The following is a 55925-nucleotide window of genomic DNA, read 5'->3' on the forward strand; positions in this document are numbered from 1 at the left end:
GCCGGGCAAAACCTGGTGACGGCGCCCTTTGTCGAGCCGCACATTCATCTGGACGCCACGCTGACCGCTGGCGAACCGAGCTGGAACATGAGCGGTACGCTGTTCGAAGGTATCGAGCGCTGGGCCGAGCGCAAGGCGCTGGTGACCCACGAAGACACCAAGGTGCGGGCGCGCAAGACCATCGAGATGCTGGTCGACCACGGTATCCAGCATGTGCGTACCCATGTCGATGTCACCGACCCCAGCCTGGCGGCGCTCAAGTCAATGCTGGAGGTACGTGAAGAAACCCGGCACCTGATCGACCTGCAGATCGTGGCCTTTCCCCAGGAAGGCATCGAATCGTTCAAGGACGGCCGCGCGCTGATGACCGAAGCGGTGGCGATGGGCGCCGATGTGGTGGGCGGTATCCCGCATTTTGAAAACACCCGCGAGCAGGGCGAATCGTCGGTGAAATTCCTCATGGACCTGGCAGAGCGCACCGGCTGCCTGGTGGATGTGCATTGCGACGAAACCGACGACCCGCATTCGCGCTTTCTGGAGGTGCTAGCCGAACAGGCGAGGGTACGCGACATGGGCGAACGGGTGACCGCCAGCCATACCGTGGCGATGGGTTCCTACGACAACGCCTACTGCTACAAGCTGTTCCGTCTGCTCAAGCAGTCGCGGATCAACTTCATTTCCTGCCCGACCGAGAGCATTCACCTGCAAGGGCGCTACGACGGTTATCCCAAGCGCCGTGGCCTGACCCGGGTGGCCGAGATCGACCGGGCCGGCCTGAATATCTGTTTTGGCCAGGACTCGATCGTCGATCCGTGGTACCCACTGGGCAATGGCAATATCCTGCGCATCCTGGAGGCGGGCCTGCATATCTGCCACATGCTCGGCTACGAAGACCTGCAGCGCTGCCTGGACCTGATCACCGACAACAGCGCCCGCACGCTGCACCTGGGCGAACGCTACGGGCTGGAAGTGGGGCGGCCGGCCAACCTGCTGATCCTCTCGGCACCCGATGACTACGAAATGATCCGCAGCCAGGGGCAGGTATTGATGTCGATCCGCGCAGGCAAAGTGCTCATGCAACGCCACCCGGCCCGCGTCACCCGGCACCCCGATCTGAAGATCGCCCCGTAGGAGCGCGCTTGCCCGCGACCGGCTGCGCAGCAGTCGTAAATTTTCAGCGTTTCATAAATTTTAAATGCGTCCACAGCTCAGCATTTGTGGCGTCTGGCAAATTTTGCGAGCGCTGCGCACTCGGTCGCAGCATTCCGGCATTCCGGCAAGCGCGCTCCAGGCCTTGCGGCGCGAGAAGCTGATGCTTCCCGGCGCCGCGACGCCCGCTTGGATTACGGCGAGATCGGATCGCTCGCCGGGAAGGTTTCTTCCACCGCTTCGTCCAGTTGCCTGTCGCTGACCGTGCGTTTTTCCAGGGCCTGTTCGCAATGGCAATTATCGGACGGGCAGGGCGCACCATCAGGGTGTCGATCGGCACAGGCCTCGCTGCACCAAGTCTTGCCGTCCCGCTCTACGGGGTCGTGGGCATTCACCGAGCAGGTGCAGCCCGGGCATGCGCAGAGTTCTGTCGTGGTAGCTGACATAACGCTCTCCTTACTTCATGGCCTCTTGGCGCGAGGCATCAGGGTTTGAATACGGCACGCAGGCACTGGTCGTTTTTCTCCTTGAACAATCGGTAGCCTTCGGGTGCATCTTCCAGGCTCATCGGGTGGGTCAGCAGGTATGAAGGGTCCAATTCGCCTTTCTGGATGTGTTCGAACAGCGTACGGGCATAGCGCTGGCCGGGCTGCTGACCGGACTTGAGTGTCAGTGCCTTGTTGACGATGGCACCCATGGGAAACTTGTCCAGCAACCCGCCGTAGACACCGATCACCGAAACCGTGCCGCCTTTACGACAGGCCCGTATGGCCTGGCGCAGCACGGTGCCGCGTTCGGTGTGCAGCCTCAGCATCTGCTTGGCCTTGTCGTAGGCATGGTCGATTTCGGTGCCATGAGCTTCCATGCCCACGCAGTCGATGCAGCGGTCCGGCCCGCGGCCACCGGTCAGCTCCAGCAAGGCCTCGTGCACATTGGTGTGTTCATAATTGATGACGATGGCGTTGCCGCGCTCCTGGGCCAGTTTCAGCCGGTCAGGGTAGCGGTCGATGGCAATGACGCGTTCTGCGCCCAGCAGGTAGGCGCTGCGGATCGCCATTTGCCCCACACCGCCGCAGCCCCAGACCGCCACGGTATCGCCGGGCTGGATGTCGGCGATGTCGGCGGCAAAATAGCCAGTGGGCGCGGCATCGGAGACGAACAGGGCTTGTTCATCGCTGACGCCTTCGGGCACCTTGAACAGGTTGGTGTCGGCATACGGCACGCGGATATAGGTCGCATGGCTGCCCGGATAACCGCCGAAGGCGTGGCTGTAGCCCAGGATGCCGCAGCACGGCTGCCCGTAGGCCAGGTCCGTGACCGACGGATTGGGGTTGGAGTTGTCGCAACAGGAAAAATCGTTGCGCTGGCACGGCTCGCAGTGGCCGCAACCGATGATCGAAATGCTGATCACCTTGTCGCCTTTGCCCAGGCCCGTGACGCCTGGGCCAACCTCGACGATTTCGCCCATGAATTCATGGCCGATGATGTCGCCAGGCTTCATGGCTGGCACGTAGCCGCCCAGCAGGTGCAGGTCCGAGCCGCACACGGAAGAGAGCGTGACGCGAATGATCGCATCGCGCGGGTTGAGTATCGAAGGGTCGGCCACGTTGTCGACCTGCAGTTTATTGGGCCCTTGCCAGGTCAGTGCGCGCATCAGACCACCCCCTTTTCAATGGCTACGCCGGTTTTTACGGCGGGCTCGTCCTTGTCTGGCGCCACCCCGGTCTCCGGGGTGCCATGGACATAGAAGAAGTCGCGGTCGTCATCGGGGCGCAGGCGGTTAGTGGTGACCTCACCGGTTTCCAGTTGCTGCTTGATCGCCCGCAACGCATTGAGCAGGGCTTTGTCGGTAAACAGGCCAATCGCACGCGCCAGGCCATAGCCCAGCGTCCCCAGGGTGGGCTTGCAGATAACCACCGCCTTGAGCTGCGTACCGCGCCCTGCCGGTGCAGGCGCCAACGCGACCGAGACCACGTGTTGCCAGGGTGAACCATCCGGCGTCTTCCATTGCAGGGTATGCGCGTCTTGTGTCGAGGCCGTGCGGGTGAGCGTGCACCGCACCTGGCGCCCAGCGGGGGCGCGAAGGGTCCAGCGCGTGGTATCGGGACCTGTTTCTTCAACCCGGTCGACCCAGCGCAGCAGGGGACCGACATTTTTTTCGGCCTGGATGAATTCACGCACTTCATCCAGCGGCCGGTTGATGGTAATGCTGCGCATGATGGCTTCACTGACGGGCCAGTCATGCTCGACACTGAAGCGCTGCTCGAAAGGCGTGGGCGTCAGCGCTTGCTTTAACGCGCAATGCCCCGTTGCACCACGAAACACCGCATAGGCGCCTGCCGCCACTTGCAAGGCACCGCTCAGGCCACCCTTGTACCAGCCGTGCAGCAGCAGCGCAGCGCCGCCGCCCACTGACAGCCGGCGCTCGGCCGGCGTCATCGCGCCACGCGGACCGTTGTGGTGATCGGTGTGAGTCGCTACCAGAGGATGTTCAGGCATATCAATCTCCTTGAGTTGTCGACGCCGCCGCCCGGCCTGCATGGGCCCTGGCAGCGACGAGCCATCAGCGCTTGGCTTGAGCGTGGGGATTTTCCGAGCGTTGCAGGAAGGCTGCCGTGATCTGCGGCAGATGCTCTCTGAGCCAGTCGGCCATGGCGATTTCCTGCGGCAGGATCTGTTCGCAGGCGCGCTGGGTTTCAGTGTCACCCGCCAGGCGAGCGGCTTCGAACAACACGGTGTACATGGCGATTTCGATGTTTTCGAACACATAGCCGCTCATGGCGCCCTTGACCACTTCATCGCTCATGGTCATGCCGCCGACGGCTTGGCCGAAGGCCATCAACTTGCCGCCGATGTCCTTGAGTGTCGAAGGACTGCTGCCCAGCCGGTTGAGGCATCCCTCGAGCAATTCGCGCTGCTCGCAGGTTTCCTCGATGTGTTGAACGATGCGCTGCTTGAGTACGGGGTAGTTTTCGAGGCGCTCGGATTGCGCCTTGAGCATTTTTTCCACCTGCTGTTCCATCGCATGCGCGTCACGCAGCCAGTCGAGCAGGTTTTCTTGAACCGTTGCCATGATTCAATCCTCCGTCGGTGATGTTTTCGATAGAAAAAATCGCGCCGCTTGAGGTTCCCTGTCTGACAGGTGGGGCCTGATGAACGGTTATTTAATAATGTAGTTGTACAAGCCCATGGCACAGGAGATCAGCGCAAGAGACAAAATGAACGCCGACACCGCGGCACCCACGTACTCATGGCTGTAGGGGAAGATAGACCGTGCCTGTTCGGTCGACAGGCTTTTCAGGTAGCGGTAGCGAACAACGAAATAAACCAGGCTGATGCAGGGGTAGATAAAGATCACCAGCATGAGCAGTTTGCCCCCGCCCACCAGAGCCAATAGCACAGCCGTCATCAGATAACTGCCATTCACCCAGGCATCCATTGTCTTGAGCCTGAGATGAACGTTGCGGCTGGGTTCTTTATCGCGGCTTATTCGGCGAGGGTGCATCCTGATCTCTTGAGTGGGACTTTACATACCGGAACATTACAGACTCCGGGCTATGGCTCCAACATCAATGTGCGCCAGACGATGGCGGGCATCGAATCGGGTTGCAGGGCAACAGGGTCCGTATTCGACACAGCCTCGGGATCTATTGGCTTTGGTTTGTTGTCCGGCAGGTGAAGGGGGGTATCGATCACCCCATCATCGTTATCGACAGTTGTCATGCTCAGGCATCCAGAAACGCCGTCACGCTTGCCACGAAGTGAGTATGGTGCTGAAAAATACCGCCATGCCCGGCATCTTCGTAAATGATCAAATGTGAGTTCGCAATGCGCCTGGCCAGATCGGCAGAGTGCGCCGTAGGGACCATGATGTCGTTATCGCCGTTGGCAATCAGTGTGGGAATCCTTATCCGGTCCAGAGAATGGGACGGCTGTCGGCCCCAGGCGACGATAGCCTGTAGTTGACGCCAGAACGCGATGGGCGTGGCGGGTTTGTCGCGGTCCGTCCTGCGTTCTTTCAAGCGTTGCAGAAAATGCCTGGCAGCTTGCTGTCCATTGGCTGTTGAGGTGAAAAACAGGTAGGCCTTTGGATCACGCAACGTGAATAACCCCTTGAGCATCAAGGGCCAGCTCACCGACCAGACACGGTCGATGCCTGCACCACCCGCCGGCCCTGTACCGGTGAGCACCAGCCGGCGCACCAGGTCCGGCGCGCTCAGCGCTATTTCCTGGGCCACGAAGCCCCCCAGTGAAAACCCCAGCAGGTCGACCTTGTCGAAGCCAAGCGCCCGGATGACAGCGATGGCATCTACGGCCATTGCACGAACCGTGTTGGGAGAGGTGCCACCGGACAAACCGATGCCGCGATAGTTGGTGGCGATAACGCGCCGTGAATGAGAAAGCCCATCCACTACCCGAGGGTCGAAGTTATCCAGAACAGCGCCCCAATGGTTCAGCAGAATGAGCGGAATATCACCCTTGGGACCTGTATCGCGGTAAGCGAATACCGTTTTATCAATCATGATCCATTGGTTGGCAGCCGTGATGAACGGCGTACCCGATTGGAAAGGCGACAGGTCTTTTCTGTTCATGTGTGCTCTGCAACGGCAATCAAAGCCGTCTCCACAAAGGGAAATGACTGGGGATTATGATGCTGACCGTAATCAAAATCCATCATTTTGATTATGAATGACATCATAATTAAGGCGATGAGGTCAGAGAAGGCGGCGCGAGAGGGATATAAGAGGAGCGATGGCCTTGGGCAGGAAAACACCCAATAGCTGTATTTATATACAGTTATCGGGTAGTCGCCTGATTTTCCTGCTTGCTCATGCGGTTCAGCACCTGATCGTCAGCGCAAAAGGCGCATGACCCAATGAACACTGGGCTTTGCGGGAAGGGCGGGGGCGTGCGATAGCATTTTGGAAAAAGGTCAGGCCTGGAAAAAGTGTCAAGATTACGGGGGTTTCAAGGTGACTGTATGAATATACAGTAATAGAGGCAGGGCAGACGCTTTTCCTGCCTGCACGAAAAAGGGCCCCTTGGGGCCCTTGTCCGTCACAGCCAGATCCAGTCAGGACAGCCACGACTCAACGGTGTTCGAACCGTGCTCGGACTTCCACTCTTTCAGGGTCTTGTGATTGCCACCCTTGGTCTCGACCACTTCACCGGTATGCGGGTTCTTGTATACCTTGACCGAGCGAGGCTTGCGCGGCGCTTTTTCCGGGGCCGGTGCAGGGCGACCGGGCTTGGCAGCCAGGCGTGGATCCAGGACCGAGATAATGTCCTTGAGGCTCTTGTTGTAGTCGCCCAACAAGGCACGCAATTTGGTCTCAAACTCGATTTCTTGTTCAAGGCCCTTGTCGCCTTTCATGGCCTCCAGTGCAGCGAGTTGCTCGGCAAGGTGACGTTCAAGTTGGCGGAATTCAGCAAGTTTAGACATTGGAGCTCCAGGCAGGGGGAAGATTAACGGGGTTAATTACTATGACCGGTGGCCGGGATATGAGTTGCACTTAATTATGAATATCTTGCCATTACACTTTTCAGCGGCGCTGTCATTGCAGGACCCCGCCTTTGAATCTGGCAGACAGCTGCGAAACCGGGGCATTGAAAGTTACCGCCTTGTGCGCACGGATGGGCCATTGAAAGAAGACCGGTGCGGACACTGCGCCTGCGAAGAGTAAAGGCGCTTGCCAATGCGTTAAGTCTTTTAATTGGACCGCACTTGCGCACGCCGTGACATCAACACCAGGGTAATCCCCACAAGCACGGCGCACGACGCCAGCACCAGCCGCAGCGAGAGGCTTTCGCCCAGGAATATCAAGCCGCCGACAGACGCCAACACCGGAACACTGAGCTGCACCGAGGCCGCCTGGAATGAACCGAGCCTGGGCATCACCCTGTACCAGAGGGCGTACCCGATCCCGGAGGCAATGGCACCGGAGACCAGCGCTGCAATGACACCGGCTAGCGTCATCCGGATCTCATCGGCCTGCAGCAGCGCAACAAGCACAATGGCGGGAATGGCCAGCATGAAGTTGCCCGTCGTTGAACCCAGCGGGCTTGATGCCCCCTTTCCCAGAATCGAATAAATGCCCCAGGCCATCCCGGCGATGATCATGATCATTGAGCTGATGAGGGGCGGGGCGCTGCTGCCTGGCAGCAGCAGCGCGACCAGGCCGGCAGACGCGATCAGCAATCCGGCGACGGCGGGGACCGACAGGCGCTCGCCCCGGAACAGTCCATAGCCGACGATCGTCATCTGCACAGCGCCAAACAACAGCAGGGCGCCGGTGCCGGTGTCGAGCTGCACGTAGGCGTAGGCAAACCCCAAGGCATAGACAAACAGCGATAACGCACCTTTCCAGTTGCCCTGCATACTTTCGGTTTTTGTGCGCAGGCTGGAAATCAACCACAACGCCAACGCCCCACTCAGCAGGCGCACAAGGGTAAAGGCCACCGGGTCGATGGCCTCGCCGCGCAGGGCCACCCGGCACAGTAACGAATTGGCTGCAAAGGCGAGCATGGCAAGCGCCGTCAGCAGCATCAGCCGGTGCTGTTTGCTCAAGGGGGCGATCAGGCTGGAACTCGGGTTCACTTATTATTCCTCCACGGGGTCGGGTCGGATGGGTGATGGATTGGCGTTTCAGCCCGTCCAGCCTGAGCATAGGGCTTCAAGCAGGCCGCGCCACGGTAAAGGCACTAAAGCGCATAGATGCACTGCGACAATCTGTCCACCCCCCTGGCAAGCAGGCCTTGCGCAGGAACCGGCGGGCAAGGGGTGTGGCAGTCGGTCGCAGGCCGTGCGGCCAGGGCGCCTCTCTTCAAGCGGGCGGCTTTAGGTGCTAAAGTCGCCGCCCATGAAAAAGTCACCTACCCACCGCACCTCCATCGTAATGGCACTGTATTTTTGCGTGCTGTTCAACGTGCTGTCGTGCGGTATAGGTCATGGGCAGGCCCTCGGCCTGGCCCTCAATGGCATCGGTGGCAGCTATTGCAGCCTGGGCAGTAATGCTTCGGCCTTGAGCGATCAACAGGATAGCGCCCTGAGCGCTGCCGACTGGAGCAACCTGTTCACGTGCCCGATGGGCTCGGCGAGCCTGCTGGTTCTGGTGTTTCTCATCGCTGTTGCCTGGCTGCTGGCACGCGCCAACCGCCCGGCCGTGATGCGCGAGGTGCGCAGCCAGGCACCGCCACGTTACTGCTGGCCTTCGGCCAATCCTCGAGCTTCTCCTTTCTGATACGGCTTGCGCTTTAGCGTTGGGCAGGCCTTTGCCTGCCGGCGAACGCTGACGGTAATCCCGGGTCGCCCTGCACAGGCGGCACGGGCCTGCCGCAGGCTATCTGAATTGAGGAGCACACAATGTCTCGTACCCTGACGGGGCCGGCCCTGCTGGAAGCCCTTGCGCGCCCGGCGCACAAGGTCGATGCCCGGCTGCCGTTTCCCGATTACCCCTGCAATGCCCGCAGTTTCGTCAACCTGGATGCGCGCCTGTTACCGTACTGGCACACCTTGTTCGACGTCTGCCCTGGCTTGCTCAAGCTTGACCCGCCGGAAGGGCTTGAACTGTTTCGTCGCTTCATGACCTGGGCCTATCGTCATCACCCGGCCCTGGACTGGACCTATTACATCAGTGTGTGCCGCTGGTTGCTGGGGTCGCCGTACAAGGCGCGGGTTACCGAGGAGCATGTCGAGGCCTTCATGGTGGCGGCCGCCGCGCTGTGGGTTACTACCGATGTGTCCCAGGCCCGTGGCCTGCTATTGGCCTGGCAACCGATGGCCGATGTGGTGGTGGAATGGAAGCCGGGGATGCAGCCAACCACGGCCTGGCCGCACGAAAACCTGCCACCACCGCCTTGGGCATTTTCCTGGAGCCCGCTCAGCGGCAAGGGCCAGGGCGGATTCCGGCGTTGGCTGCCGGTGCCGGGCTGAGCCAGGAACCGATCATGCACCTGTCCCGGACCGACCGCTCACTGATTGCATGGATGCTCTACGCCAGCGTCCTGTTCAGTCTGTTCGCGTACAGCCTGCACCATGGGCAAATGGCAGGGCTGGCGCTCAGCGGGCTCGACGGCGGTTACTGCACGATGGACAGTGGCGCCGGCCTGGGGCAGGGCAGTGGCGCTGATCATACCCAGAAGGTGGCTGCCCAACTGTCCTGCCCATTGTGTTCGACCTCCGGCATGGCCCTGGCCCTGAACTCGCTGGGTTGGGGATTGCATGCGGTCTTTCTGGGCGCGAACGCACCGATTGTCGTGCGCAGTTGGGCCCAGCCGCCACCGCGTGACCTGTGGCCCTCGCGCAACCCCCGCGCGCCACCCGTGCCTATTCCCGCTGTGACCCCCACCGTCTGAGTCCGTCAGCCTGCGCCTTGTCGCAGCCGGAAACAGCGTCACATTTTCTGCGTGGAAGTCGTTGTTCATGAATAAAAGAAACGCCGCTACGGCGCTGCTGCTGGGCGCCTGCAATATCGCGTGGGCGCAGGAGGCAGCGCTGCAGCTCGACCCCCTGAGGATTGAGGCCGGCCGGGAATACCCTTCGGGGCTGAGCCTGGATCAACCGATCAGGACCGGGTCGCGCCTGGGGTTGAGTGCCCGCGAAACACCAGCCTCAGTGAGCGTGGCTGATCGGGCCGTGATCGAGCAGCGTGGTGCCAGGGACACTCAGGAGATCATCAATGCCATGACCGGGGTCAATGCCTCGGCCAATCCCGGTTACGGCGGCTTCGTGTCCTATCGGGGCTTTACCCAGAACCAGATCACCCAGCTGTATAACGGCATCAACCTGGGCTACAGCAGCGCCACGCGCCCGATCGACGCCTGGCTGGTCGAGCGTATCGAACTGATCGGCGGGCCCTCGAGCTTTCTGTATGGCGCCGGTGCCGTCGGCGGATCAATCAACACGATCAGCAAGCTGGCCGGTCGTGAGACGCAACAACTTGAAGGGCGCGTGCGCTATGGCCGTTTCGATGATTCGGAAATAGCCGCAGGCTTCAATCAGGCGCTGGGCGATCCTGCGACCGAGCCCCGGCATTTCCTGCGCATGGATTTCAGCCGCGGCCGCGACAATGGCTACATCGACCGCAATACCCGGCAAACCGACAGTTTCGCGGCCTCGTTGCTCAGCGACCTGACCCCGGACCTCAGTCACACCCTGGCGCTGGAATATCTGGAAGACAAGGAAGACAACCCCTATTGGGGCTCGCCAATCCTCAACCCGGTCGGTCGCAGCATGAGAATCGACAAACAGCGCCGGTTTGAAAACTACAACGCCGACGACGGGCGCTACGAGCAACGCGTGCGCTGGTTGCGCTCGATCATCGACTATCAACTGGCGACTGACACAAGCCTGCAGAACACCCTGTACCACTACGACGCCCAGCGTGATTACCGCAACCTGGAGAACTACCGCTACAACGCCGACAATTCACAGGTGATCCGTTCCGGCGCCTATTTGCAACGGCATGAACAGACCGTCTTGGGCAATCGCCTGGAAGTGCAGCACGAGCAGGCTCTGTTCGGACGGCGCAGCCAGTGGGCGGTGGGGCTCGATTACTCGGTCATGCGCCAGGACCTGTACCCCACCAACGGTTCGACGTCCGACACTGTGGACCCGGATCATTTCGATGCGGGGCGTTTCCACGACCTGCCGGGAATGGACAATGGCCTGAAAAAACAGCGCAGGCACGAAATCACCACCCAGGCGCTGTTCATTGAAAACCGCCTGGAACTGACCGAACGCCTGGCCTTGCTCACCGGCTTGCGTTACGACCACCTGGACATGGAAGTGAGCAATTACGGCGCGGTCTCGGCAACCAGTCCGGCCTGGTTCGAGCGACGTTGGGAGCCACTCAGCGGCCGGGTCGGGCTGCTGTATGCCTTCAGCCCGAGCGCCAATGCCTACGTGCAATACAGCACCAGTGCCGATCTGCCGGCCGGGTCGCTGGCCTCGGCCACGTACTCCAATGTCGGCCTGTTCGACCTGTCCAAGGGCGAGCAATGGGAGGTCGGCAGCAAGTTCGATTTCCTTGATGGCCGGGCCTCGGCCACCGCTGCGCTGTACCAGATCGTGCGGCGCGACTTTGCCGTGCGTGACTCGGTCAATCCTGACCTGACCGTGCAGGCCGGGCAACAGACCTCACGCGGCATCGAACTGGCCGGCAAGCTGCAGGTGACGCCGCGCTTGCTGGCCGAAGCCAACTACACCTGGGTCGATGCGCAGTACGACCGGTTCAACGAGGCCGTGGGCGGGGTGTCCGTCTCGCGCAAGGGCAACACCCCGACCAACGTACCGGACAGCGTGGCCAACCTCTGGCTGACCTACCGCCTGGCGGATGACTGGCAAGTGGGCGCCGACGGGCGCCATGTGGCCTCGGTCTATGCCGACAACGCCAATACCCTCAAGGCGCCGTCGTACACCTTGTGGGGCGCCTTTGCGCGTTACCGGCTCGATGAACACACGGCCATCACCGCCCGGGTACGCAACCTGACCGATGAGCTGTACGCCCGGCAGGCCTATGCCAGCCAGTACTACATGGGTGAGCCGCGCAGCCTGGACCTGTCTGTAGACCTGCGTTTCTGAGCCTTGCGAACTGACCGGTTCAAGGCCGCGCCTGACGGCGTGCCTTGTCCTGTGACCTGAACACATTAATGGCGTTGACGTGCGGCCCGCCTGGCCGCGCGTGCAACGCAGGTTTTGCCAAGGAATTCGTTATGCATAAGCACATTCACACCCTGCAGCCAGGCCGCCACTGGCCATCGATCAGCGTTTCGGCCGGGCCGGCGGTCCTGGGCTGTCTGTTCATGATGACGCCGCTCAGCCAGGCCCTGGCTGAAACCCTGGCCCGCGAAGGCTCGGTCGTCACCCTCGGCGCCGTGACCGTCAGCGGCGACCCGAGCGGACCGCTGGCCAGCCGCAACATTCTCAGTTCGGTGGATGTGGTCGGCGCCGACCTGCTGCAACAGCAGCCGGTGCAATACAGTTGGGAGTTGTTCAACCGGGTGCCGGGGGTAATGCTCACCCAATTCAACCAGGGCACCACCTCGGGCAAGCTGTCGTTTCGCGGCTTCAACGGCGAGGGCGAGGTCAATGCCGTCAAGCTGCTGATCGACGGCATCCCGAGCAACACCAACGACGGCAACATGCCGTTCATCGACATGGTGTTCCCGCTGGAAATCGACAGCATCGAGGTGGTACGCGGCACCAACGACCCACGCTATGGGCTGCATAACATCGCCGGCAACGCCACGATCAACACGCGCCAGGGCGGCAACGACGGCACGTTGCGATTGCGCTACGGCAGCTTCGACACCCGCGAGGTGCAACTGGTCAAAGGCCTGGAGTCAGGCAACTGGAGCCAGAACTACGCCCTGAGCTACCAGGGCAGCGAAGGCTACCGCCAGCATGCCGACGCCGAGCGCCTGAGCTTCGCCGGCAAGTGGTTCTACACCGCCGATGACGCGTCATGGCGCGCCGGGTTGATTGCCCGGCACTACACGGTCGATGCCGACGAAGCCGGTTACCTGAGCCGCCGCGACAGCCATGACCGGCCGCGCCAGTCCTACGCCAACAACGCCACTGACACCGGTGAGCGCGAAATGAACCAGCTCAGCCTGCACCTTGACGCCAGCCTCAGCGACGACCTGAGCTGGGCCGGCAAGGCGTACGTCAACACCTTCGAGGATCGGCGCTGGACCCAGTACTGGCGCACCTCGGCACAGCAGGAACGCTACAGCGACGAAACCCAGTATGGCGCCCTGAGCAGCCTGACCTGGCGCCCGCAGGTCGACTTCCTGCACGGGTTTGCCCTGGAAGGCGGCGCCGAGGTGCAGCGCCAGGAAAACCAGAGCCTGCGCTACCGCACGCTGTTGCGCACCCGCACCGCGCAGACCCGCGACCAGACCTTCGATCTGAATATCTATGGCGTCTATGTGCAGGCGGTCATCGAGCCGGTCGAGTCGCTGAAGATCATCCCGGCCCTGCGCGTCGATAAGCTGTACGGCGGCTATCGCAATGACCTGAGTGGCGAGCACGCCGGGGTCAACGACTACGGACTGATTCGCCAGCCGAAGATCAGCGTGGTCTGGTCGCCGTGGGAGCAGGCCAGCCTGTATGCCAACTGGGGACGCAGCTACCAGGTGGGCGTGGGCTCGGCTGCTTATCGCCTGGCCAGCCAGCAGGATGACCTCAAGCCCTCGATCAACGACGGCTGGGAGGCCGGGCTGAAGTTTCGCCCGGCCGCCTGGATCGACGGCCGTATTGCCTATTGGCAGCAGAAAGCCTCGGACGAAGTGCAGCGCAAGCTCAACGATGCGGTAGGCGATGCCGAGAACGTCGGCCAGACCCTGCGCAAGGGCTGGGATGTGCAAGTCAATCTTTACCCCACCACTGACACACGCCTGTGGCTGTCGTATTCGCGGCAGTTCTCGAAAATCCTCAAGCCCAACCCCAACCTGCCGGCCAGCGAAGGCCAGGAAATGGACCACGTACCCCATCACCTGTATGCCGTCGGCACCACCTGGCAAGCCACCCCCAGGCTGCAACTGTCGGCCTGGGCCAACGGCCAGAGCGACTACTACCTGGAACGCACCAACAGCACCGGCACGTTCGGCGACTACGCGCTGCTCAACCTGGGCGCGACCTACCCGTTGACCCCGCAGCTCAGTGTCGATGTGCAGGCCAGGAACATCACCGATCGCTACTCCGAATACGCTTGGTACGACGACACCGCCGGCGTGCGCCAGTCACTGCATGCGGCAGGCGATGGCCGTGCGGTATACGCTGGCCTGACCCTGGATTTCTAAGGCCGCGCGGTCTGATGGTAGGAGCGCGCTTGCCCGCGCCCGGCTGCGTCAGCAGCCGTAAATTTTCAGCGTTTCGCAGATTTACAGCCGTAAATTTGTGACGTTTCGCAGATTTTGCGAGCGCTAACGCACTCGGTCGCGGGCAAGCGCGCTCCTACGACAGTCCGGTATTTGTGGCGTGCCGGTGTTGGGCCGGCGGCACCCGGCTAAAGCGATTGCAGAAAATCCAGCAAGGCCTCGCGGCTTTCGTGTGGCATGGCCTGGACCTTCTCCCGGGCAGGCTGCGCTTCGCCGCCGTGCCAGAGGATCGCCTACAGCAGGTTGCGGGCGCGGCCGTCGTGCAGAAAGCGGGTATGGCCGTTGACGGTCTGCGTCAGCCCGATGCCCCAGCATGGAAAACGCATCGGCATCGGTGCGCATGACGGTGGTACCGCCGCCTGCGCGCTCTTCGCCGGAGTCCACCACGGCCACCTGATCAGGCCCAGCATCCCCGGCACGCCCCTGAGGCCGTTATTCATGAGCATTGTCCTTGCATTGCGCGGTGTAGGAGCGCGCTTGCCCGCGACCGAGTGCGCTAGCGCTCGCAAAATCTGCGAAACGCTGAAAATTTACGGCTGTGAATCTGCGAAACGTTACAAATTTACGGCTGTGAATCTGCGAAACGCTGAAAATTTACGACTGTAAATCTGCGAAACGCTGCAAATTTACGACTGCTGCGCAGCCGGTCGCGGGCAAGCGCGCTCCTACCGGGGGCAATTCAAGCGTTAGTCCGACATCAGGGTGATCACGGCCTTGAAGTCCTCGGCCGTGCAGTCCATGCACAATCCGCGCGGCGGCATGCCGTTGTAGCCTTCGGTCACATGCAGCACCAGCGTGTCCATGCCCTGCGCCAGGCGGGGCTGCCACGCCTCGGCATCGCCTGTGCGCGGGGCAGTGGACTGGCCGTTGTGGCACAGGCTGCAGGTACGATCAAAGATTTCCTGAGGGGGTTGCGCGGCCTGAACCGCGCCGGCCAGACCATTGAGCAATGCAAGCAAAACGAAGGGTTTCATCACGAGGGCGTGGCCTGAGTGTCGCGGCGCTACAGGTTAAGAAGGCGTGCCGCCTCACTCAACTGCGACGCCCGGCCACAGAGCTGCAAGGTGCAGGCCTGTATCAAGCGGGAAGGCATCGGTGCGGCGGAGTGTCGCGTGAGTGCCAGCAACAACGGCTCCAGGCACAGTGAGCCATAGGCGCTTGCGCATGCTTAACCGGTAACAGTCAGGCCTGGCTTGACGACAAGACTTGCATCGCCGGTATAGAACGTCATCAGGTCGTCGAAGCGCTCGGAAGTAATGGCGCGGTCGGCTGCCTGGACAGTCTCTTTGAGGTGTCGGGTCAATGCGTCCACTGTGGCTCTCCTGATCAGGCCTTGACAGCGGAAATGAAAAACCCCGCTGTCGAGGCGGGGTTTGGCATTTCATGCACAGGCCGTCCTCTATCCGGAGAAGGCCATAATTGAATGAGTGCGTAACAAGCGGTAACTGTTCATGGCTTCAATCTGGATCAAGACGTGTAAAAGCGCAACTCAGATAGCCGTCGTCAGGTACCCCCCATCCACCGGCAGCACCACACCGTTGACGAACGAAGCGGCATCGGATGCCAGGAAAGCAATCACCTTGGCCACTTCTTCGGCACTGCCGAAGCGCTGCATGGGCGTGCGCGACAGCAGGCGGTCGATCCGTGGCTGGTCGTCGATTTTCGCCAGCAGCGGGGTGGTGATCCAGCCGGGTGCCACGGCGTTGACCCGGATATGATCCGGGGCATAGGCCTCGGCCAGGGACTTGGTGAGCTGCACGATGCCGCCCTTGGCCGCCGAATACGCCACCAGCTTGCCGCCGCCGAAGTAGGAAAACATCGAGGCGATGTTAATGATCGAGCCACCTTGGCGGGCCAGCAACGGGTGCGCCAGGTTGATCAGGCGGTAGACCGCGCCCAGTTGCACCGACAGCACCTGGTTGAAGGCCTCCCACTCCATCTCCTTGTCACCCAGCGTTCCGCCGGCGGCCGGCACCAGGATATCGAGCCGGTCCAGGCTCTGGATCACGCGCTTGAGCGCTTCATCGTCGGTGACATTCACTTCACGCAGGTCCAGTTGCACATCATCGGCCACCACAGTGGCCTCGGCACCCAGCCCGATGGCTATTACGCGTGCGCCATGCCGGGCCAGGTACTCGGCGGTCGCCTGGCCGATGCCGGAGGTGCCGCCGCTGACGAGCGCGACCTTGCCTGCAAACAGAGTGCTGATAAACATGCTTGTCATTGCCTCATGGGGTCAGAAAAAGTCGTTGGGACGAGCGGTTTACAGGCCCAGTACCGAGCCTATGTCCAGTGCAAATTGCACGCCCACTACAAAGCCGTCGTTGCTCAGTTGCGCAGCGCCTGGGTTGTAGTAGTTGTCGGGGTTGATCACGTATTGCACGCTGGGCTCGATGGACAAGTAGCGCGTCAGGGCGAAATGGCCGTTGGCTTCCAGGGCATAGACGTTGCGCTCACCCAGCTCGGGGTCGCCACCGGCGGCCGTGCGCAGGCGTTGCTGGAACTGCAGCTGGTGCGAATTGACCTGCAGGTAGCTGGCCTTGACGTTGAGCTTGTCCTGGGGCCGGTCAAAGGGTGCGAGGTAGGTCAGGCCGGCCTCGGCGAAGTGGCTGAACGGTTGTTTCTTATCGGCCGCCGCCGACAACGAGCCGAAGGCTTGCAGCCCTTGCTGGCCACCACGCCACAGCGTCTGGCGAAACTTGAAGAAGCCGCCGGCGGTGCCGTGTTGGTTGTCACCGGTCAACGGATCGAACTGCCGGGCGGAGTTGAAGTAGGCGTTGAGTTCGTACTGGGTGGTGGCATCGCCCGGCTTGCTGCCAATGCCGACTAGAAAGCTCGTGCCGCTGGCATCGTCGGTGCTGAAGTCCAGACCCTTGCGCTTTTTCAGGTAATCCACCGGGTTGGACTCGAAGGCACCGGCATGCACGTACAGGCTGGGGCTCGGTTGATACTTCATATAACCGCCCCAGGCACCAAAGGGCGGCGGCAGTACGCCGCTTGAGGCATCCAGGATCGGGTCGTTGCAGGTCAGTGCCGATTCACAGTTATAGATGTAGAAATACCGCCGGGCGTTGGTGCGGCCGATATGCAGGTCGAGCTGGCCGTCGAATGCCTTTTGCTCGAGCGTCAGCAGGCTCAACTGGTTGCTGGCGATGTCGTTGTGCAGCGGGGCGCCGGCGAAGTAGCTGCCGGCAGCGCCTTGCCAGTGGTTGGCTGTCGGCTGGCCGGTGCCGTTGTCGAGGATGAACACGGTTTGCTCAAAGTGCAGTGCGGCACCTTCCAGGCCTGCAAGCGTGCCCAGGTTGATGTCTGCGCCGAGGTACAGGTTGCCGCTGTTGCCGAAGCTGTGAGGGCGAGTGCCAGTGTCGAGGTTCTTCATCGAAATATTGGTGAGCAGCACATGGGGCGTGATGCCCTGGCTGGCCAGTTGCTCGCCCAGGTCGGCCAGCGGACCTTCACGGTCCTGGGCCAACACCGGGGATGAAGCGGATACCACGAGCAACAGGGTGCACAAACGATTGACTGGGATCATGATCGAGAACTCATTTATTGTTGTTGTAGTGAGCAAGGGGGCGTGCGAGGTGTCGGTGCCGGCCCGTGCACCCCGCTTTATGCAGGGCTTACAGTGACTGGCCCTGCGCAACCGACGAGGCCCGGGCCTGTCGTTGCAACACGGCGGGCGCGGTTTCCTTGAGAAACAGCGACAGGCCGGCCGCCAGCAAGGCGCCACCGCAGGAAATCCACATGACGATCGACAGCCCGAACCGGTCGGCGGCAAACCCGGCCATGGTCGGCGCCACGAACCCGCCGATCAGTTCGCCCACGCCCATGATCATGCCCAGCGCCGTGGCCATGACTTCGCGCGGCACGGTTTCGGCCGGAATGGTGGCCATGAACAGCGTGAAGCAGCCCAGCCCTGTGTAGGTCAGCACCATCAGGATGCCCAGTACCAAGGAGGAGGGCGCATACAGCAGCGCCACCGGGCAACAGGCGGCGACCAGCGAGAACAGCACCAGGGTCGGACGGCGGCCGATTCGATCGGACACGCTGGGCACCACGAACCCCCAGATGACCCAGGCCGCGCCCAGGCAGCTCATGATCGCGCCCATGCTCGGCGCGCTGTAGCCGCGCACACTGACCAGAAAGGTCGGGGTAAAGGAGATCAGGATCACGAACCAGGTCAGGAATACGCAGCTGATCAACATGCACAGCACGATATTGCGGCTTTTCAGCAGGGCGAGGCGATTGACCCGGGCAGCGGCACCCGGCGCCGGAGCCTGACGCGGTTCGTCCTTGCGCACATAGCGCCAGATGAGCCAGGCGATCAGCAGGCCGGGCAACAGCGACACAATGAACGCATGGCGCCAGCCATAGGCTTCGGCCAGGGCAATCAGCACCGGCGGGCCGATCACCGCGCCCAGCAGGCCGGCTGCCGAACCCTGCAGCAGCCCCATGTTCAGGCCCCGCCGGTGCGGTGATGATGCTTCGACCATCAATGACTGCGACAAGGGCAGAATCGGCCCTTCGGCCAGGCCCATGATGCCGCGAAACAGCAGCAGGCTGAGAAAGCCCGACACCAGCCCGGATAGCGCCGAGCACAGGGAGAACAGAATCACCGCCACGATCAGCAGCGGCTTGCGCACCCCTCGCCGGTCCGACCAGGCCCCCACCAGCGCGCCGGACACCGCCCAGGCCAGCGCCAGCACCGAAGACAGCATGCCCAGGTGGGTGTTGCTCAACTTGAGTTCGTCAGCCATGAACGGAAACAGAAAGGACAGGGCCAGACGATCGAAAAACACAAACCCGAAGGTCAGGAACAACACACCTAACAGGGTGTTTTCATAACTGGCTTTATTATTGTTTTGAGCCATGGTGATTCTCCGCACGCAAGGGTTTAACGGAACAGACGGTCCACGGTGTCAGCCCCCAGGCCGACCTTTTCGTAGTGTTCACGGCACAGGGCAATGTAGGAGTGCACATCGAAATAACCGGTGGACTCGCCGTGTTCGTCGAGCCAGATCAGCGGTCCCTTGACGATGAAGAACACGCGCATGGGTTCGTCATGCTCGTACGCCACCAGGGTATGGCCCTCGCCGGGCGTCTCGTAGACGAAGTCGCCTGCCGTGGCGGTCCAGTCGTGCTCCAGGTAGCCCCACTTGCCTGACAGGGTGTAGGCGAACACTTCATGCGGGTGATAGTGACGGTTGACCAGCCCTGCCTGGCTGGACATCAGAATGTCGCACCAGCGGTTTTCACTGGGCGAGATCCACAGCGGGCGCGAAGACACCGTCTCGGTGAAGGGCACATAGAGGCGCAGGTCATCACTGGCGGCATTGGGCAGGTAAACCTCGGGCTTGGCATCGGGCATCAAGGCGTTGGCGATGGGCTGCAGGTCTTTCCAGAATTCATTGCGGGCTAATTCGGGCATGTTCGGCCTCTGATCATTGTGGTTGATGGCCGGGACACTCTAGGGTTTGCAAGACAGGACGGTTTGATCGAAACGGACGCCATTGTTGTTCGTATCGGACGGATATTCCGGGCGCCGCTATCCTGATGTTTTTATTTTCGATGTCGATTGACAGCTAACCCGGGCGAGGGGTTAATTGCGCCTTGCAGGCCCGATACACGACTGGCGCACGGACGAGGCCGTCAATAAAACGAGAATAAGAAAATGACCACAGCCGCCTCCTTGCTCGACACCCGGCGTGCGAGCACCGACGATCTGCCCCCCGATCAGCGCCTGGCCTTCTGGGAGCACTACAACACCTCGACGCTGGTGGGCCTGAAGTGTTCGTCCTTCAGTGAAAGCGGGTTCAGTGCGAGACAAGACAACCTGAACCTGGACCGATTGCGGGTCGCGCACATTGCAGGCAATCAACATGTCATCGAACGCGATGTGTCGATGATCCGCACGGTGCCGAAAGCGTCGGTGTTCGTTTCCCTGGTATTGGGCCGTAGTTCGTTTTTCTTCCAGAACGGCCAGTGCCACTTACTCGAACCTGGCGAAATGATGGTGTACCGCACCGACAAGCCGTACTTGTTCGGCTTCACCGGGCCGATGCACAAGTTCATCTTCGATATTCCCCAAGAGGTCTTTGCCGCCCGGTGTCTGCGCCGCTTCGACAACGCCTTGAAAATCAGCGCCGACACCGGCACCCGGCGTTTACTGTTGCGCACGTTGATCGAGCGTACCGAAGGGTATTTCGGGCAGCCGCTCAGGCAAGGGGCCGACCGCTACCAGGACGATGCCCTGGAGCTATTGGGTACGGTCATCGCCGGACAGGTGGGCAACCGTCGTATCAACTCACTCAGCGCGTCCTACCTGCTGACGGCCAAGCGTTGCATCCTGGAGCAACTGGCCGACCCGACCCTGACTTGTGAACGGGTGGCGGCCCAGACTGGCGTTTCCACACGCCAGCTGACCCGTCTGTTTGCCCTGGAAGATACTCAGCCGCAGCGCTTTATTCTGGAGAAACGCCTGGAAGGGGCGTTCCGGCGGCTGAGCAAAGGCCAAGGGCTGGACATCGCCGAGATCGCCTACCAGCACGGCTTCAGTAGCCAGGCGCATTTTGCCAGGGCCTTCAAGGCGCATTACGGGCGCACGCCCAGCCAGGTGCGGGCGCAGGGAGAGGCCGGGCGGGCGTAGAGGTGCGCTGCAACAGGATTTCATGTATCCATGAGCAACTGAGCCTCAAGCCACGCCAGCAGCGTATGGACGTCGACGCGCTTGTCAGCGCCGTGAGCGGTGTAGACAGAAATGGCATCGGGCAAGGCAATGCGCTCTGCGCAAGGCTGAACCAGCGCACCGGTCTTGATCAGCCTCGCCGCGGTTCGACGCCATCCCAGGGCAATGCCATGTCCTTCGATGGCCGCCTGCAGCATCAGCGGGTAGCTGTCGAACACGATGGTTCGCTGAGAGGTTACCGGCGCCTGTCCAAATGCCTCCAGCCAGCCATTCCAGGTCATGAAATCAGCAGGCGTGGCGTGATAATGCAAAAGCGTGTGCGCCGGCAGGGCTTCAAGGCCGGGCAAGGTGCCGGTTGCCAGGTAGTCGGGGCTGCACACCGGAAAGACTTCATCGGCAGCGGTAAAGACCCGTGGATGCACGCCGCTGGCGCGTCCGGTGGTCTGCAAGGCCACATCGAAGGGCTCGTTGAATTCGGCGACAGGCCGGGTCGAGGTCACCACTTGCACCTCGATGCCGGCGTGCTGGTCCCGGAACGTGGAGAGGCGCGGCATCAGCCAGTAGAAAGCCTCGCATAACTGGCACAGGAAAACGACACGCTGCGTGCGATGCGAGGTGCGAAGGGCCACGGCGCCGTCACTGATACTGCCCAAGGCCGCACTCACCACCTGGCTCAATTCCTGCCCTTGCTCGGTCAGGAACACTGCCCGATTACGGCGGGTAAAGAGTTTTACGCCCAGGTCTTGCTCAAGGTCGCGAATCTGCCGGCTGACGGCAGCCTGGGTGATGTGCAGCTCTTGGGCTGCCCTGGAGAAGCTTTGCAAGCGCGCAGCGGCTTCAAAAGGCAGCAGACTGGCCAGCGGGGGCAGGGTCTTCCTGAGCGTATTCATAATCCAAGGTTATGCATGGCGGCCTGAGAACTCGTTTGTAGCATACTGACGGCAGCCGGCAACATGAGTGCACTCTCTTTTGGACACCCACTCATGACACCTGACCGCTCGACAATCATCGTCGGGGTACTGCTCGCTGTGCTGGCGACGCTGGCGTGGGCCTTCAACTTCATCGCCCCTTATGTCACCGGGCCCTACAGCATTTACGACCTGACGCTCATCCGGTTTCTGATCGCGGGTGCCTTGGGTGTGCTCGGCGTGACCCTGTGCCGCGCGCAGCGACGTCTGGTGCCACGCGTTCGGCAGTGGCTTGCCGCCGGGCTGGGCATCATCGGCTACCTGGGGTACAGCAGTTGCATTGCCGCCGGCGTGATTTCCGGAGGGCCCGTGCTGACGGCCGCCTTCGTAGGATTAGTGCCCGTGCTTGTCGCCCTGATCGGCAATGCCCGAGACCGGACCGTGCCCTGGCAACGCCTTGCCTTGCCATTGACGCTGATAACGCTCGGGCTTCTGCTTGCAACCATCAGCAGCATGGCGCTGCCGCACGCCGGTCAGACGGACCGGTGGGCGGGGCTGTTTTTTTCTGTGTTAGCCGTAGCCTTGTGGCTGGCCTTCAGCGTGTTGAATCAGAGCGCCCTGGAGCAACTGCCCGCTGCGGCGACGGGGCTGTGGACCGCGTTGATGATGGTGGGCGCCGGGCTTGGTGCCTTGTGCCTGATACCTGTTGTCCAGGCGCTCGGCCTGCTTGACCTTGCCGGAAAAGGCTTCGGTCTGGGCATGGCGGGACCTTTGTACGCCTGGGCGCTGGTCATCGCGCTGATGTCGTCGGTAATCGGCGCCTGGGCCTGGAACGCGGCGACGCAACGGTTGCCAATGGTTCTTTCCGGGCAGTTGATTTCGCTGGAGTCGGTGTTCGCCGCTGTACTGGGGCTGGTCTTTCACGCCCGTCTGCCAACGCTCATGGAGGCCGCCGGGCTGGTGGCCGTGCTCATGGGCGCCGCGCTGGCGGTTCGGCGCATGCTCAGTGCCCGGCGTGTGGCGGCCATGCCGGTATGATCGCTCCGCTTATACCTGGGGTCTTTTGTAGGCCATGCCGACGGAGCGAGGGGCGGTGTGCACGAAACCAAACTGTGCATAGAGATCCTGGGCCTGGCCATCGGCGATAAGGCTGACGTAGCCGCTTTCAGGCACGTGGGCTTCGATGTAGTGCATGATTTCACCCATGATGCGCTTGCCTAGCCCCTTGCCTTGATGCTCGACAAGCACGGCAATGTCCACCACTTGAAAGAAGCATCCACCGTCGCCGACGACCCGGCCCATGCCCACGGGCATCGACCCCCAAAGAATCTGCACAGCAAAGAGCGTGTTGGGCAAGCCCCGTATCGCGGCGTCATCCGTCTTGGCGCTGAGGCCGGAGCCGATGCGAAGCGCCTGGTAGGTTTCAACGGAGGGCAGCTTCAGCAGGGATGAGTAAATGGCCAATGGGGTCACCAGGGCAGAAGAGGGCTCAAGGGAGGTGATAAACGCGCGCGTAGTTATACCGCAGCGTGTGGTGACCCGCGAGCAATGACTCAGCTGCGCGCCAGCTGCCCTTGCGTCATTCTGCGTTTGTAAGCGCTGTCGCGGCTGGCCAGCCAGTAATACAGCGGTGAGGTGATGAGCAAACCGACAAGCCAGGACAGATCGGCACCATTGATGTGTGCTGACACCGGCCCGACATACAGGGGGGTATTCATGAATGGAATCTGCACGGCAATGCCTATCGCGTACGCCAGCAAGGCCTGAGGGTTGTAGCGGCCATAAATTCCGCCATCCACACGAAAAATCGAGGCAATGTCGTACTTGCCCTTATGAATGGCGTAGAAGTCGATCAGGTTGATTGCCGTCCAGGGGACCAGCACCACCAGTAGAACCAGCACCATATCGACGAAGTGGCCGATGAAGTCTTTTGAGGCGAACACGGCGGCGGTTGCGCAGGCCATCAACACCAGGATCGAGATCAGCGCACGGCTTTTAGCCGTAGGGATCCAGCGATAGGCAAAGGTCTGCACCAGCGTGATGATCGACAACACAGCGCCGTACAGGTTGAGGGCGTTGTGACTGATCACGCTGAGCAAGAACAAAACCAGCATCAACGGGCCGATAGAACCGGTGGCGAGTTTGACGGCCTCCATGGTGTCCATGCCTACAGGCGTGGCCAGGACGGCGACAGCACCAAAAATGAAAGAAAGGCTCGAACCCAGTGCCGAGCCGAGGTAGGTGGTCCAGAACGTCGAAGACACGGGTACATCCGCCGGCAGATAGCGAGAGTAGTCGGAAACATAAGGCGCAAATGCGATCTGCCACAAGGCGGCCAGAGACACCGTGGCGAGCCAGCCGGAAATGTTGAATTCACCGCGCGTCAGAAAGTCCGTGGTCTGCACGTGGGTAAAGATATAGCCGAACCCCAGTACGATGCCGGCCCCCAGCACCCAGGTACCAATGCGGTTGAGCACATGGATGAAACGGTAGCCGATAATGCCGATTATTCCGGAGCCGATGGCGCCAATCACGATGCCGACAGGCACGGGTACGCTGTCCACCACCCCGTGCAATGATTTGCCGGCGAGGACAATATTGGAGGCGAAAAAGCCGATATACATGACGCCTGCAATGACCACCACCAGCAGCGCCCCAAGGGAGCCGAACTGAGCGCGACTCTGAATCATTTGCGGGATGCCCATTTGCGGCCCCTGGGCTGAATGCAACGCCATCAGCACGCCGCCAATCAGGTGGCCGACAAGAATGGCAACGACGCCCCACAGCAGATTGAGGTGGAACAATTGCACGCCCAGCGCGCCTGTCACGATCGGCAATGGCGCGATATTGCCACCAAACCACAACGTGAACAGGTCGCTTACTTTGCCGTGACGATCTTGCGGGGGCACGTAGCCGATTGTGTGTTTTTCAATAAGCGGGGCGCTGGATGTTGCAGTGGTCACCATGTTGAACTCCAAGGCAATCGGTACGCAGGCGTACTTTGTGAGACGACACGGGCAGGTCGCTCTGTTGTTGGCCTGATCATCTGCAATGGACACGGGGAGGTAAATTAGTAAGTTTGTTGCCACAAACCTTAAAAAAAATAGCTCGGCCTGATTTTTGCTCCGGTATGTTGCACGCACTTGAATGAAGGAAAAATACGCTGTTTTCATGCACTTTTTTGGGGCGAAACTGCCTGTTTCCGGAGGCTTTCATGGCTGCCTATAACCTGCGCCAACTCAGGTATTTCGTCGCCGCCGCCAAGTGCGGCAGCGTTGCTGAGGCGTCGCGCAAGCTGTATATCGCACAACCGTCGGTATCGACGGCAATCAAGCACCTTGAAGAGAGTTTTGGTGTGCAGTTGTTTATCCGTCATCACGCGCAAGGCGTCTCGCTGACCCCCAGCGGGGCCCGGTTCTATCGCAAAGCGCTGGAGCTGTTGCGGGTCGCCCATGAGTTCGAGCAGAACGCGCTGGCGGATAATGATGTGGTGTCCGGGCAAATCGACATTGGCTGTTTCGAGACTGTCGCTCCGCTGTACCTGCCGCGGCTGATTGCCGGCTTCAAGGCGCGCTGGCCGGGGGTGGAAATCCGCATCCGCGACGGCGAGCAGCAAGAGCTGGTGCAGGCGTTGACCGCGGGCAGTATCGACATGGCAATGCTGTTCGAGCACGACCTTGGCGGCACCATCGAGACCCTTGCGCTCATGCCGCCCCAGCAACCGTATGCGTTGCTGCCTGCCGATCACCGCTTTGCCCGGCAGGCCAGGGTGTCTCTGGCCGACCTGGTGATGGAGCCCATGATCCTGCTGGACGTGCTCCCGAGCCGGACGTATTTCGTGAGTATTTTCGAAGAGCGCGGGCTGACGCCCAATATCGTATTCAGCTCGCCGTCAATCGAGATGGTCCGAGGGATGGTCGGGCAGGGGTTCGGTTTTTCGATTCTGGTCACCAAGCCTTTTACCGAGCACACCTATGACGGACAAAAGGTGGTGTGTGTGCCGCTGGCGGAAACGGTGACGGGCTCCGGATTGTCGGCGGTATGGCTGCGCCGTGCACCGCTGACCAAGCCGGTGCAATTGTTTGTCGACTACTGCCGCGAAGAGCTGGCCCGGCTGCTTGACTGAATCGCGCGTTGGCAGATGCCCGACGATGCAATCCGGCGTTCAAGGCAAGCAGAGGGTGTCAGGCGCTGATTGAATCCAGCATCCGCAGCAGCATGGCGTCACACCCTGCCAACTGCTCGACACTGACGAATTCGTCCGGTTTGTGCCCCTGATCCATACTTCCGGGGCCGCACACCACCGTGGGGATGCCAATGGCGTCGAACAATCCACCTTCGGTGCCGAACGCCACTGTGCTAAACGCCCGGGTACGGGAAAACGCCGCAATCAATGCGGCGGCCTGGCTGTGTTCATCGGTGACCAGGCCAGGGTAGGCCGACAGCTCGGTAAACCGGATCGCACTCTGGGCGCTGACCGCCTGCATGCGCGGCAAGACCTGCTCGTGTGCATACCTTTGCAGCTGCGCCGCCACCTCGGCCGGGTTCTGCGAGGGTAACGAACGAATCTCGAAATCGAACCGGCAATCGGCAGGCACGATATTCAATGCCTTGCCGCCGCTGATCAAGCCGGCCTGCATCGTGCTGAACGGTGGATCGAACCGCGGGTCCTGATGAGCCTGCAACCGCTGCCCGATACGCCCCAGTTCACCGATCAGGTCGGCGGCATGTTCGATGGCATTCACGCCATAGGGCGCGTAGGCCGAGTGACAGGCCTCGCCATGAACATCGCAACGCATCGCCAGCTTGCCCTTGTGGCCCAGTACCGGCTTGAGCTCAGTGGGTTCGCCGATAATGCACAATAGCGGCTTGACCGGCCGCCGCTCAAGCACCTTGAGTAACGAGCGTACCCCCAGGCAACCCACTTCCTCATCGTAGGACAGGGCAATGTGCACCGGCCTTGTCAAAGAGGCGGTGAGCAGTGCGGGCACCAGGGCCAGCACACAGGCGATATAGCCCTTCATGTCTGCGGTGCCCCGGCCAAACAATTTGCCGTCGCGTTCGGTCAGTTCAAAAGGCGGCCAGGTCCATGCCTGGCCATCCACCGGCACCACATCGGTGTGCCCCGACAGCACAATGCCAGGCAGCTCCACAGGGCCCACGCTGGCAAACAGGTTCGCCTTGCTGCGCGCTTCGTTGTAGATCAGTTCGCTAGCCACGCCAAACCCTGCCAGGTACTCACGCACGAACTCGATCAGGCTCAGGTTGGATTCGCGGCTGGTGGTGTCAAACCCCACCAGCGTCTGCAGCAATGCCTGGCTGGGGCTCATCGGTCGTCTCCAGCCACGCCATAACCGGGCGAACGATCAGGTGCAAGGGCACGATCAATGTAGTCCTGCACTTGCGGGCGGTAGGCGTTCCACAGGTGTTGCAGTTCGCCTATAGGGTTTTGCTCCGCCCAGTCCACCCGGAGGTTGATGATCGGCCAGGTCAGTTCGCCGACCACGACCAACGCGGCGGAGTGCACAGGACCGGCTTCACCACCGGCAGCGATGGCGGCGTGCATCGCCGCCAGCAGCCTGTCGGCCAACTGATCTTCAGCGCTTTCAAATGCCCTGACCATCGCGTCGATGACGGCGCGGTCAGCGAGCATATTACCGGCAGCCACGCACTGTTCTCCCGTTACAGCGTGATGGACACCCAGGGTTTCGCTGCCACTGAAGTGCACGGCGCGGCCCCTGTGATCAATGGCTGTCAGTTGCCGATACTGGCTGTAGCCGTTGCGCGTCAGGCTCTTGTCGAGCGCTTCGGCAGGCGCAAGGCCTTGCTCCAGCAGGTCGAGCACGTCCGGCCCCAGGGCCGGCAACGTGATGTTCTGGGAAGACACCGCACCCACACCGGGCCGCAGCCAGGGGCAGCGAGCGCCCACGGCAATGCTGGATGAACTGATGGCGATGCCAAGTTGGCCGGTCTCTGCGCAGCGGGCGACGATTGAAAAGGTCATGGCGTAGCGTCCTTATTCAGGGATAACCGCGATCACATCGATTTCCATCAGCCATTGCGGCTGACCCAGCGCTGACACCACGAGCCCCGTGGAAATAGGAAACACCCCTTTGAGCCATTTGCCGACTTCCTGATAAACCGGTTCGCGATACCGCGGGTCTATCAGGTAGGTCGTGGTCTTGACGATGTGACTGAGGTCGCTACCGGCTTCTTCCAACAGTTGCTTGACGTTGCGCATGGCCTGCTCGGCCTGGGCACGCGGGTCGCCAAGGCCGATCAGGTTGCCATCGAAATCCGTGCCCACCTGGCCCCGTACATACACGGTATTGCCGGCACGTACGGCTTGGCACAGGTCATTGTCCAGGCTCTGGTTGGGGTAGGTCTGCTGGGTGTTGAACATACGAATGCGGGTGTGGGTAGCCATCAATGAACTCCAGAAAAAGATTAGGCGCTGACAGCGGATGGGCGAACGGCCGGGGCGGCCTGGCGGTACTCAAGGTATTGACGCTGGATGGCGATATGGTCAGCCACGTATTTGGCGTCGTGCCAGACCCCCCAGATAAACGACGACCCCCGACGCGATTGCCACGGCAAGCCGAGAAAGTAGATACCGGCCTCACTGGCCACGCCGCGCTGGTGGCGGGGTTTTCCGGTGGCATCAAACGCATCGACCTTCAACCAGCTGTAATCCATGGCATAGCCGGTCGCCCAGATGATCGACGTGATACCGGCCTGAATCAGGTCCAGTTCCAGGATCGGGTTGCTGATGCAGTCTGCATCGGCAAACACGCGACGCGCCTGGGGCTCCAGCGGCAGGTCAATGCCGTTGCGTTCGATGTAGGCATCGGCGGCATCCAGCAGGGCCAGGTAGTTTTCATCGCCTCGCGCCAGGTTTTCGACCAGGTTGGACTGAAAACGGGCAAGGCTGCCATCAAAGGAGTGTGTCAGGCCGACAAGGATCATGCCTTGCTGGGCCAGTTCACGAAAATCGATGGTCTTGCCGCCATGGGCACCGCTTACGGCGATGGTCACGTGCTCACGACCGGGCTTCATCGCCGCCTGGTCCCATTCACCCAGCACACCCAGCCACCAACAGAAATCCCGGTTGCGGTAGGCGCGCGGTGGGCGATCATGGGCACCCACCGAGAGGTACACCTGCCGACCGGCGCGTTGCAGTTCATCGGCAATCTGCACGCCGGAAGACCCGGCCCCGACCACCAGAACGGCACCAGTCGGCAGTTGAGCCGGATTGCGATAGTCGGCGGAGTGAATCTGATGCACAGCCGTATCCTTGGGTGCAATGGCCGGGATCACCGGTTTTTGAAAGGGCCCGGTTGCAGCGACCACGCGGTTGGCTTCGATGACCCCCTCACTGGTGTGTACGGTAAAGCCTGGGCGGCCTTCGTTGCGGACCACCGAGGTGACCTCCACGCCGGTACGGATCGGCGCCTTGAACTGAAGTGCATAGGCTTCAAAATAATCGGCCACACGCTCTTTGGGGGCAAAACCATCCGGGGCTATATCAGTAAATTCCAGTCCGGGAAAACGGTCGTGCCACGCAGGTCCATTGGCCACCAATGAATCCCAGCGTCCGGTGCGCCAGCGTTCGGCGATGCGGCTGCGCTCCAGCACCAGATGCGGTACGCCTTGCTTGCTCAAGTGTTCGCTCATGGCCACACCGGCTTGACCGGCGCCCACCACCAGCGTGTCTGTTCTTGTGATCGCCACAGTCATGGATCTGTCCTTCTGTAATGCCGTTGGATTCAGCTCGGGTATGACGCAAGGCTAAAGGGCGGTGGGGGGATCAATAAAATAGTATTAAGTTGGCAAGTGAGCATAAATATCGAATGCAGTGCGCGTGCCTGCTACTTGATACCGTCAGCGCACTGTTTGACGGTCTCACCCTATCGGGTGATTTCGATCATGTTCAGGGTGTGGGACCATCCTTCACTGTTTGGGCACTGGTGGCAGACGTGCTGTATTGAACGGTTCTTTCAGCGAGTCTTTGAAGTGGACAACGATTATCTTTCTTCTGCGCAATGGTTTGACCAGATGGCGAGGGTGACCGAGAGCATCGGGCAACTGCGCTTTGCCGCCACTTTATTTGAAGCGTTGGGCCATGTTTGTCCCATTCAAGCCACCACGCTGTATTTGTACCCTCACGGCGGCATGCCCAGTGCATTATTTGAACTGGAGGGGCCCTGGTTGCCTCAAGGCAATGTGCACCACTACTTATCGGGCTTTTATCTGCTCGATCCGTTTTACAGGGCGTGCATTGAAGGGCCCGGCGCCGGTTGCTATACGCTCGCCGAGATCGCGCCGGACCACTTCGAACTCAGCGAGTACTACCAGTCGTTCTACCGGCATTCTCACCTGGCGGATGAACTCAACTACATCCTGCCGTCGTCGCCTGGGTTGAGCCTGGCCGTGTCACTGGCGTTCACACACAAGTTGAATGACGCAACGACGCGACAGTTCCAGTGTTTGACCCCGTGGGTCCTGGCGGTACTGCGCAAGCATTTCGTTGGCCTGGATACACGCGGCCTGCGCTTCGAGCGCCTGTTGGAGCAGCGCATTCACTTGGCACTGGATAACTTCGGTTCATCGATATTGACCGAGCGAGAGTGCCACATTGCTCAATTGATCCTGCGCGGCCATTCAACCCGGTCACTCGCCGAGCGCCTTGGCGTTTCGGAAGACACCATCAAGTCTCACCGTAAACACATCTATTGCAAACTCGATATCGGCACGCAATCGGAGTTGTTTTCATTATTTATCGATTCCCTGGCTGAAGCCCAAGGCGTCCTGAGCAAGGATCCCCTTGAAAGTTATATGCGCCGGCTTCGCTAAGTCAGTACACCGCGGTTCCCTATAGTTCCCAACAAGAGCGAGAACAGGCATGAACGTACCCTTCGAACCGACACGGCAGACCCTGGACTATCAAAAGTCCGACGCCGCTCATCATATCCACGCCTTTCTCGACCAGAAGGCCCTCAATGCCGAAGGGCCCCGGGTGATTGTTCGGGGGGAAGGGCTTTACCTGTGGGACAGCGAGGGCAAGCGGTATCTGGACGGTATGTCAGGGCTGTGGTGCACCCAGCTCGGCTACGGCCGCCATGACCTGACCCATGCCGCGGCAACGCAAATGGACCGGCTGGCGTACTACAACATGTTCTTCCACACCACTCACCCGGCGGTGATCGAGCTGTCGGAGCTCCTGTTCAGCCTGTTGCCGGGCCATTACAGCCACGTGATCTATACCAACTCCGGTTCTGAAGCGAACGAAGTGCTGATCCGCACCGTTCGCCGTTTCTGGCAAGTGATGGGCAAGCCGCACAAGAAAGTCATGATTGGTCGCTGGAACGGCTACCACGGCTCGACCCTGGCAGCATCGGCACTGGGTGGCATGAAGTTCATGCACGAGATGGGCGGCCTGATCCCCGATGTGGCGCACATCGATGAGCCGTATTGGTACGCCCAGGGCGGTGACCTGACGCCCGCCGAGTTCGGTCATCGTTGCGCGCTGCAACTGGAAGAAAAAATTCTCGAGCTGGGTGCCGAAAATGTCGCGGGCTTCATTGCCGAGCCATTCCAGGGCGCTGGCGGCATGATCTTTCCTCCAGAAAGCTATTGGCCGCAAATCCAGCGAATCTGCCGCCAGTACGATGTATTGCTGTGCGCAGATGAGGTCATCGGTGGTTTTGGCCGTACCGGCGAGTGGTTTGCTCACCAGCACTTCGGATTCGAGCCAGACACGTTGTCGATCGCCAAGGGGCTGACCTCCGGCTATATCCCCATGGGTGGGCTGGTACTGAGCAAGCGCATGGCCGACGCACTGGTGGAGCAGGGTGGCGTCTTTGCCCACGGCCTGACTTATTCCGGGCACCCGGTGGCGGCGGCCGTGGCCATCGCCAACCTCAAGGCGTTGCGCGATGAAGGCATCGTCCGTCAGGTAAAAGAAGATACCGGGCCGTATTTCCAGCAGGTGTTGCGTGAAGTGTTCGGCAATCACCCGTTGATCGGCGAAATCCAGGGCACAGGCCTGCTGGCGGCCTTACAGTTCGCCGAAGACAAAGCCACGCGCAAACGCTTCGCCAATGAAAATGACCTCGCCTGGCAGTGCCGCACCTTTGGCTTCGAAGAGGGCGTGATAATCCGTTCGACGCTGGGCCGCATGATCATGGCGCCGGCGCTTGTCGCCACCCGCGCTGAACTGGACGAACTGGTAGACAAAACCCGGATTGCCGTAGACCGCACCGCACGGCTTGCAAACAGACTGTGAAATGATCTGCCCCCTCCCAGGCCCGGGAGGGTGAGCGGCGCTTGATACGCTCCTGCAGGTCTTTCGACTCACCAGGGCGGCTCCATCCTTTCAATGATGAACATGACCGGTATCGATCCCCATCGAATACCGCGGCGTCCTGCATTCAAATTTCCGGGAGTCAGCAATGAATAAAACAATAAATACGGTCGATGCGTCATCGCGGCATTCCCCTTCAACCTCATCCCCGTCGCGCCGGTTTCGACAACCTCTGGGCCTTGTCGGCCTGGTGCTGTTCGGGCTGGCCTACATGGTCCCGCTGGCGGTCTTCACCACCTACGGGCTGGTCACGCAAATGACCAAGGGCCACTTGGCCACCGCCTACCTGCTGACCCTCGCCGCCATGCTGCTGACGGCCTACAGCTATGGACGCATGGTTCAGGCGCATCCGTACTCAGGGTCGGTCTATACCTATACGCGCAAGGCATTTGGCTCCTATTTCGGCTTTATCGCCGGATGGACCTTGCTGCTGGACTATATCTTTCTGCCGCTGCTCAGTTACCTGCTGATCGGCATTTACATGTCCGACTACTTTCCCGGCGTGCCCACGGCTGTCTGGGTTCTGGGCTCCATTGCCCTGGTGACCGTGCTTAACCTGATCGGCATCGAGTCCATCACCCGGGTCAACTGGATACTCATCGTGGCCCAGTTGGTGTTCATTGTGGTGTTCGTGGCCTTATCGATCCAGACCTTAAGCGGGCAGGCCGCGCCGATCTCGCTGCTTGGGCCCTTTCACCATGAGGGCTTCAGTGTCCCGCTGGTCATGTCGGGGGCTGCGGTGCTTTGCCTGTCCTTTCTCGGCTTTGATGCGGTTTCGACAATGGCAGAGGAAACCCCCGACCCGCGACGCACCATTCCGCTCGCCATCATGGTGGTGTCGGTGTTCGGTGGCTTGCTGTTTCTGATCGTTTCGTATTTTGCCCAGATGGTTTTCCCGGAATGGAACAGCTTTGCCGATCCCGATTCGGCTTCTGTGGATGTCATGCGCCGCGTCGGAGGTGAACTGTTGGTGAGCGCCTTTACCGCCACCTATGTCGCGGGCTGCTTTGCCTCGGCAATGGTGTCCCAGGCGAGCGTGTCCCGCGTTTTGTTTGCAATGGGCCGTGATGGGGCGCTGCCCCGCGTGTTCGGCAAGCTGGTCTCGAAAAAACGCGTACCGGCCAACGCCATCATCGTGGTCAGCCTGTTCTCGCTGATTGCGCTGTTCATCACGCTCGATACGGTGGCCAACATGATCAGCTTCGGCGCGCTCTTTGCGTTTTCAGCCGTGAACCTGGCAGTGATCAAGCATTACATGATCGACCAGAAGTTTCGCGGCCTGCGCAACGGCTTGCTCTACGCCGTAATTCCAGCCCTGGGCTTTCTCAGTACGCTCTGGCTGTGGACGAGCCTGTCCAGCATGTCGTTCGCGATTGGCTTGTGCTGGATGGGGGCCGGCCTGATTTGCCTGGTGGGCATGACGCGCGGGTTCCGAATGAAGATGCCGGAATTACAACTGGCCGAATAAACAACCGCCTTTATCGCTATCCATAAAACATCGACCGTGCCTCGGTCGATAAGGGAGTACGACGTGTTCAATCTCAATGACTGGCAACAGCGTGCCGCGCGCCAAACGTTCATCGACAAAGCCGTTATTGGTGACCGGGAAGTGGCATCCGTCTCCGGAGCGACGTTTGACGCCATCAACCCGGCCACCCATCAGTTGCTGGCTCGAGTCGCCGCTTGCGGTGAAGAGGAGGTCAACCAGGCCGTGCGCTGTGCACGACAGGCCTTTGACACCGGGCCCTGGCGGCGTATGCCGGCTGCCGAGCGCAAGAAAATCCTGCTCAGGCTTTCCGGTTTGTTGATGACCCACCGCGAAGAACTGGCGCTGCTCGATTCGCTGAACATGGGCAAGCCTGTGATGGATGCCTATAACATTGACGTGCCGGGCGCCGCTCATGTCTTCGCCTGGTACGGTGAAGCCCTCGACAAGCTCTATGACCAGGTCGCGCCCACAGCCCACAACTCACTGGCCACCATCACACGGGAAGCCCTGGGGGTTGTCGCCGCTGTAGTGCCCTGGAACTTCCCATTGGACATGGCCGCCTGGAAGCTGGCACCGGCATTGGCTGCCGGTAACAGCGTGGTACTCAAACCCGCCGAACAATCGCCTTTTTCTGCCCTGCGCCTGGCGCAACTGGCCCTGGAAGCCGGTCTTCCGGCAGGGGTGTTGAATGTGGTTCCAGGGCTTGGCGAAACCGCCGGCAAGGCCTTGGGGTTGCACCCGGATGTTGATTGCCTTGTGTTCACAGGCTCTACCCGGGTAGGCAAGTGTTTCATGCAGTATTCGGCCCAGTCCAACCTCAAGCAAGTATGGCTCGAATGTGGCGGCAAGAGCCCGAACCTGGTGTTCGACGATTGTCAGGACCTTGACCTGGCCGCCGAGAAGGCGGCGTTCGGCATCTTTTTCAATCAGGGCGAAGTGTGTTCGGCCAACTCACGCCTGTATGTGCAACGCTCCATCCATGACGAATTCATTGAGCGCCTGATTACCAAGTCGCAGGCCTGGATGCCTGGCGATCCGTTGGACCCGGGCAGCGCTGCAGGTGCGATTGTCGACAGTGGGCAGACCCGGCGCATCATGAGCGCGATTGCCAAGGCACAGGACGAGGGGGCGAAGTTGCTGTGCGGTGGCCAGCAGATGACCTTCAATGGTTCTTCAAACTTCATTCAACCGAGCCTCTTTGCCGGCGTGACCCGCACCATGAGCCTTTCGCGCGATGAAGTGTTCGGCCCGGTGCTGGCCATCAGCGCTTTTGACACCGAGCAAGAGGCGGTGCAACAAGCCAACGACAGTGTCTATGCGCTGGCAGCCTCAGTGTGGAGTGATGACCTCAATCGTGCACACCGCGTCGCCCGCGCCCTGAATGCCGGCACTGTGTCGGTGAATACGGTCGATGCACTGGACGTCTCGGTACCCTTTGGAGGCGGCAAACAATCAGGATTCGGTCGTGATTTGTCGCTGCATTCATTCGATAAATATACACAGTTGAAAACCACCTGGTTTCAACTGCGCTGAGTCATGCGTGATTAGCGGGCCTGTCATGCCGTTGGATGCTTTAACCTGTGTCCATGACTGAGCCTGCAAAGAAGGAAGCACGATGCAATGGCAGCATCCAAAGGTTGCAAAAGCAGCCTGTCCATCGTTGATCCAGGTATGAATCGCTTGCTGTTCATCGCCCTGGACGGCCCCAAGGGCACCGGCAAGACCACGCTATTGGAAGCGGTCACGCGTGTACTCAGGGCCGACGGCAAGAAAGTGATCCGGTTGTGCGAGAAGAAAAACGATCCTTGCCGGGGTGAAACCATGGCCCTCGTCAACCGGCTTGCCCGGGCGCCGGACGCCGGACTGGAATGGGCGGTGTGTGAGCGCCTGGCCCAAAGCCGGGCCTGGATATCCGGGCATGTGTTGCCCAGGCAGCCGCCTGGCAGCATCGTCCTGATTGATCGCTGGTACCCGTCGGACGCTGCCTTTCGGCGGCTGGTGCCGTTTGCCGAGATACTGCGGCTGAACATGGCACACAACGTACAGGTGCCCGACCTGCATGTGGGCGTGGTGACTGCGCCCGAAACCTCATGGGCCAGGGCTGCGGCCCGCTCGCGCGGGCTGAGCAGTACGGTGATCCACCGCCTGGAGGAGCATGTCGCCTGCACCGAGACGTTCGAACGCGTGGCGGCCGATCAGGGCTGGGTGCTATGCCGTAACGACGGAACAATTGAAGAGGCGACCCGGCAGGTAGTGGCCGAGATCCAGGGATTGCTCTGAAACCCACAGCAGCCACCGGGCACGTGTAGGAGCGCGCTTGCCCGCGACCGGCTGCGTTAGCAGTCGTAAAATTTCAGCGTTTCACAGATTTTGCGAGCGCTGCGCACTCGGTCGCGGGCAAGCGCGCTCCTACCGGGGCGCTGGATGGTCAGCGCTTGGTCAGCGCCTGCTCGGCCTTGACCGACTGGATAAACGCCTGCATGGCCGATGACTGGATACGGTGGCGACGGGTGATCAGCCCGTACGGCGGCAGGCGGGCCTCGAAGTTGATCGGCAGGATGGCGAGCAGGTCACGCCCCGGGTAGTCCTCGACCACAGACACCGGGGTGACGCCGAGCATGTCGGTCTGCTGGATCAGCGACAACAGGGTCATGATCGAGGTGGTTTCGACGATGCTCGCCGGAATGTCCACGCGGGCATTGTGGAACACCTGGTTGATGATCGAGCGCATGGGGCTGGGGTGTTGTTGCAGCACCCAGGTCATGGTTTGCAGCTCGGCCCAGCTCAGGCTGTCGGCGTTGGCCAGTGGATGCCCGGCACCGGCGATCACGCACAGCTCTTCTTCGCCCAGGCTGTCAAAAATCAGCTCTTCGGCCCGTGCGCCGCTGGGGATGCGGCCCAGCACCACGTCCAGCTGATCCTGTAACAGGGCCTGGACCAGCACGTCGCTGGTGTCGACCTGGATGCTCATCGACAGCCGTGGGTGGCTGGATTTGAGGTTGGCAATGGTGCGCGTCAACAGACCTGAGGCCAGCGCCGGAATGGCGCCCACCGCGACCCGGCCCAGGTTGCCGGACTCCAGCGCCACCAGTTCTTCGCGCATGCCAGTCAGTTCGGCGAACACCATGCGCGCGTAATAAATCACTGTCTCGCCGAACGGCGTCGGGCGCATGCCACGCGGCAGGCGCTCGAACAGCTCGACGCCCAGCAGGTCCTCGGCCTCGTGCAGCATCTTGGTGGCCGCCGGCTGGGTCATGCCGATATGGTCGGCCGCCCGGCGCAAGGAGCCCAGCTCCTGCAGAGAGAGCATCAGGCGCAGTTGGCGCAGGCGCAGGCGACTGTGGATTACGTTGGCAGCAGGAATCTGGGTCATCGGGCCGGTTCGTGGTAAAGGGTGCGCAGAGCCTGACAAGAAATGCCAGGCTGTGCCAGTACTGACGCTCAAGACAGCGACTGAGGCTTGCCGGCGCGACTGGAGCGCCAGCCCAGGGCACTGCGCAGCGCCCTGGAAATCAGCGGCCAGAACAGCATCAGCAGCGCGGCGGTGGTCAGCCCGCCCACCAGCGGGTTGGACCAGAAGATGCCCAGTTGCCCGTCGGAGAACAGCATCGACTGGCGAAACGCATCCTCGGCCTTGTCACCCAGCACGGCCGCCAGCACCAGCGGCGCGATTGGATAGCCGAGCTTCTTGAACAGATACCCCAGGGCGCCGAAGCCCAGCATCAGCACGATGTCGAACATCGAGTTGTGCACCGAGTAGGCGCCGATGGCGCAGACCATGATGATGATCGGCGCGATGATCGAGAACGGAATGCGCAGGATCGAGGCGAACAGCGGCACGGTGGCCAGGACCACGATCAGGCTGACCACGTTGCCCAGGTACATGCTGGCAATCAGGCCCCAGACAAAGTCGTGCTGCTCGACGAACAGCGTGGGACCCGGGTGCAGGCCCCAGATCATCAGGCCGCCCAGCATGACGGCAGCGGTGGCCGAGCCCGGGATGCCCAAGGTCAGCATCGGCAGCAACGCACTGGTGCCAGCGGCGTGGTCGGCGGTTTCCGGGGCAATCACGCCTTCGACTTCGCCCTTGCCGAAGCGCTCGCGGTTCTTCGAGAAGCGCCGCGCCAGGCTGTAGCTCATGAACGACGCTGCGGTCGGCCCGCCCGGGGTGATGCCCATCCAGCAGCCGACCAGCGTGCTGCGCACGATCGTCAGCCAGTAACGCGGTAGCCTGGCCCAGGTGCGCAGGATGGTCATGGGCGTAATACGCGCATGCTCACCGCGAAACACCAGGCCTTCCTCGACCGTGCACAGGATTTCACCGATGCCGAACAGGCCGATCACCGCCACCTCGAAACTGATGCCGGTCATCAGCCACGGCTGGTCGAAGGTCAGGCGCAGGTTGCCCGACACCGTGTCCATGCCCACCGCGGCCATGGCAAAGCCCAGCATCATCGCCACCACGGTCTTGAGCGGCGGGTTCTTGCTCATGCCGATAAAGGTGCAGAACGCCAGCAGGTAGACGGCGAAGAACTCCGGCGAACTGAACGACATGGCGAACTCGGCAATGCGCGTCGACAGGAAGGTCAGCAGCAACACGCCCGCCAGTGCCCCGATCAGCGCCGAGGTAAAGGCCGCGGTCAAGGCCTCGGCCGCGCGGCCTTCGCGAGCCATGGGGTAGCCATCGAAGGTGGTCGCCACCGAGGACGGCTCGCCGGGAATATTGAACAGGATCGAGGTGATCGAACCGCCGAACAACGCCCCCCAGTACATGCACGACAACAGGATGATCGCCGACACCGGCGACATGGTGAAGGTCAGTGGCAATAGCAACGCCACCCCGTTGGGCGCCCCCAGGCCTGGCAGCACGCCGACCAGAATGCCCAGCAGCACACCGATCACCATCAGGCCGATATGGCCCGGAGTCATGATCACACTCATGCCTTGCATCAATGATTCGAACTCAGTCATTGCAGCGCTCTCCTGGCCAGGGTCAGCCAGTCGCCCAGGGGGCCGGCATCCAGTGGAACCTTGAACCACAGGGCAAAGATCAGGTAGCTGGCCAGCACTGCGCCGCCTGCCACCGCCACGATGGTCAGCAGGCCGTAGGGTCTGGCGCGCAGGCGGTCACGCCACATGAACCAGGCGATGAACACCGCCGAGGCCATGTAGATGCCGGTAAACGGCATGGCCGCGACGAACACGGCAATCGGCACGAACACTGATAGCACCTGGCCAAAGGCAGCGCGGCTGACAAAGGCCACGCTCAAGGCCTGCCAGCGAATCAGCGCCAGTACGCCGTTACCCAGGCTGGCGCAGGCCAGCAGCAGGCCGATGTAAAACGGAAAGTAGCCAGGCTCGGGACCGGAATCACCCCAGCCGATGCCTTGCTCAAGGCTGCCGTACATGACCACGGCACCGATCAGACCGGTGAACAGCGCCAGGCCCAGTTCCACCCAGCGCGTGCCGACCAGCGCCGGCGTTTGCGACGTATCAGACATGGATCACCTCATTGGCGAGGCTGTCACCGCCAGGCGCAGGCCGGGATGACAGCGGGGCGGGTCACTTTTGCAGCCAGCCGGCATCCTTGAACACCGGCGTGACGCGGGCGGTGTCCTGCTCGATATAGGCGGTCAACTGCTCGCCCTCCAGAAAGGTTGGCACCAGCGCGTTCTGCGCGACATACGCCTTGAATTCCGGCGCCTGGCTGACTTTGCGCATCAGCTCGGTGTAGAACGCACGCTGTTCAGCGGTGATGTCGCCGGGCATGAACACCGTGCGCGGGAAGCGGTACTGGTCGATGCCCAGCCCTTGCTCATGGCAAGTGGGAATGTCGGCCCAGGATTGGTCACCGGCAACCTTGGCGGTGTATTGCATGCGCTGCTGGCTGAACACGCACAACGGCCGGACCTGGTCGCCACGCCACTGGCTGATGCTCTCGGCGGGGTTGTTGACGTTGGCGGCGATGTGTTTGCCGGCCAGTTGCGTGGCCGCCTCACTGCCGCTCTTGAACGGGATGTACACCAGCTTGCTGGCCGTGGTCTTGTTCAGCAGCAGGGTCAGGGTCTGGTCGACATCCTTGGACTGGCTGCCGCCCATGCGCATTTTCGACGGATCGGCCTTGGCAGCCTCGTAGAAGGCCGCGCCGTCTTTCCAGACGGCGTCCTTGTAGGTCCAGAGGACGAAGTCGTCTTCGGCCAGGGCGGCAATGGGGGTCAGTTCCTGCCATTGATAACCGAGCTTGGCCACCAGGGGCAGCAGGTAGACATTGTTTGTGCCGATCACCAGCTTGTCGGCATCGCCCTTGGACATCTTCATGTCGAGGAAGGCTTCGGCGCCGTTGCCGCCGCCCTTGTTGAGCACCACCGTATTGACGTCCAGCAGCTTGTGGGTGGTGATGATCGACTGGATCAGCCGCCCGAGCTGGTCAGTCCCGCCGCCGGGGCCGCCGGCAACGACGATTTCCAGGTTCTTTTCCGGTTGCCAGGCCAGGGCAATGGCAGGCAGGGTGCTGGCGCAGAGCAGGGTGCAACCGAGCAAGGCACGGCGTACACCGCAGGTCGATGCGAGTGGCATGGTGATACCTCTTTTTATTGTAGTTGTTATCGACAAACCGCAGCGCGACCGTCGGAGGGCGCGCTGCGCTTGAAGAAGAGTGTGGGAAGAACGGGCAGGGGACGTCTAGTCAAAACAAAACATACACCGATAACCCTGGGCTATCGGTGGCCGTCTGATAGCGTGATCGCTGGACTGAAATGGAAGAGAAACTCACCTATAACCCAAGGCTATCGGTGTATTTCAATTTTTGATTAGACGGTTATCGGTGCGGCTTCGATAGTACGGCTCGGCATCATCAGAACAACAACAATGACATGAGGGGGATCATCATGACCCGTCCCGGTGACATGCACGTGCCAACGGCAGGTGTCCAGCCTGATTCAGCCAACCCGGCGCTCAGCCAGGTCGCTCGCGCCAGCACCGTACGCTGGCGCATCTTTGCCATCATCTTCCTGCTGACCATGGTCAACCTGATCGACCGCGTATCGCTGTCGATCGCCATGCCGACCATCGCCAAAGAATTCTCGCTGTCGCCCAGCATGCAGGGCCTGATCCTCAGCAGCTTCTTCTGGGCCTATGCGTTATTGCAGATACCGGGCGGCTGGATGATTGACCGTTTCGGGCCGCGCCGGGTCATCACCTGGTCGACCGGGCTGTGGGGCACCTTTCAGGTGCTGGCCGGGTTTGCCACCGGGGGGGTGTCGCTGCTGTTTGCCCGTGTCGCGCTGGGCGCGGCCGAAGCGCCGCTGTTTCCGTCCGGCGGCAAACTGATTTCGCTGTGGCTGGCGCCCAGCGAGCGCAGCCGGGGCGCGGTGATGATGGACAGCGGCAGCCCGTTGGGCGTGGCGCTGGGCGGACTGCTGATTGCCTACCTGATTGCCGTACTCGACTCCTGGCGCCTGGCCTTCGTGATCGCCGGCATCGCCACCCTGGCCCTGGCCTGGCTGGCCTACCGTTACCTGCGTGACGACCCGGCGCTGCACCCGCAGGTCAACAGTCAGGAACTGGACAGGATCCAGGCCGGGCGTGAAACCCCGGTGGCCGAAGCCGCGCAAGTGCCGGTCAAGGGCCTGGGCATCGCGCCACGCTCGCTGGCGGCGTTATTGATCGGCCGCGCCAGCTGGGCCATGGTCTATTTCGGCCTGTTGACCTGGGGCCCGAGCTACCTGGCCCAGGCGCGCGGCTTTGACATCAAGGGCATTGGCGCGGCGACCTTTGCGATCTTCATTTGCGGCGCGCTGGGGTCGCTGGCCGGGGGCTTTCTGTGTGACGGGCTGATCCGCAGAGGTGTGCGACGCGGCCTGGCGGTCAAGGGCCTGCTGACGTTCTCCGGCGTGATTGCGCTGGGGGCACTGTTGCTGCTGCCCACCTTGAGCAATCCGATTGCGGCCGTGGCGCTGTTGGCCATGACCGCGTTCTTTCTGATGTGGGGCAGCCTGTACTGGAGCTTTCCGTCGTTGTTGGCCGCGCCTGCGCGGGTCGGTCTGATCGGCGGGGTGATGAACCTGGCTGGCAGCATCGGCGGCATCTTCGTGCCGATCCTGGTCGGGCTGATCCTGCAATACTTCGGTGGCTTTGGCGCGGCCCTGACGTTCTTCGCCATCTGTGCGGCGCTGTTCGTGGTCGGCACCTTGTTCATCAGCCTCGACGGCCCGCGTGAGGTGCGTCATGTCTGAGTTGTGGAACGGCCCGATCGTCGATGCGCACCACCATTTCTGGGACCCGCAGACCAACTATCACCCCTGGCTGGCGCCCGAGGCGAACATCGCCTTTCGCTACGGCGATTACTCGGCCATCAAGCGGCGCTACCTGCCGCCTGAGTACTTCGCCGATGCGGCCGGCCACAACGTGGTGCAGACGGTGTATGTCGAAACCGAATGGGACCCGGCCGACCCGGTGGGCGAAACCCGGTTCGTCGAGCAACTGCGCCGCCGCTATGGCGTGCCCAATGCCGTGGTGGCGCAAGCCTGGCTCGATCACCCCGAGGCGCAGGCCTTGCTGGCCGAACAGGCCGCATTCCCCAGTGTGCGCAGTGTGCGGCACAAACCGGGCGGGCCTGAGTCGCCAGCCGAAGTCGGCCAGCGCCGCAGCCTGATGAGCGACGAGCGCTGGCGACATGGATTTGCCGCCTTGCAGGGGCTGCAGCTGCATTTCGATTTGCAGACGCCGTGGTGGAACCTGCCCGAGGCCGAATGCCTGGCGCGGGATTTTCCGCAGACCCTGCTGATTCTCAACCACGCCGGATTGCCCTCCGACCGCAGCGAGCAGGGCCTGGCCGGCTGGCACGCGGCCATGGCGCGCCTGGCCGGGCAGCCCAACGTGGTGGTGAAAATCTCAGGCCTTGGCCAGCGCGCAAAGCCCTGGCGCGCGGATGACAATGCCTGGATCGTGCGCGAGCTCATTGCCATGTTCGGCAGCGAGCGAGCGTTGTTTGCCAGCAACTTTCCGGTCGACAGCCTGTGCGGCTCGTTCGACGACATCTATACCGGCTTCAAGCAGATCGTGCGGCATTTGCCACAGGCCGAGCAGCAACGCCTGTTCTACAGCAATGCCCGGCGCATCTACCGTTGCGAACATGACGCCACCGACACCGCGTGGCCTGAACACCCCCTGAGGAGTCAATTATGAGCAAGCCCCGCATCGCGATGGTCCTGGGAGACCCGGCCGGCATCGGCCCTGAGTTGATCGCCCGGCTATTGTCCGAACCACAGGCGCGCCGCCAGGCGCAGGTCATCCTGATCGGTGACGAAGCCGAGCTGCAGCGTGGCATGAGCCTGGCCGGCGCCGAGTTTGCGTATCGTCATGTCAGCTCGGTGCAAGACCTGGACTTCAGCGACGACACGCCGCTGTTCTATAACTACCGCGGTGACACCGAAGGTGAGTTTGCACGCAGTGAGGCCACGGCCAAGGGCGGTCGCTATTGCCTGGACACGCTGGCCATCGCTCTGGACCTGACCGCCGCCAAAAATACGGACGCGGTGTTGTTCGGGCCGCTGAACAAGACATCGCTGCACATGGCCGGCATGGACCACAGCGATGAACTGCACTGGTTTGCCGAACGGCTGGGGTTTGCCGGGCCGTTCTGTGAGTTCAACGTGCTTGACAACCTCTGGACCTCGCGGGTGACCTCGCATGTGGCGCTGTCATCGGTGCCGGGCCTGCTCAGCCACGACAAGGTGGTGCAGGCCATCGAACTGATCGACACCGCGCTCAAACGCAACGGCCTGGCCAGTCCGCGCATCGGCGTGTGCGGCCTGAACCCGCACAACGGCGACAATGGTTCGTTCGGCCGCGAGGAAATCGACATCATTGCCCCGGCGGTGCGCACCGCCCAGGCCAAGGGCATCGACGCCGACGGCCCGTACCCGGGCGACACCATCTTTCTCAAGGTGCAGGGTGATGCCAGCGCCTTTGACGCAGTGGTGACCATGTACCACGACCAAGGCCAGATCGCGATCAAACTGATGGGTTTCTCCCGTGGCGTCACGGTACAGGGCGGCCTGCCGATACCGATTACCACGCCGGCACACGGCACCGCGTTCGACATCGCAGGCCAGGGCAAGGCCAACCCGGGCGCCATCCGCCAGGCTTTCGAGATCGCTTGCCGCATGGGGCGCAACAACGCCTGACCGTACCGGCTTCAACGACCCCCCTTGACCGCATGCCGTGCCTTGCACGCCATGCGGTTTTTTTATGGGCGGCGCCCGCTTGCCGGCACCGATCGTAGGAGCGCGCTCTGCCCGCGACCGGCTGCGTTAGCAGTCGTAAATTTGTGGCGTTTCATAGATTTCTGCGAGCGCTACGCACTCGGTCGCGGGCAAGCGCGCTCCTACTCCGCACGTACTCAAGGGCAGATTCCTATAACCCCGTCATCGACCATCTGCGCCAACCTATTACCTGTAGCTATCACTGGATATGCATAAGTGATTATCCGCGTCGGCGGGTAACTGGCTAAATCGGTTCATCGATTCGTCGACAACAACTACAAAAGACAGGAACCCTGACGCATGAAAATCAAAGCGATCCGTACCCGTGTATTCGAGTGGAAAGGCAAGGTCGTCCCGCCCCAGGCGCATTTCTGCACCAATGCCAGCGACATCCTGTTCGAGCGTGGCGATGCCATGGGCTCGTTCCGTTTCCACGGCTGGCTGGTGGTCGAGGTAGAAACCGACACCGGGATCGTCGGCATCGGCAACTGCGCCCTGGCCCCACGGGTCGCCAAGGAAATCATCGACACCTACCTGGCGCCCATCGCCATCGGTGAAGACCCGTTCGACAACGAATACATCTGGCAGAAAATGTACCGCCAGAGCCACGCCTGGGGCCGCAAGGGCATTGGCATGGCCGCCATCTCGGCCATCGACATCGCGGTCTGGGACATCATGGGCAAGGCGGTCAACAAACCGGTGTTCAAACTGCTGGGCGGGCGCACCAAGGACAAGATCTGGACCTACGCCTCCAAGCTGTATGCCAACGACAACCTCGACCTGTTCCTGGAAGAGGCCCAGGGCTACCTGAGCCAGGGCTTCAACGCACTGAAGATGCGTTTTGGCTACGGCCCCAAGGACGGCCCGGCCGGCATGCGCCGCAACATCGAACAAGTGCGTGCACTGCGTGAGCTGGCCGGCCCCGATGTCGACATCATGCTGGAATGCTACATGGGCTGGACCCTGGAATACGCCCGGCGCATGTTGCCCAAACTGGCCGAGTTCGAGCCGCGCTGGCTGGAAGAGCCGGTGATTGCCGACGATATCGAGGGCTACATCGAGCTCAAGAAGATGGGCATCATGCCGATTTCCGGCGGCGAGCACGAGTTCACCTCCTATGGCTTCAAGGACCTGCTGGAGCGCCGTGCGGTCGATGTGATCCAGTACGACACCAACCGCGTCGGTGGCATCACCGCGGCACGCAAGATCAACGCCCTGGCCGAGGCCTGGTCGGTGCCGGTCATTCCCCATGCCGGCCAGATGCACAACTACCACCTGACCATGTCCACCACCGCCTCACCGATGGCCGAGTTCTTCCCGGTGTTCGATGTCGAGGTCGGCAACGAGCTGTTCTATTACGTGTTCAAGGGTGAGCCGCAACCGGTCAATGGCTTTATCCAGCTTGACGATGACACGCCCGGCCTGGGCCTTGAGATTTCCGATGAGTACCTGAGCGAATTCAACATCATCGAGTGATCACTGGCCGGCGAGCGTCGCCCGAGCGGGCGCCGCCCTGGCCCCAGGAGCTTTCATGTCATCCCATTACGGACACAATTTCATCAACGGCCAGCGCAGCGCGCAAGGCACGGTTCTGCTGCACAGCGTGGCAGCCAGCACCGGCGAGCCGCTGGCGCATGCCTTCGTGCAGGCCACCGAAGCCGAGGTCGACCAGGCCGCCTGCGCGGCGCAAGCGGCCTATCCGATTTTCCGCAACCTGCCGGCCGGGCAACGCGCGGCGTTCCTGGACCGGATCGCCGACGAACTGGACGCACTGGAGGCCGGGTTCATTGACCTGGTGTGTGCCGAAACCGCCTTGCCGGCGGCGCGTATCCAGGGTGAGCGGGCCCGTACCAGCGGCCAGATGCGCCTGTTTGCCAAGGTACTGCGCCGCGGCGATTTCTATGGCGCCCGTATCGACCGCGCCTTACCGCAGCGCCAGCCGCTGCCACGGCCGGACCTGCGGCAGATGCGCATCGGGGTGGGCCCGGTCGCGGTGTTTGGGGCCAGTAATTTCCCGCTGGCCTTTTCCACCGCCGGCGGCGATACCGCTTCGGCGCTGGCCGCCGGCTGCCCGGTGGTGTTCAAGGCCCATAGCGGGCATATGGCAACCGCCGAGCGCGTGGCCGAGGCGATCATCCGCGCAGCCGAACACACCGGCATGCCGCCGGGCGTGTTCAACATGATTTACGGCGCTGGCGTCGGCCAGTGGCTGGTCAGTCATCCGGCGATGGCGGCGGTGGGCTTTACCGGCTCGCTCAAGGGCGGCAATGCCCTGAGCCAGTTGGCGGCGCAACGGCCACGGCCGATTCCGGTGTTCGCCGAGATGTCGAGCATCAACCCGGTGTTCGTGTTGCCTGAAGCCCTGAGCCTGCATGGCGAGCGGATTGCCCGCGATCTGGCCGGTTCGGTGGCGCTGGGGTGTGGCCAGTTTTGCACCAGCCCGGGCCTGGTGATTGGCGTGCGCAGCGAGGCCTTCAGCGCCTTTATCAAGCAACTGGGCGCCCACCTGGCCGACCAGGCGCCACAAACCATGCTCAATGCCGGCACCCTGGCCAGCTATGAACAGGGTTTGCAACGCCTGAAGGCGCATACCGGGATTCAACTTCTGGCCGGGCAGGCACAGCCGGGCAACCAGGCCTGCGCGCACCTGTTCCAGGCCCAGGCGCGCCTTTTGCTCGACGGTGATGAAGTGTTGCATGAAGAAGTCTTTGGTCCGGCCACCGTGGTGGTCGAGCTGGAGAATGAAACGATGCTCAAGCAAGCCATCAAGGGCCTGAGCGGCCAGCTTACCGCCACCGTGATCGGCGAGCCGCAAGAGCTGGCCAGCCATGCCTGGCTGCTTGAGGCCTTGCAGGAAAAGGTCGGTCGTATCCTGCTCAATGGCTACCCGACCGGCGTTGAAGTTTGCGATGCCATGGTGCATGGCGGACCGTACCCGGCGACGTCCGATTCGCGCGGCACCTCGGTGGGCTCGCTGGCGATCGACCGTTTCCTGCGCCCGGTGTGTTTCCAGAATTACCCCGACGCCCTGTTGCCCGATGCCCTCAAGGACGCCAACCCGTTGGGTATCCGGCGCCTGGTCGATGGGCAGGCCGAGGAGGGCACGACACGCGCCGCTTGAGGCCTCGTCATCCCTATCACTGCGTTACCGACGACTGACAACAATAATTAAAAAGGACACCATGATGACGGACACTTCCAACGTGGCTCCCGCTGCAAGTCATTCGACTGCGCGGAGGGCCTGCGCATGAGCAGCACCCTTGATAACGTCGATGTCCGCGCCTCGACCACCGCCGGTGCGCGGGTGGCCAACCAGCGCTGGCTGCGGGTCATTCCGCCCATTCTGATCACGTGCATCATGTCTTACATGGACCGCATCAGTATCGCCTTTGCCATGCCCGGCGGCATGGCCAGCGACCTGGGCGTGCCGGCCAGCATGGTTGGGTTTGCCGGCGGTATTTTCTTTATCGGCTACCTGTTCTTGCAGGTGCCGGGCGGCAAGCTGGCGGTGCATGGCAGCGGCAAGACCTTCATCGGTTGGTCGCTGCTGGCCTGGGCGGTGCTTTCGGTGCTCACCGGTTTTGTGCGCAACGAGTATGAGCTGCTAATTCTGAGGTTTGCCCTCGGGGTGGCCGAGGGCGGCATGCTGCCGGTGGTGCTGACCATGATTGCCAATTGGTTCCCGGACCATGAGCGCGGTCGGGCCAACGCTATTGTGATCATGTTCGTGCCGCTGGCCGGCATCATCAGTGCGCCATTGGCCGGCTGGATCATTGCGGTCTATGACTGGCGCATGCTGTTCATCGTCGCCGGTGTGCTGTCGGCGCTGGTCATGGTGCTGTGGTGCTTCACCATCAGCGACCGGCCGCAGGAAGCCAAGTGGATCTCGGATGAAGAACGCGATTACCTGGTCAACACCTTGCGTGAGGAGCAGGAGAGGCTGCGCGAGGAAGGCAAGGGCAGTCAGTCGCTGCGCGAGATTCTGCCGGACAGCACCCTCTGGCACCTGATTGCGGTCAACTTTTTCTATCAGTTCGGCATCTACGGCTTCACCCTGTGGCTACCCACCATCATCAAGAACCTGACCCACAGCGGCATGGGCATGGTCGGGATGCTGTCGATCCTGCCGTTCCTGGGCGCGCTGGCCGGCATGTTCCTGTTTTCCAACCTCTCGGACCGCACCGGCAAGCGGCGCATCTTCGTCTGCATTCCCCTGGCCGGGTTCGCCGCGTGCCTGTTCTTGTCGGTGGTGCTGCGTGAAAACATCTGGCTGGCCTACAGTGCGCTGGTCGGTTGCGGCTTTTTCCTGCAATCGGCGGCGGGCGTATTCTGGACCATTCCGCCCAAATTGTTCAGCGCCGAAGCGGCAGGCGGTGCACGCGGGCTGATCAACGCGCTGGGTAACCTGGGCGGGTTCTGCGGCCCTTACATCGTCGGTCTGTTGATCACCTATTACGACCAGGGCGCCGGCATCTATGCCTTGGCCATGTCCCTGGCCCTGGCCGCTGTGCTGGCGCTGTTCCTGCCTGTGCGTTGCGAACGTTGATTGTCATCCATTGCTGATTGCCATCCCTTGCGGAGTATCGATATGAGTCGTGAAATCCTGTTGCTGGTTGAAAAATGTGCCCATACCTTCAGTTTCTATGACGTTGCAAGCGGCGATGCCCTGGAGCACATCCGCCTGCCGGACTTTCCCCATGAGTTCGTCGTGGACGCGCAAAACCGTTATGCCTACGTCGGCCACTACGGCATTGAAACTTCCAGCCATAAAGGCGAGGGCGGCACCTCGATCTTCGTCATCGACCTGCAGGCGCGCAAGCACGTGCGCACGCTGGACATCTGGCCGTATCGCCGCCCGCACGGGCTGGCCATGGACGAGCAGGGCCGTCTGTACGTGCTGAGCGAAGGCGATTCGACCCTGCTGATCTTCGATGCGCCGCAAGAGCGTGACGTGCCGGACCGGGCCATTCCCTCGGGCGGCTACAAAAGCCACCTGGTCGCCCTGACCCGCGACGGCGAGACGGCCTTTGCCCTGAACCTGCTCAGCAACACGGTGACGCGCCTGAAGCCGCAGGACCCGACCCAGGCGCCACAACCGTTGCAACCGGGTGGGCGGCCTGAGGGCAACTGCTTCAGTGCCGACGAAAAAGTACTGTACGTGGCCACCCGCAGCGACAACTCGATCGTGGCCGTAGACACCGACAGCCTGGAGATTGTCGCCCGGGGCAAGACCGGCATCGACCCGACGCGCATCTACCGTGACCGCAATGATCAGCTGTATGTCACCAACTACGGCGAAACCTCGCTGTCGGTGTTCGACACTGCGCTCAACGAGCTGGGTCGCATCGACCTGGCCAGCACCGCCATTGCCATGAGCTTTCACCCCACCAAGGATCTGGCGTTCGTGACCTTGAAGGACCAGCGCGTCGGCATGCTCGACCTGCAGACCCGGCAAGTGACCCGCTACTTCAATACCTTGCTGGAGCCCGACGTGTCGCAGGTGATTGTGGTATGACGCCGCTCGCCCTGATCGATGCCCATCACCACCTCTGGGACCTGTCCCGGCTGGCGTATCCGTGGTTGCAGGGTGAGGGCGACCCCGGCTTCTTTCTGGGCGACTACCAGGCGCTGCGCCGCAACTACCTGCCCGAAGACCTGCACCATGATGCCCGTGAGTTTCGGCTGGTGGCCTCGGTGCATTGCGAGGCCGAGCATGAGCGCGGGCAGCCGCTGAAAGAAACCCAGTGGCTGACCGCGCTGCACGCCCGCTCATCGTTGCCCATGGCGCTGGTGGCCTGGGCACCGCTGACCGATCAGGCCGTGGCCGAGGCGCTGCTGGAGGCGCATGCCCAATCGCCGTTGCTGCGCGGTATCCGTTGCAAACCCGTGACCGCCAAGGGCGCTGCACAGCGTGATGCGGTCAAGGGCGCGTCGGGCAGCTTGCAGGATCCTGCCTGGCACCAGGGCTTGCGCTTGTTGCAACGTCATGGACTGTCCTGGGACCTGCGCGTGCCCTGGTGGCACCTTGAGGAGGCGGCGCAGTTGCTGGAAAGCTTTCCTGACCTGCCGGTGATCCTTAACCATACCGGGCTGCCCTGGGACCGCAGCCCTGAAGGGCTGGCCGGCTGGCACCGCGGCATGCAGGCCTTGGCCCGCCTGCCGCGGGTGGCAGTCAAGGTCTCGGAGTTCGGCTTGCCGGAGCCGGGCTGGCGTGTCGATGAGAACCGGCGCATCGTGCGCGAGACACTGGCGCTGTTCGGCCATGATCGCTGCATGTTTGCCAGCAACTTTCCGGTGGCCGGGTTGCGGATCGGTTATGGCGACCTGGTACGGCACATGGCGGATTTTCTGGCCGAGGATACGCCGGCGCAGCAGGAGGCTTTTTTCCAGGGGACTGCGCAGGCGTATTACCGGATCGAGCCGGGGGCGCCGACAAGCGCCCCCCGGGGTCAATAGGCGGCGGTGTAAATCGCCAAGGCATCCGCTTCCAGGACAGTACGCGGGTTATTGACCAGCAGGCGCTGCTGTTGCATCGCACTGCGGGCCAGTTCAGGCAGGCTTTCCAGGGTGACCCCGGCATCACGCAGGCGCAACGGCAGGCCGACAGCGGCATGGAGGCGCTGCAGCTCGTCGATGAACTGCGCGGCCGCGTCGCCCGGGGCCAGTCGCTCACCCAGCACGCAAGGCGCCAGTGCGGCGTAGTGCTCGCGGGCATCGGGCAGGTTGAACGCCAGCACCTGATTGAGTACCAGCGCGTTCGACAGCCCGTGGGGCAGGTGAAAGGTGGTGCCCAGCGGGTAGGCCAGTGCATGCACCGCGGCCACCGGGGCGTTGGCAAAGGCTTGCCCGGCCAGGCACGCGCCCAGCAGCATGGCCTGGCGGGCCTCAAGGTCATGCGGTTCACGCACGGCTTGTTCCAGGTGGGCGCTCAGCAGGCGCAGGGCTTCGCGGGCCAGCAGGTCGGAGATCGGGTTCTTGCGCAGCTTGCTGGTGTAGGCCTCGATGGCGTGCACCATGGCGTCGATCCCCGTTGCCGCGGTCACAGGACCCGGCAGGCCCACGGTCAGTTGCGCGTCGAGAATGGCCAGGTCCGGCAGCAATTGCGGCGATACCACGCCGGACTTGCCGGTGGCGGTGGTGACAATAGAGATCGGCGTGACCTCCGAGCCGGTGCCGGCCGTGGTCGGCACCTGAATCAACGGCAGGCGGGTGCCGCTGGCCTGGTTGACGCCGTAGATGTCGCTCAGGCCCTGGCGTTGTCCGGGATGCGCCAGGTAGGCGACCAGCTTGGCGGTGTCCATGGAACTGCCACCGCCAAAGCCGACGATCAGGTCGGCGCTCATGGTCCGTGCCTGTTGCGTGGCGGCCAGCACCAGCGCTTCGGCCGGGTCTGCCAGTACGTCGCTGTACACCTGCAGGTTGATACCGGCGGCGGCAAAGCCAGGCAGCACCGTGTCCAGCAGGTGATGGCGGACAATGCCGGCGTCGGTCACCAGCAGCACGTTGCGTGCGCCACGTTCGGCGCAATGCTCGGCCAGTCTGGCCGCCGCGCCGCTGGCGCAGATCAGGTGGGCAGTGGTACTGAAATTGAAGGCTTGCATAAAGAACCTCTGTCTATTTCTGGATGCACCGCAGTGCTTAGTCGGGCTGGGGCGGCAGGCCGGCATCGATGATGGTCTGGGCCACCGCTTCCATGCTGGTGCGGCTGGCCATGGCATCGCGTTGCAGGCGGCGGTGGGCGTCGTTTTCACCGATGCGGTGGCGGGCCATCAACAGGGCCTTGGCCATGGAAATCTTCGAGACTGCCGGCTGCCGGGTCTGCAATTTGCGCAGTTGGGCGAGCATGTCGATGCGTGCGCGCCAGGCGGCGCGGGCCATCAGCAACTGGGTCAGCAGGCCGAAGGGTCGCAGTGGGCGCTCGATGACCGCCGCCGGCTGGGTTTCCAGCACCAGTTGCAGCATCGAGGGGTTTTCGTACCCCACCACAGCGATGATCGGCGGTGCCTGCTCGCTCAGGCCCTCGACCAGCGCCTGGGTGTTCAGGCGCTGGCTGAGTTCCACCGCCAGCAGCACCACGTCGGTGTGTTCCGGCAGGCACGCAGGCACCGGCCAGCATTGCTCGACGATGCAGCCGATGCGCTGCAACTGGTCGAGCACCACACGCGCCTCGGCGTCCACCGGGTGAATCACCAGCACGCGCAGGCCCTTGAGTTCGCGCAACAGCGAAGGGGCGCTATTCATCTGTCCCTCCCGGCGCTCATGGCTGCCCGTCCAGTTGGTAGTCGACCATATAGGGGCTGGGCTTGACCGGTTGCTCGCTCTGCACCACCAGCTCGAAGCGGCGCCTGGCGTCCAGGCGCGCGATGCGTGGCCACAGCCAGGTGTGCTGGGTGTCGGCATCGATCTGCACGCGCCCTTGCGGGGCGTCGAACAGCGCACCGGCCAGGCTCTGGCGCAGGGCGTCGATGGACGAACCCTCGGCCCGGCGTGCCGCTTCGGCAAACAGGTGCACCTGGAAATACGCCGCCTCGGCCCCGGCTGTCAGCGGGGCCTGGTCACCAAAGCGCGCCCGGTAACGGGCCACGAATGCCTGGCTGGCCGGGGTCTGCAAGGTCGAGAACCACGGCGCCGCCGACACATGCCCTTCGGCTTCTTCATCGCTCATGCACAGCACGTCGACCTCGTTGGTGGCCAGGCTGGCGATGGGCATGTGTGCCGGATCGAAACCGGCCTGCCGATAGGCGCGATGCAGCGCCGGAATGTCACTGCCGACGATGGTCGAGTAGATCGCGTCCGGCGCCGTGGCCCGTGCCTGGTGCATCACCCGCTCGAAATCCTCGGCGGTGGCATGGAACGGCAGGTAGATTTCATCCACCACCTCGCCACCGGCCTGCTCGAACAGCTCGCGCATGATGCGGTTGGACTCGAACGGGTACACGTACGAGCCGCCCACGAACAACACACGGTTGCCGAAATGCGCCAGCACGTAGCGCGCCAGTTGCACCGAGTTCTGGTTCGGCGCGGAGCCTGTGTAGTAGCAATAAGGCGAGTACTCGAATCCTTCGTAAAGGGTGGGGTAGAACAATAAGCGGCGCCGGCTTTCGACCACCGGCAGCACCAGCTTGCGCGTGCTCGACATGTGGGTGCCGAACAGCACCTGCACCTGCTGTTCGTCACACAGGCGCAGGGCGCTGTCGCGGTAGTCTGCAGGGTCAGGGCCCGGGTCGCCATCCACCGCCACCAGCGGCCGGCCGTGCAGGCCGCCAGCGTCGTTGACCTCGGCAATGGCCAGGTGCGTGGCATTGGCCTGGGTGGTTTCCGAGGCTGCCGTCAGGCTGCTCCGGGAAAACAGCAGGCCGACTTTGTAGTCCGTGTTCATGAGCTCAGGCTTTCCCAATCGATCTGTTGTTCGAACGCGTGCGCGACCTGGTACAGCATGGCCTCGGCATAGTCGCGCGCCACCAGCATCATGCCGACGGGCAGACCGGCCGCCAGGCCACAGGGAATCGATAGCGCGGGGTGACCGGTGACATCGAACGGCGCGGTGTTGGCGTTCATTTCCAGCGCGCGTTGCACCCACTCGCTGGCCGAGGCGTCTGCTGCGGGCAACTTCGGTGCCTTGAGCGGCACGGTGGGCATCAACAGCACGTCGAAGTCCTGCCATTGCCGGTCGTAGGCGGCGCGCAACTGCCGCGCAGCATTCTGGGCCCTGGCGTAGTAGCGGCCGCCATAGCGCTGGTAGGCATAGTCACCTGCCAGCAGGCAGGTTTTCAGGTCATGGGGAAATTGCCCGGCCTTGCGCTGCCAGTCCTGTTGCGCCTGCATCAGGCTTTCGACGTACAGGCCTTTCCAGTTCGAACCGTAATTGCAGCCGCGCAACAACTGGGTGGTGCCTTCCACCGCAATCGGCGTCCAGATCGCATGGCCCAGGGCATGCAGCGGGATCGAGACGTCCTCGACCCGGGCGCCGAGGCCTTCGAACAGGGCCGCCGCACGGCGCACGGCCGCGTCGACATCGGCCTCGGAGTTGGCGTGCCCGAAGCCTTCGCGCACCACACCGATGCGCAGGCCCGCGCAGCCCTTGCCCAGCGCCTGGGTGTAAGCCTGAGTCGGCACCACCCGGTCCTGCCGGGGGTCCAGGCCATCGGCGCCGGCCAGCACTTCGAGCATCAAGGCGTTGTCGGCGAGGTTGGCGCTCATGACCCCGGCGTGGTCCAGGGTCATTTCGATGGGCATGATGCCGGTATAGGGAATCAGGCCGTGGGTAGGCTTCAGGCCATAGATGCCGGAATAGGCCGCCGGGATACGCACCGAGCCGCCCTGGTCGGTGCCGATGCCCAGGTCCACTTCACCGGCGGCGATCAGCGCCGCACAGCCCGACGATGAGCCGCCGGTGGAATGTCCCGGATTGCGCGGGTTATGCACCGCGCCGGTGGCGTTGGTGTGGCTGCTGCCCGACACGCAGAAAAACTCGCAATGGGCCTTGCCCAGAATCTGCCCACCGGCGTCCAGCACGCGGGTGGCCACCGTGGCATCAAGGTCCGGTACGTAGCCGTGCAAGGTCGAGGCTCCGTTCATCATGGGTACGCCGGCCAGGCAGATATTGTCCTTGAGCGCCACGCGCTTGCCGGCCAGCTTGCCGGTGGCGGCGCCCTGGATGTCGGTGCGCACGTACCAGGCGTTGTAGGGGTTGCGCTCTGGGATGTGGCCGGGGCCGCGTGGGTAGCGCAAGGCTGGCGGCGGGCTGGCGAGGGTGTCGAGGCGGTCGTAGTCCTGCCAGACAGCTTCAAGAATGTCCGCGTACTCGCGCAGCAACGGCTCGCCGGCCTCCAGGCCAAGGCGGTGGCCGATCTCGGCGAGCTCATCCAGGGTAGGGCGTTGAATAGACATGACAGGTTCCTTATGCATGAAAGCCCATGAAGCGCTCGGCGATGGCCTCGGCACTGGTGCTGGCCGGGTCGACCTCGTCCACCAGCTGGCCGTTCTCGATGATCAGGATGCGGTCGGACAAGGCACTGAGAAACTCGATGTCCTGTTCCACCAGGATCACCGCCAGGTGCTGTTCCACACGCAAGCGCTGCAGGGTTTCGATGATTTCGTCGCAGATCGATGGCTGGATGCCCTCGGTGGGCTCGTCCAGCAGGATGATGTCCGGTGCGCCACACAGGCAGCGGGCCAGGGCCAACAGTTGTTGCTCGCCCCCGGACAGCGCACCGCCCGGTTGGTCGAGCAGGCGCTGCAGGCGCGGGAAATACGCCAGGATGCGCTCGAGGGTGGCGTCGGCCTGGTCAAAATCCTTGACGCAGCCCATGCGCAGGTTTTCCCGCACGCTCAGGTGGGCGAAGATCTGCCGCCCCTGGGGCACATAGCCGATGCCGGCACGGGCTCGCTGGTGGGCGGCGGCCTTGCTCAGGTCTTTGCCGGCCATGTGCAGGCTGCCGGCCATGGCTGGCAGCTCGCCCATCAAGGCGCGCAACAGTGTGGTCTTGCCCATGCCATTGCGGCCCAGTACACCCAGGCAGGTATTCGCCGCGCAGCTCAGGCGAATGTCGCGCAGCACAGGGATACGGCCGTAGCCGGCCGATAAACCGATGACTTCAAGCATGTTTGATCTCCTGCTTGCCCAGGTACGCTTCGCGCACGGCCGGGTCCTGGGTCACCTCGGCAAAGCTGCCCTGGGCCAGAATCGCGCCTTGATTGAACACGGTGACGGTGCCGGCAATCAGGCGAATGAACGCCATGTCGTGCTCGACCACCACGATGGTGCTGTGGGCATTGATCTCTTTGATCAGCGCGGCGGTCTTGCGCACTTCCTGATAGGTCATGCCGGCGGCCGGTTCGTCCAGCAGCACCAGCGCCGGGCGCGAGGCCAGGATCATGCCCAGCTCGACCCACTGGCGCTGGCCATGGGCGAGGTCACCGACCAGGCGCGAGCGCAGTTCGGTCAGGCCGATGCGCTCCAGGGTCTGCCCGGCGGTGTCGCGGGCCTCACCGGCCCCTTGCAGGCGGCTGGCGGCCAGGCGCAGGTTTTCCAGCACATCCAGGCCGTCGAAGACACTGGGCGCTTGGGTCTTGATGCCGATGCCCAGGCGTGCCACCTGGTGCGGTGCCAGCCCGGAAATACGCTGGCCCTTGAAGTGGCAGACGCCACGCGTGGGCTTCAACTGGCCACTGAGCATCTTGA

54 protein-coding genes and 1 pseudogene (2 of these 55 only partly in view) are annotated in these 55925 nt (G+C 62.2%); 22 read left to right on the plus strand and 33 right to left on the minus strand.

The window, feature by feature from the left end:
- On the plus strand, positions 1 to 1131 hold the 3' portion of the coding sequence (gene codA / locus DGA31_RS04445; protein ID WP_109511688.1) for a cytosine deaminase. 129 nt of this gene lie to the left of the window's left edge; 1131 of the gene's 1260 nt are visible here — the last part of the coding sequence; its start codon lies beyond the left edge, outside the window; its stop codon occupies positions 1129 to 1131.
- Positions 1132 to 1343: 212 nt separating this feature from the next.
- Here the strand turns inward: codA and DGA31_RS04450 are convergent, their stop codons facing one another.
- The 9 genes from DGA31_RS04450 to DGA31_RS04485 form a co-directional block, all read right to left on the minus strand.
- Complete coding sequence (locus DGA31_RS04450) at positions 1344 to 1595, minus strand: metallothionein (RefSeq protein WP_109511689.1); 252 nt, start codon at positions 1593 to 1595, stop codon at positions 1344 to 1346.
- Positions 1596 to 1633: 38 nt separating this feature from the next.
- Positions 1634 to 2803 (minus strand): zinc-dependent alcohol dehydrogenase, encoded by a 1170-nt coding sequence (locus tag DGA31_RS04455; protein ID WP_109511690.1) that lies wholly within the window; start codon positions 2801 to 2803, stop codon positions 1634 to 1636.
- Entirely contained in the window at positions 2803 to 3648 is an 846-nt protein-coding gene (locus tag DGA31_RS04460; RefSeq protein ID WP_056839403.1) for an SRPBCC family protein, read from the minus strand. Before DGA31_RS04460 ends, DGA31_RS04455 begins: the two co-directional genes overlap by 1 nt.
- Before the next feature lie 64 nt (positions 3649 to 3712).
- The gene (locus DGA31_RS04465) at positions 3713 to 4222 is read right to left on the minus strand and encodes a ferritin-like domain-containing protein (RefSeq protein ID WP_109511691.1); all 510 of its coding nucleotides are present in this window, start codon (positions 4220 to 4222) and stop codon (positions 3713 to 3715) included.
- Positions 4223 to 4309: 87 nt separating this feature from the next.
- Positions 4310 to 4588 (minus strand): hypothetical protein, encoded by a 279-nt coding sequence (locus DGA31_RS04470; RefSeq protein ID WP_056839401.1) that lies wholly within the window; start codon positions 4586 to 4588, stop codon positions 4310 to 4312.
- 116 nt (positions 4589 to 4704) lie between these two features.
- A complete protein-coding gene (locus tag DGA31_RS29765) occupies positions 4705 to 4872 on the minus strand; it encodes a hypothetical protein (RefSeq protein ID WP_153811667.1) in 168 nt (55 codons plus the stop codon).
- A 2-nt stretch (positions 4873 to 4874) separates the two neighbouring features.
- Positions 4875 to 5741, minus strand: coding sequence for an alpha/beta fold hydrolase (locus tag DGA31_RS04475; protein WP_109511692.1), 867 nt, complete (start codon positions 5739 to 5741; stop codon positions 4875 to 4877).
- Positions 5742 to 6223: 482 nt separating this feature from the next.
- Complete coding sequence (locus DGA31_RS04480; protein WP_109511693.1) at positions 6224 to 6592, minus strand: histone-like nucleoid-structuring protein, MvaT/MvaU family; 369 nt, start codon at positions 6590 to 6592, stop codon at positions 6224 to 6226.
- Between the two features lie 267 nt (positions 6593 to 6859).
- Positions 6860 to 7696 carry a DMT family transporter gene (locus tag DGA31_RS04485; protein ID WP_056840148.1) on the minus strand — a complete coding sequence of 279 codons (837 nt, stop codon included), beginning with the start codon at positions 7694 to 7696 and terminating at the stop codon, positions 6860 to 6862.
- A 313-nt stretch (positions 7697 to 8009) separates the two neighbouring features.
- Here DGA31_RS04485 and DGA31_RS04490 point away from each other — a divergent pair, with 313 nt between their 5' ends.
- The 5 genes from DGA31_RS04490 (at position 8010) to DGA31_RS04510 (ending at position 13953) form a co-directional block, all read left to right on the plus strand.
- The gene (locus DGA31_RS04490) at positions 8010 to 8390 is read left to right on the plus strand and encodes a DUF2946 domain-containing protein (protein ID WP_109511694.1); all 381 of its coding nucleotides are present in this window, start codon (positions 8010 to 8012) and stop codon (positions 8388 to 8390) included.
- Positions 8391 to 8512: 122 nt separating this feature from the next.
- Complete coding sequence (locus tag DGA31_RS04495; protein ID WP_109511695.1) at positions 8513 to 9082, plus strand: putative natural product biosynthesis protein; 570 nt, start codon at positions 8513 to 8515, stop codon at positions 9080 to 9082.
- Positions 9083 to 9096: 14 nt separating this feature from the next.
- Positions 9097 to 9504: a DUF2946 family protein gene (locus DGA31_RS04500; RefSeq protein WP_109511843.1), complete on the plus strand. Its 408-nt coding sequence runs from the start codon at positions 9097 to 9099 to the stop codon at positions 9502 to 9504.
- 67 nt (positions 9505 to 9571) lie between these two features.
- Entirely contained in the window at positions 9572 to 11731 is a 2160-nt protein-coding gene (locus DGA31_RS04505) for a TonB-dependent receptor (RefSeq protein WP_109511696.1), read from the plus strand.
- Between the two features lie 224 nt (positions 11732 to 11955).
- Positions 11956 to 13953, plus strand: coding sequence for a TonB-dependent receptor (locus tag DGA31_RS04510; RefSeq protein WP_109511844.1), 1998 nt, complete (start codon positions 11956 to 11958; stop codon positions 13951 to 13953).
- Positions 13954 to 14159: 206 nt separating this feature from the next.
- Here DGA31_RS04510 and DGA31_RS30145 read toward each other — a convergent pair.
- The 7 genes and pseudogenes from DGA31_RS30145 to DGA31_RS04550 form a co-directional block, all read right to left on the minus strand.
- Positions 14160 to 14348, minus strand: a pseudogene (locus tag DGA31_RS30145) (di-heme oxidoredictase family protein); the annotation flags it as partial.
- Between the two features lie 369 nt (positions 14349 to 14717).
- Positions 14718 to 15005 (minus strand): c-type cytochrome, encoded by a 288-nt coding sequence (locus tag DGA31_RS04525; protein ID WP_056839385.1) that lies wholly within the window; start codon positions 15003 to 15005, stop codon positions 14718 to 14720.
- A gap of 194 nt (positions 15006 to 15199) precedes the next feature.
- Positions 15200 to 15343 (minus strand): hypothetical protein, encoded by a 144-nt coding sequence (locus tag DGA31_RS04530; protein WP_241509521.1) that lies wholly within the window; start codon positions 15341 to 15343, stop codon positions 15200 to 15202.
- A gap of 177 nt (positions 15344 to 15520) precedes the next feature.
- Positions 15521 to 16246 (minus strand): SDR family NAD(P)-dependent oxidoreductase, encoded by a 726-nt coding sequence (locus DGA31_RS04535; RefSeq protein ID WP_161959143.1) that lies wholly within the window; start codon positions 16244 to 16246, stop codon positions 15521 to 15523.
- Positions 16247 to 16294: 48 nt separating this feature from the next.
- Positions 16295 to 17563, minus strand: a complete 1269-nt coding sequence (locus tag DGA31_RS04540) for a carbohydrate porin (RefSeq protein WP_109511698.1) — start codon at positions 17561 to 17563, stop codon at positions 16295 to 16297.
- Between the two features lie 88 nt (positions 17564 to 17651).
- A complete protein-coding gene (locus tag DGA31_RS04545; RefSeq protein WP_109511699.1) occupies positions 17652 to 18902 on the minus strand; it encodes an MFS transporter in 1251 nt (416 codons plus the stop codon).
- Between the two features lie 23 nt (positions 18903 to 18925).
- On the minus strand, positions 18926 to 19459 hold the full coding sequence (locus tag DGA31_RS04550; protein WP_056839376.1) for a 2,4'-dihydroxyacetophenone dioxygenase family protein: 534 nt from the start codon (positions 19457 to 19459) through the stop codon (positions 18926 to 18928).
- A gap of 243 nt (positions 19460 to 19702) precedes the next feature.
- On the opposite strand from DGA31_RS04550, the gene DGA31_RS04555 reads away from it, so the two are divergent.
- Positions 19703 to 20677: an AraC family transcriptional regulator gene (locus DGA31_RS04555; protein WP_056839374.1), complete on the plus strand. Its 975-nt coding sequence runs from the start codon at positions 19703 to 19705 to the stop codon at positions 20675 to 20677.
- 20 nt (positions 20678 to 20697) lie between these two features.
- Here DGA31_RS04555 and DGA31_RS04560 read toward each other — a convergent pair whose 3' ends face one another.
- Positions 20698 to 21606, minus strand: coding sequence for a LysR substrate-binding domain-containing protein (locus DGA31_RS04560; protein ID WP_109511700.1), 909 nt, complete (start codon positions 21604 to 21606; stop codon positions 20698 to 20700).
- Between the two features lie 93 nt (positions 21607 to 21699).
- Between DGA31_RS04560 and DGA31_RS04565 the strand changes: the two genes are divergently transcribed.
- Positions 21700 to 22662 carry a DMT family transporter gene (locus DGA31_RS04565; protein ID WP_109511701.1) on the plus strand — a complete coding sequence of 321 codons (963 nt, stop codon included), beginning with the start codon at positions 21700 to 21702 and terminating at the stop codon, positions 22660 to 22662.
- A gap of 9 nt (positions 22663 to 22671) precedes the next feature.
- Here DGA31_RS04565 and DGA31_RS30150 read toward each other — a convergent pair whose 3' ends face one another.
- The gene (locus DGA31_RS30150) at positions 22672 to 23088 is read right to left on the minus strand and encodes a GNAT family N-acetyltransferase (protein WP_241509522.1); all 417 of its coding nucleotides are present in this window, start codon (positions 23086 to 23088) and stop codon (positions 22672 to 22674) included.
- 89 nt (positions 23089 to 23177) lie between these two features.
- A complete protein-coding gene (locus DGA31_RS04575) occupies positions 23178 to 24590 on the minus strand; it encodes a purine-cytosine permease family protein (protein WP_109511703.1) in 1413 nt (470 codons plus the stop codon).
- Between the two features lie 248 nt (positions 24591 to 24838).
- Between DGA31_RS04575 and DGA31_RS04580 the strand changes: the two genes are divergently transcribed.
- Entirely contained in the window at positions 24839 to 25750 is a 912-nt protein-coding gene (locus DGA31_RS04580) for a LysR family transcriptional regulator (protein ID WP_109511704.1), read from the plus strand.
- A gap of 58 nt (positions 25751 to 25808) precedes the next feature.
- Here DGA31_RS04580 and argE read toward each other — a convergent pair whose 3' ends face one another.
- From argE to DGA31_RS04600, 4 genes are read right to left on the minus strand one after another with little or no spacing between them, the layout of a single operon-like run.
- Entirely contained in the window at positions 25809 to 26954 is a 1146-nt protein-coding gene (argE, locus tag DGA31_RS04585) for an acetylornithine deacetylase (protein WP_109511705.1), read from the minus strand.
- Complete coding sequence (locus DGA31_RS04590) at positions 26951 to 27628, minus strand: DUF1028 domain-containing protein (protein WP_109511706.1); 678 nt, start codon at positions 27626 to 27628, stop codon at positions 26951 to 26953. Before DGA31_RS04590 ends, argE begins: the two co-directional genes overlap by 4 nt.
- A 12-nt stretch (positions 27629 to 27640) precedes the next feature.
- Positions 27641 to 28051 (minus strand): RidA family protein, encoded by a 411-nt coding sequence (locus DGA31_RS04595; protein WP_109511707.1) that lies wholly within the window; start codon positions 28049 to 28051, stop codon positions 27641 to 27643.
- Between the two features lie 20 nt (positions 28052 to 28071).
- Positions 28072 to 29403, minus strand: a complete 1332-nt coding sequence (locus DGA31_RS04600; RefSeq protein ID WP_421957946.1) for a flavin-containing monooxygenase — start codon at positions 29401 to 29403, stop codon at positions 28072 to 28074.
- A 276-nt stretch (positions 29404 to 29679) separates the two neighbouring features.
- On the opposite strand from DGA31_RS04600, the gene DGA31_RS04605 reads away from it, so the two are divergent.
- The 5 genes from DGA31_RS04605 to DGA31_RS04625 all read left to right on the plus strand — a co-directional run bounded on the left by DGA31_RS04605 (position 29680) and on the right by DGA31_RS04625 (position 35756).
- Entirely contained in the window at positions 29680 to 30477 is a 798-nt protein-coding gene (locus tag DGA31_RS04605) for a response regulator transcription factor (protein ID WP_421957947.1), read from the plus strand.
- A 49-nt stretch (positions 30478 to 30526) separates the two neighbouring features.
- The gene (locus DGA31_RS04610) at positions 30527 to 31909 is read left to right on the plus strand and encodes an aspartate aminotransferase family protein (protein ID WP_109511709.1); all 1383 of its coding nucleotides are present in this window, start codon (positions 30527 to 30529) and stop codon (positions 31907 to 31909) included.
- A gap of 166 nt (positions 31910 to 32075) precedes the next feature.
- Positions 32076 to 33455 (plus strand): APC family permease, encoded by a 1380-nt coding sequence (locus tag DGA31_RS04615; protein ID WP_109511710.1) that lies wholly within the window; start codon positions 32076 to 32078, stop codon positions 33453 to 33455.
- Between the two features lie 63 nt (positions 33456 to 33518).
- On the plus strand, positions 33519 to 35009 hold the full coding sequence (locus tag DGA31_RS04620) for an aldehyde dehydrogenase (RefSeq protein ID WP_109511711.1): 1491 nt from the start codon (positions 33519 to 33521) through the stop codon (positions 35007 to 35009).
- Positions 35010 to 35147: 138 nt separating this feature from the next.
- Positions 35148 to 35756 (plus strand): dTMP kinase, encoded by a 609-nt coding sequence (locus DGA31_RS04625; RefSeq protein ID WP_109511847.1) that lies wholly within the window; start codon positions 35148 to 35150, stop codon positions 35754 to 35756.
- Positions 35757 to 35904: 148 nt separating this feature from the next.
- Here DGA31_RS04625 and DGA31_RS04630 read toward each other — a convergent pair whose 3' ends face one another.
- From DGA31_RS04630 to DGA31_RS04645, 4 genes are all read right to left on the minus strand, one after another.
- Entirely contained in the window at positions 35905 to 36849 is a 945-nt protein-coding gene (locus DGA31_RS04630; protein WP_109511712.1) for a LysR family transcriptional regulator, read from the minus strand.
- Positions 36850 to 36917: 68 nt separating this feature from the next.
- Positions 36918 to 38447 carry a tripartite tricarboxylate transporter permease gene (locus DGA31_RS04635; protein ID WP_056839362.1) on the minus strand — a complete coding sequence of 510 codons (1530 nt, stop codon included), beginning with the start codon at positions 38445 to 38447 and terminating at the stop codon, positions 36918 to 36920.
- Positions 38444 to 38977, minus strand: coding sequence for a tripartite tricarboxylate transporter TctB family protein (locus tag DGA31_RS04640; RefSeq protein WP_056839360.1), 534 nt, complete (start codon positions 38975 to 38977; stop codon positions 38444 to 38446). Before DGA31_RS04640 ends, DGA31_RS04635 begins: the two co-directional genes overlap by 4 nt.
- 61 nt (positions 38978 to 39038) lie before the next feature.
- Entirely contained in the window at positions 39039 to 40052 is a 1014-nt protein-coding gene (locus DGA31_RS04645; protein WP_109511713.1) for a Bug family tripartite tricarboxylate transporter substrate binding protein, read from the minus strand.
- Between the two features lie 329 nt (positions 40053 to 40381).
- On the opposite strand from DGA31_RS04645, the gene DGA31_RS04650 reads away from it, so the two are divergent.
- The 8 genes from DGA31_RS04650 (at position 40382) to DGA31_RS04685 (ending at position 50197) form a co-directional block, all read left to right on the plus strand.
- Positions 40382 to 41710 carry an MFS transporter gene (locus DGA31_RS04650; RefSeq protein WP_161959151.1) on the plus strand — a complete coding sequence of 443 codons (1329 nt, stop codon included), beginning with the start codon at positions 40382 to 40384 and terminating at the stop codon, positions 41708 to 41710.
- On the plus strand, positions 41703 to 42662 hold the full coding sequence (locus DGA31_RS04655) for an amidohydrolase family protein (protein WP_109511715.1): 960 nt from the start codon (positions 41703 to 41705) through the stop codon (positions 42660 to 42662). Before DGA31_RS04650 ends, DGA31_RS04655 begins: the two co-directional genes overlap by 8 nt.
- The gene (locus DGA31_RS04660) at positions 42659 to 43663 is read left to right on the plus strand and encodes a 4-hydroxythreonine-4-phosphate dehydrogenase PdxA (protein WP_109511716.1); all 1005 of its coding nucleotides are present in this window, start codon (positions 42659 to 42661) and stop codon (positions 43661 to 43663) included. Before DGA31_RS04655 ends, DGA31_RS04660 begins: the two co-directional genes overlap by 4 nt.
- 378 nt (positions 43664 to 44041) lie before the next feature.
- Positions 44042 to 45217, plus strand: a complete 1176-nt coding sequence (locus DGA31_RS04665; protein ID WP_109511717.1) for an L-rhamnonate dehydratase — start codon at positions 44042 to 44044, stop codon at positions 45215 to 45217.
- A gap of 55 nt (positions 45218 to 45272) precedes the next feature.
- Positions 45273 to 46862, plus strand: coding sequence for an aldehyde dehydrogenase (NADP(+)) (locus tag DGA31_RS04670; protein WP_109511718.1), 1590 nt, complete (start codon positions 45273 to 45275; stop codon positions 46860 to 46862).
- Positions 46863 to 46988: 126 nt separating this feature from the next.
- Positions 46989 to 48287 (plus strand): MFS transporter, encoded by a 1299-nt coding sequence (locus DGA31_RS04675; protein ID WP_056839348.1) that lies wholly within the window; start codon positions 46989 to 46991, stop codon positions 48285 to 48287.
- A 42-nt stretch (positions 48288 to 48329) separates the two neighbouring features.
- Positions 48330 to 49256: a YncE family protein gene (locus tag DGA31_RS04680; protein WP_109511719.1), complete on the plus strand. Its 927-nt coding sequence runs from the start codon at positions 48330 to 48332 to the stop codon at positions 49254 to 49256.
- Positions 49253 to 50197, plus strand: coding sequence for an amidohydrolase family protein (locus DGA31_RS04685; protein ID WP_109511720.1), 945 nt, complete (start codon positions 49253 to 49255; stop codon positions 50195 to 50197). The genes DGA31_RS04680 and DGA31_RS04685 overlap by 4 nt, the downstream gene beginning before the upstream one ends.
- Here the strand turns inward: DGA31_RS04685 and DGA31_RS04690 are convergent.
- The 6 genes in view from DGA31_RS04690 to DGA31_RS04715 are tightly spaced (at most 37 nt apart) and all read right to left on the minus strand, a layout consistent with a single transcriptional unit that may run on beyond the window.
- A complete protein-coding gene (locus DGA31_RS04690) occupies positions 50191 to 51342 on the minus strand; it encodes an iron-containing alcohol dehydrogenase (RefSeq protein WP_109511721.1) in 1152 nt (383 codons plus the stop codon). The two genes, DGA31_RS04685 and DGA31_RS04690, sit on opposite strands and share 7 nt — an antisense overlap.
- 37 nt (positions 51343 to 51379) lie before the next feature.
- Entirely contained in the window at positions 51380 to 51982 is a 603-nt protein-coding gene (locus DGA31_RS04695; RefSeq protein ID WP_056839341.1) for an ANTAR domain-containing response regulator, read from the minus strand.
- Between the two features lie 16 nt (positions 51983 to 51998).
- On the minus strand, positions 51999 to 53120 hold the full coding sequence (locus DGA31_RS04700; RefSeq protein ID WP_109511722.1) for a transporter substrate-binding domain-containing protein: 1122 nt from the start codon (positions 53118 to 53120) through the stop codon (positions 51999 to 52001).
- A complete protein-coding gene (locus tag DGA31_RS04705) occupies positions 53117 to 54631 on the minus strand; it encodes an amidase (RefSeq protein ID WP_109511723.1) in 1515 nt (504 codons plus the stop codon). Before DGA31_RS04705 ends, DGA31_RS04700 begins: the two co-directional genes overlap by 4 nt.
- 10 nt (positions 54632 to 54641) lie before the next feature.
- The gene (locus DGA31_RS04710; protein WP_109511724.1) at positions 54642 to 55346 is read right to left on the minus strand and encodes an ABC transporter ATP-binding protein; all 705 of its coding nucleotides are present in this window, start codon (positions 55344 to 55346) and stop codon (positions 54642 to 54644) included.
- Positions 55339 to 55925: the 3' portion of an ATP-binding cassette domain-containing protein gene (locus tag DGA31_RS04715; RefSeq protein ID WP_109511725.1), read on the minus strand. Its footprint extends 136 nt past the window's final position; the window shows 587 of its 723 coding nt (coding positions 137-723); the start codon falls outside the window, past its right edge; the stop codon is at positions 55339 to 55341. The genes DGA31_RS04710 and DGA31_RS04715 overlap by 8 nt, the downstream gene beginning before the upstream one ends.

The sequence above is a fragment of the Pseudomonas ovata genome, from assembly GCF_003131185.1.
Taxonomy (GTDB): Bacteria; Pseudomonadota; Gammaproteobacteria; order Pseudomonadales; family Pseudomonadaceae; genus Aquipseudomonas; species Aquipseudomonas ovata.

Bases quoted from the DNA above. Each gene is read 5' to 3' on its own strand.
- DGA31_RS04450 (WP_109511689.1), bottom strand. From the start codon at position 1,595: ATGTCAGCTACCACGACAGAACTCTGCGCATGCCCGGGCTGCACCTGC.
- DGA31_RS04455 (WP_109511690.1), bottom strand. From the start codon at position 2,803: ATGCGCGCACTGACCTGGCAAGGGCCCAATAAACTGCAGGTCGACAAC.
- DGA31_RS04460 (WP_056839403.1), bottom strand. From the start codon at position 3,648: ATGCCTGAACATCCTCTGGTAGCGACTCACACCGATCACCACAACGGT.
- DGA31_RS04465 (WP_109511691.1), bottom strand. From the start codon at position 4,222: ATGGCAACGGTTCAAGAAAACCTGCTCGACTGGCTGCGTGACGCGCAT.
- DGA31_RS04470 (WP_056839401.1), bottom strand. From the start codon at position 4,588: ATGGATGCCTGGGTGAATGGCAGTTATCTGATGACGGCTGTGCTATTG.
- DGA31_RS29765 (WP_153811667.1), bottom strand. From the start codon at position 4,872: ATGACAACTGTCGATAACGATGATGGGGTGATCGATACCCCCCTTCAC.
- DGA31_RS04475 (WP_109511692.1), bottom strand. From the start codon at position 5,741: ATGAACAGAAAAGACCTGTCGCCTTTCCAATCGGGTACGCCGTTCATC.
- DGA31_RS04480 (WP_109511693.1), bottom strand. From the start codon at position 6,592: ATGTCTAAACTTGCTGAATTCCGCCAACTTGAACGTCACCTTGCCGAG.
- DGA31_RS04485 (WP_056840148.1), bottom strand. From the start codon at position 7,696: ATGCTGCTGACGGCGCTTGCCATGCTCGCCTTTGCAGCCAATTCGTTA.
- DGA31_RS04490 (WP_109511694.1), top strand. From the start codon at position 8,010: ATGAAAAAGTCACCTACCCACCGCACCTCCATCGTAATGGCACTGTAT.
- DGA31_RS04495 (WP_109511695.1), top strand. From the start codon at position 8,513: ATGTCTCGTACCCTGACGGGGCCGGCCCTGCTGGAAGCCCTTGCGCGC.
- DGA31_RS04500 (WP_109511843.1), top strand. From the start codon at position 9,097: ATGCACCTGTCCCGGACCGACCGCTCACTGATTGCATGGATGCTCTAC.
- DGA31_RS04505 (WP_109511696.1), top strand. From the start codon at position 9,572: ATGAATAAAAGAAACGCCGCTACGGCGCTGCTGCTGGGCGCCTGCAAT.
- DGA31_RS04510 (WP_109511844.1), top strand. From the start codon at position 11,956: ATGACGCCGCTCAGCCAGGCCCTGGCTGAAACCCTGGCCCGCGAAGGC.
- DGA31_RS04525 (WP_056839385.1), bottom strand. From the start codon at position 15,005: ATGAAACCCTTCGTTTTGCTTGCATTGCTCAATGGTCTGGCCGGCGCG.
- DGA31_RS04535 (WP_161959143.1), bottom strand. From the start codon at position 16,246: ATGTTTATCAGCACTCTGTTTGCAGGCAAGGTCGCGCTCGTCAGCGGC.
- DGA31_RS04540 (WP_109511698.1), bottom strand. From the start codon at position 17,563: ATGATCCCAGTCAATCGTTTGTGCACCCTGTTGCTCGTGGTATCCGCT.
- DGA31_RS04545 (WP_109511699.1), bottom strand. From the start codon at position 18,902: ATGGCTCAAAACAATAATAAAGCCAGTTATGAAAACACCCTGTTAGGT.
- DGA31_RS04550 (WP_056839376.1), bottom strand. From the start codon at position 19,459: ATGCCCGAATTAGCCCGCAATGAATTCTGGAAAGACCTGCAGCCCATC.
- DGA31_RS04555 (WP_056839374.1), top strand. From the start codon at position 19,703: ATGACCACAGCCGCCTCCTTGCTCGACACCCGGCGTGCGAGCACCGAC.
- DGA31_RS04560 (WP_109511700.1), bottom strand. From the start codon at position 21,606: ATGAATACGCTCAGGAAGACCCTGCCCCCGCTGGCCAGTCTGCTGCCT.
- DGA31_RS04565 (WP_109511701.1), top strand. From the start codon at position 21,700: ATGACACCTGACCGCTCGACAATCATCGTCGGGGTACTGCTCGCTGTG.
- DGA31_RS04575 (WP_109511703.1), bottom strand. From the start codon at position 24,590: ATGGTGACCACTGCAACATCCAGCGCCCCGCTTATTGAAAAACACACA.
- DGA31_RS04580 (WP_109511704.1), top strand. From the start codon at position 24,839: ATGGCTGCCTATAACCTGCGCCAACTCAGGTATTTCGTCGCCGCCGCC.
- argE (WP_109511705.1), bottom strand. From the start codon at position 26,954: ATGAGCCCCAGCCAGGCATTGCTGCAGACGCTGGTGGGGTTTGACACC.
- DGA31_RS04590 (WP_109511706.1), bottom strand. From the start codon at position 27,628: ATGACCTTTTCAATCGTCGCCCGCTGCGCAGAGACCGGCCAACTTGGC.
- DGA31_RS04595 (WP_109511707.1), bottom strand. From the start codon at position 28,051: ATGGCTACCCACACCCGCATTCGTATGTTCAACACCCAGCAGACCTAC.
- DGA31_RS04605 (WP_421957947.1), top strand. From the start codon at position 29,680: ATGGCGAGGGTGACCGAGAGCATCGGGCAACTGCGCTTTGCCGCCACT.
- DGA31_RS04610 (WP_109511709.1), top strand. From the start codon at position 30,527: ATGAACGTACCCTTCGAACCGACACGGCAGACCCTGGACTATCAAAAG.
- DGA31_RS04615 (WP_109511710.1), top strand. From the start codon at position 32,076: ATGAATAAAACAATAAATACGGTCGATGCGTCATCGCGGCATTCCCCT.
- DGA31_RS04625 (WP_109511847.1), top strand. From the start codon at position 35,148: ATGAATCGCTTGCTGTTCATCGCCCTGGACGGCCCCAAGGGCACCGGC.
- DGA31_RS04630 (WP_109511712.1), bottom strand. From the start codon at position 36,849: ATGACCCAGATTCCTGCTGCCAACGTAATCCACAGTCGCCTGCGCCTG.
- DGA31_RS04635 (WP_056839362.1), bottom strand. From the start codon at position 38,447: ATGACTGAGTTCGAATCATTGATGCAAGGCATGAGTGTGATCATGACT.
- DGA31_RS04640 (WP_056839360.1), bottom strand. From the start codon at position 38,977: ATGTCTGATACGTCGCAAACGCCGGCGCTGGTCGGCACGCGCTGGGTG.
- DGA31_RS04645 (WP_109511713.1), bottom strand. From the start codon at position 40,052: ATGCCACTCGCATCGACCTGCGGTGTACGCCGTGCCTTGCTCGGTTGC.
- DGA31_RS04650 (WP_161959151.1), top strand. From the start codon at position 40,382: ATGCACGTGCCAACGGCAGGTGTCCAGCCTGATTCAGCCAACCCGGCG.
- DGA31_RS04655 (WP_109511715.1), top strand. From the start codon at position 41,703: ATGTCTGAGTTGTGGAACGGCCCGATCGTCGATGCGCACCACCATTTC.
- DGA31_RS04660 (WP_109511716.1), top strand. From the start codon at position 42,659: ATGAGCAAGCCCCGCATCGCGATGGTCCTGGGAGACCCGGCCGGCATC.
- DGA31_RS04665 (WP_109511717.1), top strand. From the start codon at position 44,042: ATGAAAATCAAAGCGATCCGTACCCGTGTATTCGAGTGGAAAGGCAAG.
- DGA31_RS04670 (WP_109511718.1), top strand. From the start codon at position 45,273: ATGTCATCCCATTACGGACACAATTTCATCAACGGCCAGCGCAGCGCG.
- DGA31_RS04675 (WP_056839348.1), top strand. From the start codon at position 46,989: ATGAGCAGCACCCTTGATAACGTCGATGTCCGCGCCTCGACCACCGCC.
- DGA31_RS04680 (WP_109511719.1), top strand. From the start codon at position 48,330: ATGAGTCGTGAAATCCTGTTGCTGGTTGAAAAATGTGCCCATACCTTC.
- DGA31_RS04685 (WP_109511720.1), top strand. From the start codon at position 49,253: ATGACGCCGCTCGCCCTGATCGATGCCCATCACCACCTCTGGGACCTG.
- DGA31_RS04690 (WP_109511721.1), bottom strand. From the start codon at position 51,342: ATGCAAGCCTTCAATTTCAGTACCACTGCCCACCTGATCTGCGCCAGC.
- DGA31_RS04695 (WP_056839341.1), bottom strand. From the start codon at position 51,982: ATGAATAGCGCCCCTTCGCTGTTGCGCGAACTCAAGGGCCTGCGCGTG.
- DGA31_RS04700 (WP_109511722.1), bottom strand. From the start codon at position 53,120: ATGAACACGGACTACAAAGTCGGCCTGCTGTTTTCCCGGAGCAGCCTG.
- DGA31_RS04705 (WP_109511723.1), bottom strand. From the start codon at position 54,631: ATGTCTATTCAACGCCCTACCCTGGATGAGCTCGCCGAGATCGGCCAC.
- DGA31_RS04710 (WP_109511724.1), bottom strand. From the start codon at position 55,346: ATGCTTGAAGTCATCGGTTTATCGGCCGGCTACGGCCGTATCCCTGTG.